We start from the raw sequence: 47,688 nt of genomic DNA, 5'->3' as shown, positions 1-47,688 counted from the left end.
GTTTAGACCGTCGTGAGACAGGTTGGTTACTATCTAATGGATGTGTTAGTAGTCTGAGGGGAAGGTGGCTCCAGTACGAGAGGAACGAGTTGTCGGCGCCTCTGGTCGACCGGTTGTCTGATAAGGCATTGCCGGGCAGCTACGCGCTAGGTGATAAAGGCTGAAAGCATCTAAGCCTGAGGTATCCCCTGAAAATAGATTGCTTAGGACGCGAGTAGAAGACTTGTTTGATGGGGTAGGGATGTAAGCTTCGAGGTTTTTTTTCCGAGTTGTTGAGTCCGCTGCTTCCAATTGTTCGCTTGCATTATTTTAATTGTTAGTAAACATATACATTTGAAAAATAATGTATAGTTTAATAATAATTTGGTTAGGTGTTAACAGTAAGGGTGAAAGTTGCACTAATATTCATTATCATTTTCATTTGGTTTGTATATTATAGGTATTGCGGTCATAGCATGGGGGTTATACCTGGTCTCGTTTCGATCCCAGTAGTGAAGTCCTTTTGTGTTTTGTTTGTGTACTATGGTTTTCTATGGGAATTTCATTTCGCTGCAAGCCTTTTATATACAAATCATTCCTCAATTATCATTCTCATAACATAATGAGTTTTGCGGTCATAGCATGGGGGTTATACCTGGTCTCGTTTCGATCCCAGTAGTGAAGTCCTTTTGTGTTTTGTTTGTGTACTATGGTTTTCTATGGGAATTTCATTTCGCTGCAAGCTCATTATATTATAATATCACACCGTACCTAGAATTTATACAACCACCCGTTAAAAAACTTATAATGTATGTATTGACTAATTAAACTTTTTTTTATCCTTTATTAATTAGTCCTAGTTTGTCGAAAACTTATATTTGGATTTAATCCACGATCCTTTAGGGGGGGGATGATAATATAACAACCAAAGCCACTGTTCCCATTAGGGAATTTAAACAAAAAAGTATTCTTGCTGAAGATGTACATCAGCGATGTCCTGTCTGTAATTCAACTGACATACGTGAAGACACACAAAGGGCTGAAGTCTTTTGCGGTAAATGTTCCACAGTTTTGGACGAATTTCAAATAGACCAAGGTCCTGAATGGAGGGCTTTTGATCATGAACAAAGGGACAGGCGTGCCAGAACCGGTGCACCTTCAACTTATGCGATTTCTGATAAAGGTTTGGCTACCATCATTGATTGGAGAAATGTTGACTCTAATGGACGTAGCCTTTCCGAAAATAGTGCTCAATTGAATCGTATAAGAATTCTGAATAAGAGGGCCAGAATTGCCAATGCTCGTGAAAGAAATCTTGCTCTTGCATTAAGTACGCTTCATCGTTATTCTTCAAAATTGGGCATTCCGAAAACCGTAAGGGAAGATTCTTCATGGATTTACAGAAATGCTGCTAAAAAGCAACTTATTCGTGGAAGGAGCATTGAAGGCATGGTTGCCACTTCAATTTATACCTCTTGCAGACGCTGCAATATTCCACGTACTCTGGATGAAATTTCAGAAGTGTCTAATGTTTCTAAAAAGCAGATTGGAAAGAATCACAGATTCCTATGTAGGGAATTGGGTATTAAGTTAAAGCCCACATCTCCGGCGGATTATATCTCAAGGTTCGGAAGCAAATTAGGATTATCCGGTGAAACTCAAGCTAAAGCAGTCGAAATTATCAATAAAGCAAATGAAAAAGGCTTAAGCTCAGGCAGAGGACCTACAGGTGTTGCTGCAGCAGCATTATATATTGCAGCAGTTCTACTTGGTGAGAGAAAAACCCAAAGCGAAATTGCAAATGTTGCAGGAGTAACAGAGGTTACTATCAGAAATAGATACAAAGAATTATCTGAAAAGGTCAATGTTGTTATCTAAAATTTCATTTTTTTTATTTTAAATTTTCATCGCCTTGTTCAAGTTACTCTTGAAAACATTCGATTTGGAGTAATGCTACATAATTAATTCACCTGGGGAACTGAAACACACATCAAGATTCAATCTTGGTGTTCTATTCTTTTTTTTTAAAAAATGTTAAATATTATTTTTGATAAAATATTATTGTCGTATCATTTTTTGACCAATGCCTACGGTCCTTTTATGAGGGAAGTTGATACTGTCGATGATTAGGAGAAACCCAGCATTGGATAGGCTGCCCGTTTCGAGGGTTACTCGAGGAGCGAAGGGTATTCTAGCAATGATTCAAGAGAGTTAGTATACGGGCAAAATAAAATTCATATTATTTTAGGTTTATTTCAGTTGCAAATTACTAATATTAAGTTTATATTCAATTAACTTAATATAACTTATTTGATAATATTATTAAGCGTAATGTGTTGCTATTTTTAAAAAATAATTATTTTTTTAAGGAATTAATTTGGTCTTTTTTTCTAAAGAGCATTATATTTTGTATGCTTTTTTTGTATATTGACTTTATATTTGGGATATCTGAATAGACCTTCTGGATGTAATATTAAAAAGTGCAAAAAGTTAAAAAAATAAGAAATAATAAATAAAAATCAATTCATAAAATGTCTTTTATATCAAGTACTGGAGTGCCATTTAACATATCAACTCCTGTGAACTTAATGACATTTCCATTTATTTCCTTTATTTTGATTGTAGAGACTCCTATAGGATTTGGCCTATTTGGTGCATGAGTTGAAAACAAACCTTTTATCGGACCATTTCCCCTAAAAGGAACTCTTTGTTCAAATCCTTTAGATTTATGAAAATAGAATAAAACCATATATTCTTCACCTGTTTTCATGCTGGACATGCTTTCCAGGTATTCCTCATTAATGATCATTTCGGCTTCTACATCTCCAGACTCCCTAGTTGATTTTGGCATGCTTTTTACATCTTCATATGGGGACTTAATATAACCAATCGGCTTAAAAATTATTTCTTCAACCATGATTAAATACCTCATAGTTAATTAATGAGTTTGAAATATTTATAATTTATTAAATATAAATAATGGATTTCATATTTTATGTTTCCAGTATATTATGTTATTGTTGAGTATTTCAATGAAAACTATTTGAACGTAGGGTATCATATAAATTATTATATGGAACTAATTGAATTGCAGGATGCAGATTTGCCTAAATTTAAAAGGTTACTGCAAGAATCATTCCAACATGGCTACGAAAATGTTTATGGTAAATGTGAAGAATTAATCTTGCCTGAAAAGGACATTGATGAATGCTTAAACAAAGAAAATACTCATGTTTATGCAATGAAAAGCAATCATGACATGTTGGGTGGTGTTATCATTGAAATAAATGAAAAAACACAACACAATGAGTTATGTTTCTTATTTGTAAGCACATCCAGTCAAAACAAAGGCATTGGACAAAAGATATGGGAAGAAATAGAATCTTTATATCCAAATACAAAAATATGGGAAACATGCACACCTTACTTTGATAAAAGAAACATTCATTTTTACGTAAATAAATTGGGGTTCCATATAGTGGAATTTTTAAATGAAAAGAATCCCGAACCGGATTGGGATAAAGACCATCCTATGAGGGATGAGGAAATGTTTAGATTTGAAAAGATAATGAAAAAATAGTTTTCATTGACATCAACTACTCCAAATGCCCTAATTGAATCCAAATCAACTGTAACAACATCAATTTTTAAGGAAGCCTACTTTTGAAAAGTAGTTGGTGTATATGCATAGTTGAAAAGCAAATCTATTTTTAATACCCTTGAAGTTAATGTTAAATGCATTTCATTAAAATAATAGTTGTGAAATTACTTTCGATTTACATTCATCACTACCAAGAATTACGTATGCAATAGATGCATCCTACATAATTTTGTGATTCATGGCAACATTTATATAATAGTTATGAATATATATTCATAATACCTGAAGACACATTTGGGGAGAAAAATATGGTAAGACCTAAAAGAATGAGAAGAGTAGTTACATGCCACAGGCACGAGTTGAAAAAAAATATAAATCCTATCGAACTGTCTGTAGATGAGTTTGAAGCAATCAGATTCAAAGATTATCATAACATAAAACAAACTGAATCTGCAGAATTCATGGGAATTTCACAATCAACATTTCACAGAATTCTTAATTCCGCAAGAAACAAACTGGCTACATCTCTAATTGAAGGCCGACCAATAGTTATTGTCAAAGGTGATACAATGATTGATCCAAACAAGTATTTATGCGAAGATTGTGGTTTTCAATGGTCAAATCCAGAAAAGGAATATGAAGAATGTCCAGACTGCAAATCAACAAACATTCGCAAACTAAACGCAAATAACAGAAGAGGCAAAATGTCAAATGACACATGCAGCTGCCCTAATTGCGGTTACAGCGAACCAAAAATTAGAGGAGTTCCATGCAGAACAAAAACATGCCCTGAATGCGGTTCACCACTTCAGGGAAGGGGATTATGCAACATTTAATATATTAGGAGATGAATTAAAATGGCTGACAATTTAGAATATGTATGTAAAGAATGTGGCTTCAACTGGATAACATTGAATGGCGAACATACAATGTGTCCAAAATGCCACAGCACAACCATCGAATATCTGGGAGAAGTAAAAGATCTGGATATCGATTCAATACTAAACCACAACAAAAGGATGGGAGGATGCTGCGGATCTGCACGTGGAAGAGGGCCACTGACATGCGGAAAACCATACCCTGACCACCATGACCCAAATATCCCACACGACCCTGAAAAATGCTGCGGACATAGAGTATGCTAAAAAACATACTCATTTTTTATTATTTGGGAGGTTAAAAAAATGGCTGACATTACAATTGACACCAGCAAATGCGATAATTGTGGTGACTGCACAGACGTCTGTCCGATGGAAGTCTTAATTCTTGAAGGCGGCAAATTGACCGTCAATGAACCGGATGAATGCAGTTACTGTGAGACATGTGTCGACATATGTCCAAATGAATGCATCACAATAGAATGAAACTTCAAATCATTCTTTTATCTCTTTTTTTACTGAAAGCATCATAACTTATTTTTCTATAATTAATACATTTCTTAATCATTCATTAGCTTTTTATAATATGTGTTTGTTTGGTATAATGCTCCTACAGGATTGTGTGCGAGCACTTTGTCTTTTGTTACGAGAGTTGTGCATAAAGCATCCGAATATTTATAAAATAGACTGTCATGTCCCACGCATAATCCAATTATCACGTTAAGGTCTGTTTTTTCCTTGTTCAGAATTTTTGCCTGCAATATCGGATTGCACATTACATTTCCGGTTACAGTTGTTTTTTCTTCATTTATTCCGGTTATTTCTGTTTTTTTCATTGCCCCTACTTTACACGCTACAGAATATACTTCAAAGTTATGTTTGGCGAGGATTTCTGCAAATGTTCTGCTTTCTTCCATCAGTCCTACACATGCAGCTATTCCGATCTTATTCATTTTTAGTCTTTTGGCAAATTCTATTATTTCCTCTACTCTGGTGTATTTGCAGTAGAACTCTTCTTCTATTTCTGCGGATATCCGTGATATTTCCTTGTTGTTGTCTTCATTGTAGAGTTTTTCAATTTCAATTATTTCATCATTCGTTAATTCTTTTGTTGGACAGAATTTGGGATATTCCTTATCTTGATGTTTGCAGTTTATAATTCGACACTTGCTGCAGGAGTATTTTTTCATGATATTTTTCCTTAATGAGTTGTTTCTTATTTTATTATTTCATTTTTTACTAAAATAATATTATACAATCTTTTGACAAATCTTATTGAAGAATATAAAAAATAGAATTTTAAAAATTGAATAAGGATAAATTTGTTAAACAAATTTCGACACATCCTCATTCAACATACATAACTGTTGGTCTGTATTGTGTTGACCAAACATCCTAAGATGTTATATGATATTATGAACCTCAATATATATAAATGTTTCATTTATCACTTATTATCAAATTAAAGCAATATTTCATTCTGAAAACAATTTTACATTCTGAAATCAATGTTTATTTTTAAAAAGAATAAATTATAAATAGTTTTAAGACGAAATATCTAATTCTAAAACACTAATATAATAATCTATAACTGTTGGTGTTTTTATGAAGTGGAAAGAGCATTCTATTAAAAACGCTCCAATCAAATTGGAGGAATTTGTATTCCGTATGTTGAAAATATGGTGCTTGCTATCTCTTATTTATTCCTAGCAAGTTACTATCTATTGTTGGCCATTAACTTGTTAATGTAAAACAATCTATGATGTCGAATTGGGGGCATAGTTGGATCTTATCCGAAATTTTCTAATTTGATAAACTGACAATTTAAATGACAATTAGCTTTAATATGTGTTTTATAGCTTCCTTTTCTACACATAGCTCAAAAAGACATTATTATTTCCACTGTAAAAACACCAAAATAATTTGATAATGTTTATATCAACTGATACTAAATATTATGTTGTAAGGGTTAAAAGTGATAAATATTTTGTATAGTATACGGGCAAAATCCATTGTACATAAATTGAGTGTTATTTTACTTATTAATAATTAATATTGAGTTTTTTCTTCATTAACTTAATATAACTTTTTTGATGATTTTATTAAGTGTAATATACTCATATTTTTAAAAAATAAGTATTTTTTTAAGGAATTAATTTTGTCTTTTTTTTAAAAGAGTATTATATTTTGTATACTTTTTTTGCACATTGACTTTATATCGTTGCTAAAACAACATTTAAAAATAATTTAGGACATATAGTTTCATTAATAAGTGATTTTAATGGAAGTCAAAACAAAACCTGTTGAACTGATTGAATTATTTTATGATTTGATTTTTGTATATGCAATATCAAAGTTAACAGCATTAATTTCAGAACCGATAAATGGTGTAATTCCACCATATAACTTTTTTGCTTATCTGATTACTTCATTTGTGATTCTGCAGGCTTGGCTTTATTTTACAAACTATGTGAACAGGTATGGGCAGTGGAAGTGGTATGATTATGCTTTTGCCTGTGTGAACATGATTTCAGTAATTTATATGGCAAATACAATTTCCCATGATTGGGCTACAATGGCGTTTCCATTCGATCTTTCGATGCTAGTGCTGTTATTGACTGTTATGGCATTGTATTCAATTCAAGCTCGAAAAGAGCATTCGATGGATGGTGCGGCGGGCAATTCAATAACAATACTGGCAGTGGTTTGTACAATTTATGTAATAGCCATTTTATGCACTCTTTTTAATTTGACAGATTATGTTATCTGGATAAATGTTGTTGCAGTCTTGACTGGTGCCTTTTTACCATTCTTTATCAGAGGCAAGTTTGACAAAAGCATTATCAGTTTTCCGCATCTGGTTGAGAGATTTGAACTGTTGACAATCATAACATTCGGCGAGGCGATTGTCGGTCTTACACATTTCTTTGACACATCAAACTTCAATCCGGTTCCAATATTGGTATTCTTTATAATTTTAACAATGTTCGGGTCATATGTCATTCAGATTCATCATTTAATGGAACATCAAAGAGTGGAAAGGTCACTAAGATTGATGTTCAGCCATTACTTTGTTGTAATCAGCATTAATTTGGTTACTGTGGCTTTGGAGCTCGTACATTCAGGTGAAGTAAACCATTTATTTGCAAGCGGATTGATGATTGTATCGCTGGTTATTTTCTACCTGTCAATAATGGCAAATAAGGAATATTATAAGCAAAATATCAAATTAACAAAAAGAGATGTGTTGCTGATGATAGGAAGCACAATTGTGGGAATAGCAGTTATTTTGATATTCCTTTCAAATTTATATGCTTTCTTAATCGGAAGCTTAATCATTACATTTGGCAATTTTGGAGTATTACTAATGAAATATAAAGGTAAGATTTAAATGAAATACATTAAATTAGGAAACTCTGATTTGAAAGTCAGCAGAATATGCATGGGCTGTATGGGTTTTGGAGATCCTGAAAACGGAATGCATACATGGACATTGCCTGAAAAAGAATCAATAGAAATAATTACAAACGGACTCGACAATGGAATTAACTTCTTTGATACTGCTATCGGCTATCAGAACGGAACTTCAGAGCAATATGTCGGAAAAGCAATCAGAGAAAACGCTTCCCGTGAGGATATTGTTGTTGCAACAAAGTTTTTGCCACGATCACAGGAAGATATTGAAAATAACGTTTCCGGCAGACAGCACATTCATAACATGGTTGAAAAAAGCCTTGCAAATCTCAGACTGGATTATATTGATCTGTATATCTATCACATGTGGGACTACAATACTCCATTATATGATATTCTTGAAGGTCTAAACGAAGTCATTGAAGAGGGTAAAGTCAGATATATTGGAATATCAAATTGTTTTGCCTGGCAGCTTGCAAAGGCCAACGCGCTTGCTGAAGCGGAAGGTTTTGCAAAATTCGTATCAATTCAGGGACATTACAATCTGATTTTCAGAGAAGAAGAACGTGAAATGATTCCATTATGCCGCACTGACAACATTGCAGTAACACCTTACAGTGCACTGGCTTCAGGAAGACTCTCAAGACTTCCGGGGGAGGAATCCAAAAGACTGAATGAAGACTTTTATGCCAAACTGAAATATCAAAATTCTGAACAGCAAGATTTAAAGATTATAGAAAGAGTCAATGAAATTGCTCAAAATTATGATGTGTCAATGACTGAAGTGTCTCTGGCATGGCTGCTTACAAAGGTAACCTCTCCTATTGTGGGAGCCACTAAAATGCATCATGTTGAAGGTGCAGTCAATTCCGTTGATTTGACATTAACTGAGAAGGACATTGGTTATTTGGAGGAACCATATGTGGCTCACGATTTGGTGGGGGTAATGGCAGACAACAAGGTTTCAGCAGGCGATAATGAGAAAGTCTGGATTAAACACACTAAAAATAGGATTTAAACCAAATTATTCTCGCATCTTTTTAATCATTTCTTTCCTGTTTATTCCCATGCCGGAATAAACTTGTGAACTTAATATCATGAAACTTATAATAAACAATATTGTCCCAATTAAATAGTCTATTGGGCCTGCAAGGTTAAATTTGCCTAATTGGATAATTGAGTATATTGCAGCTATTGCCAAAATCCATGCTGTAACCAGGCCTGGTGTGTATGGTTTATTTAATTTGTGGATTTTAATTCCGGCTGTGTGTATGAACGCTTCAAAAATGGATAATACGATTGTCATCATGAAGAAAAATACAAAGTTATCAAATATGTATCCCAACACAAGATAAACTAACCAGAATATAAATACTGCTAAATTGGCTCTTCCCACATCAACATCATTGATATTTATTTCCAGTTTCTTCAACATTAAATCAAAAAAACCGCCGGGCCAATATTTTTCCTCGATTTCATGCAGAATCGCCAATATTCCAAACAGATTTACTAATTTTCTCACAATGGAAATTTGATTCCAATTCAAAAGGTCATAAACAGTTAAAATAGCAATTAAAACAATGAAAATGTGCATATTATATTTTTTGAGAAATTCAATCATGAAGAACACCATATTCCTTGTGTAAAAATTTTGTCATGTTTTTTTCAATATTGTGGATAATTTATTTATTTATTTATTTTATATATTGTGTTGTGTTTAAATATTATTGCATCAAATATTATAATGTAAGAGCTAAAAGTAGTAAATATTTTGTATAGTATACGGGCAAAATCCATTTTAAGAAGTTTTTTAGACTTATAAAACAATATTATTATTTTATTTTAGATTTAACCAATTATAATGAAGTGAACAATTAAATGAAAAAATATTTAATAGAAACTCCAAGCATTGATTATATGGATTCACATATTCAGAAAAAGGTTCAGGAATTAAAGAATCAATCAGATGATAATTTGGATTATATCAAGAGAAGTTACATCTTTGTTAGAGATGAAATTCCTCACTCCTGGGACATTAAAGCAAATGTAGTTTCAAGAACTGCCAGTGATGTGCTTAAAAACAAAACAGGCATATGCTGGACAAAATCATGTCTTCTCTCAGCACTTTTAAGGGCAAATTATATCCCATCAGGCATCAGTTATCAGCTGCTTACAAGAGCTGATGATGCAAGTGAAGGTTATATGATTCATGCTTTAAACACTGTGCATATAAAAGATTTGGATGAATGGATTAGGCTTGATGCTCGGGGGAATAAGGAAAACATTAATGCTTATTTTAGTTTGGATGAAGAACACCTTGCTTATTCAATTCGAAGTGAATTTGGAGAAATCGATTATCACGATAATCACGCTGATTTGGATGAAAGGTTGGTTACTATACTAATGGAAAGTATGAATATAATGGATATTTCAACAGATTTTGAGTTTTAGTTAAATTAATGTAATTCCATATCCATTAGGCAAGTGTTTTTTCATAAAGTCGCAGTTTGAAAATATTTATCATAAATGAAGTAGATATTTTATATTACAATTAGTAATAAGGGGGGGTTTGTTTTGGTTGAAGGAAATGAATTAGATTCTACTTATGGAATTTCTGATGAAGAACTTACAGAACTATTTAAAGCATCCATAAAGCTTGATAAGGAAATATGTGAAATTAAAGGACTTCCTATTGCTGGTTATGATGATGAAAATAAACGTGCTTACTTAGAGTATCCTGATGGAAGGAGAGTTTATGTCACAGAAAAATAGGCTTCCGGAAGTCATGATTTTCGCAGGACCAAATGGTAGTGGCAAAACCACAATAACACGTATGGCAAAAACTGTAGGTGTTTACATAAATGCTGATGATATTAAAAAATCAATTGCATGCAGTGATTTGGAGGCTGCACAGAAAGCCGAAGAGCTTAGGGAATCAATGCTGGAAAAAGATGAAGATTTCACATTTGAAACTGTGCTTTCAACAGATCGCAATCTTAAACTGCTTAAAAAGGCTAAAGAAAAAGGATATTTCTTAAGATGCATCTATGTCCTAACAGATGATTATGAGATAAATATTGCTAGGGTAAGGATGAGGGAGTCTATGGGTGGTCATGGAGTTCCTGAAGATAAAATCAAATCAAGATATCAAAAAGCACTTAAGTTAATTCCAGAATTAGTTGAAATTTGTGATATTGTCCATATTTATGATAACACTATTTCTCCTTTTAGAATATTTAAGAAAAGAAAAGATGTGTATTACCATTGGGAGAATAAATATTGGAATTACTCTGAAATTGAAAAACTCACTGGAATAAGTGAATATGAAAATTAATGTGGTGCACTCAATTTTTTAGCAGATGTCATGCAATATCCTCTTTTTAACAGTAATTATTTTAATGTTGTTTTGGCAATATTATATTGTAAGAGCCGAAAGTAGTAAATATTTTGTATAGTATACGGGCAACAAAAATATCTATTATTTGTGGTTTATTAGACTTATTAATCATTAATATTAAGTTTTTTCTTTATTATCTTAATATAACTTATTTTATGATGTTATTTGGTGTAGTATGTGAATGTTTTTAAAAAAAGAGTCTTTTTTTAAGGGATTATTTTGGCCTTTTTTAGCTGGTGTTTATATTTTGTATAGTTTTTTCAGTAAATTGACTTTATATCTGGTGTGTTAATTGAAAAATTATTCGCAAAACATTGTTAAATATATCATATTACTATGTTTCCAACAATAAATCCATTTTCGAAGAATATTAAAAAATAGAATTTTAAAATTGAATAAGGATAAATTTGTTAAACAAATTTTGACGCATCCCTATCCAAATACTAAAAACATGGTCTGCTATAGCAGTCCAACATCATTTGATGTTATATGATATTATAACTATTAAAATATATAAACATTACTATGTCGCTTATTATATGATTAAAGCAATATTTTCTTCTAAAAACAATATTATATAGTTATTACAATATTTATTTTTAAAATTAACAAATTATATATAGTTTTTGATTAAAATAATTATTTCTAAAACACTAATATAATTTTACTAAGAACTTGGTGTTTTTATGAATGGGAAAGAGCATTATAATAAAAACACTCCTATTAATCTAGGAGAAATTGAACTATGGCAGTTGAAAATTTAGTGCTTGCTATCTCTTATTTTTTCCTAGCAAGTTACTACTTATTGTTGGCCATTAACTTGTTAATGTAAAAACAATCTATGATGTCGAATTGGAAGCCTAGTTGGATCTTATCCGAAATTTTCTAATTTGATAAACTGACAATTTAAATGACAATTAGCTTTAATATGTGTTTTATAGCTTCCTTTTCTACACATAGTTCAAAAAAACATTATTATTTCCACTTTAAAAACACCAAATATTATTGATAATCTTTATATGAATTGATACTAAATATTATAATTTAAGAGCTAAAAGTAGTAAATATTTTGTATAGTATACGGGCAACAAAAATATCTATTATTTGTGGTTTATTTGACTTATTAATCATTAATATTGAGTTTTTTCTTTATTATGTTAATATAACTTATTTATGATGTTATTGGGTGTAGTGTGTGAATATTTTTAAAAAAAGAGTCTTTTTTTAAGGGATTATTTTGGTCTTTTTTAGCTGGTGTTTATATTTTGTATAGTTTTTTCAGTAAATTGACTTTATATCCGGTGTTATTTGAATTATTCGCAAAACATTGTTAAATATATCATATTCTATGTTTCCAATAATTTATAATATTTCATAGTCATTTTATTTTTTAATAATTCCTTCCAAGTTATTTTTTTAATTATTAAAAAGTTTTATTTAAAAGTTTTAATAAAATCAAACTTATGAGTACTGTAATTGAGTTTAAAAATGTTGATAAGGTTTATAAATCTGGTGCCCAGTTATTAAAAGCTATGGATGATGTTAATTTCACTATTGATGAGGGGGAGTTTGTTGTCATACTCGGCCCTTCGGGAGCGGGAAAATCAACACTCTTAAACCTTTTAGGGGGTCTTGATTGTGTAAGTTCAGGTGAAATAATTGTCAATGGTAATCACATTGAGTCATTTAACGAAGATCAGCTTACAGAATATAGGGCCAAGAATGTCGGTTTCATTTTCCAGTTCTATAATTTAATCCCCAACTTAACGGCTATAGAAAACGTTGAGCTAATGAATGATGTTGTGGATGTAAAGATAGATGGAATGGAAGTATTAGATGCCGTCGGCCTTAAGGAATGGGCAAATCATTTTCCTGCACAAATGTCCGGTGGACAGCAACAAAGGATATCAATCGCAAGGGCAATTGCAAAAAAGCCTGCAGTTCTTTTATGTGATGAGCCAACAGGGGCTTTGGACTCAAACACAGGAGTTCTTGTATTGAGCCTTCTTCAGGATTTAAGCACAAGCCAAAAATCCACGGTTGTCATCGTAACCCACAATTCATTGTTGGCACAGGCGGCGGACAAGGTAATCCGAATCAAAAACGGCCAAGTTGAAAGTATAGAATTAAATGATTCCCCAATGAAGATTGCCGATATAGATTGGTGATTAGTGTAATGTGTATTTTTTTTAAAGATGGTGATTAGATGCTTTATAAAAAGATGCTGAGAGACCTTTCAGATTATAAAATCCAATTCATTTCAGTTTTCCTGATGGCATTTGTAGGAGTATTCATATTTGCCGGTGTCGGGGGAGAGGCAAACTGTCTAGAGGTGAACATTGACAACCTTTACGAAGACACTAATTTGGCCGATGGTTGGATTTATGCTACCGACATAAGTTCTGATTTTCAAGGCAAAGTGAATGATTTAAACTCAACCACATCCAGTGAGAGACAATTGGTGATAACTTCGACGGCTAACTTTTCAAACAGTCCTGACATTGAGCTGCATTTTGTAGAGAACAACACAATATCCAAATTCTATTTGGCTGAAGGAAAAGAGTTAAATCTCAGTGATGAGGATGGAGTATGGTTGGATAAAAAATTTGCAGATGAAAAAGGATTGAATGTAGGAGACAACATAAGCTTTAAATTCAATGGAATGACCATTGAAAAGGAAATCAGGGGATTGGGATATTCTCCGGAATATGTTTATAATTTACCATATTATGCAGTAAAAGCTAATCACACAGAATATGGTTTTGCTTATATGTCCCATAATGCATTCCCAATGGATAATGTCCAATATAATGTTTTGCATGTTAAATTCAATGGGAATGATGGAGATTTTGAGGATGTGTTGTCTGAAAAGTTGGGTGGTGATTACAGTTCATTCATGCCAAGACAAAGCCATACCAGTGTAAAAGTATATCAGGGTACAATCGACCAATTTAAGATGATTGGCAACATTCTCCCTACAATTTTCATTCTGGTTTCAATGTTGATGCTTTTAACATCAATGAAAAGAGTTATCACTCATCAAAGAACTCAAATTGGCGTTCTTAAAGCTAATGGATTCAAAAACAGGACTATAATGCTTCACTATCTGTCATATGGATTTGTATTGGTATCGCTTGGATCAATATTGGGATTAATTTCAGGTCCTATCTTTATATATAAGCTTGCATATGCCTCCTTGTGTAAAATTTTTAGTTTGCCTTACCTTAGGCCTGTTGATGGTGTTGGATTTGCATATGCAGTTGTCATAATGGTTTTACTGTCAATCATAGTTTCATATTACTCAATCAAAAGCATAGTCAATGAGCCCCCTTCAACAATTATAAGGCCAAAGGCACCTAAGGCAACAACATCTTCATTTGTTGAAAAATTAGGGTTCTGGAAACATTTGTCATTTAATTTCCGTTGGAATTATAGGGATGCCAAAAGAAATAATTTCAGAGCTATAATGACTGTTGTTGGAGTATTGGGTTGTACTGTAATTTTAATTTCTGCATTTGGATTGTATGATGGAATGAATGATGCGGAACATTGGCAATATGATGTAATTGATCATTTTGAGTCAAAACTTGTGATTGATATGGATGCAACCCCATCTCAAATCGATGACGTGGCTAAGGATGTGGACGGGGATAAGATAATGGAATCTTCTATTGAGATAGAATCTGATTCCATGAAAAAGACAGGAACGCTCCTGGTACTAAATGGTACAGATTTAATCACCCCAACTGACATAGATAAAAATAGGATAAACATCAAGGATGATGAGGTGGCAATTTCACAAAAAATGGCTAATCTTTTGGGAGTTGGTGTAGGAGACACCGTTAGGATGCATATCAAGGATTCAGACAAATGGGTTGATGTAAAAATCGACAAGATACATGGTCATCCAAGTTCTCAAGGATTAGTCATGTCCGCTAAGAAACTGGATGATTTGGGCTTAAATTACACTACAACAAGCATCCTTACAGCTAAACATATTGATAATGATTATAATGGCATCAAATCAGTAATTTATATTGATGACCTTATTGACAGTTCCAGGGAGCTTAATACGCCTCTTTGGATAATAATCTATGCGCTGATGTTCTTTGCAGTCGTTTTGGCATTGATTGTTCTTTACAATTTGGGTCTGCTAAGCTTTTTGGAGATGGAACGTGACATCGGAACCCTTAAGGTTTTAGGTTTCAAGACCCGTTCGCTGACAAAATTATTGCTGACACAAAGTTTGGTCTTCATAATAATCGGGTTTCTGCTGGGCATACCGGCAGGGTATAGAATTTTAGTGATGATTTGGCAGCAATCCAGTGAGAAATACTATATTGTGTCAGTATTGACTTTTACAAATATAATTTGCACGTTCCTAATAGTTTTGGCAGTGTCAATTATCATAAACCTGTACTTCTCACGCAAGATTAAAAATCTAGACATGGTGGAGGCGCTTAAAATCTTGGAATAATTATTGTTCCAATTTTTTAAGCTATTTTTTTAATCACTAATTGTTATTCAGATTAATAAAAATTAAAACTCTTATCATCTAAAAAATAATTATCAGACACTCCAATATCATGGTATAAATTAGTATTTCCTTGAATCAAAGAATTTCTCAAAGCATAAACTAAAACACATGATGAATTGATTTTAAAAAAAGTTCAAGACAGATGATTCAACATTAGATATCGAAAGTTTGGTAATTATCTATAAAATTTTATCATCACTGATGTTTGGAGAATTGATATTGAGGTAGTTGAAAATATGGTGCTTGCTGTCTCTTGTTTATTCCTAGCAAGTCACTACTTATTGTTGGCCATTAACTTGTTAATGTAAAACAATCTATGATGTTGAATTGGAAGCCTAGTTGGATTTCATCCGAAATTTTCTAATTTGATAAACTGAGAATTTAAATGACAATTAGCTTTAATATGTGTTTTATAGCTTCCTTTTTTACACATAGTTAAAAAGTTGTTTTTTCCACTTTAAAAACACCAAATATTATTTTTCAAAACAGTAGTTATATTTTTATATGTTTGTTAAGAGAATCTTAATTATATGTGAAGTATTAAACACTATACAGTATTTTTGTACACTTTATTCGGAGTACATTGATTCCATCATGTTTAGATGTTTTATATATTGTCATTCAAAGTTTTAGGAGGGATTTTATTTCAGATAACCATGCACATCGTCGAGATAAGAGATACAGATTTAAACAGCACAGATTTAGAAGACGTGCTGATAGGGCAATTAAAAGAAGCCCTCCATGGAAAGAGTATAATTTACATTTAATTATATTAGTTTTAGTTGTTATCTCAATGTTCATTGGAATTATAGAGATTAAAATAACCGACACAATCAGTTTTTTATTATTGCCTCTGATATATTCTTTAGTTATGGGTTTAGTTCTTTATTTGTCAAAATCATTTAAATGGATAGGTCCTGAACAGGCTAAAGTAGCTGAGGGGGTTATGGTTTTACTTATTGGGGTTTTACTTTCCAAATTGGCTATTTCAAGTGGTCAATCCATTGATGTTATTTTTCATGTGGGTCCCGCTTTAGTTTTACAGCTTCTTGGTGATTTAGGCACTCTTATAGCATTGCCTGTTGCTTTGCTTTTAGGTTTTAGAAGAGAAGTTATAGGTATGGCAAGTTCTATTTGTCGTGAACCTAATTTGGGAATTATTATTGATAAATACGGTTTTAACTCTCCGGAAGCACGAGGTGTTTTGGCAATTTTCGTTATAGGATCCATTATAGGTACTCCTTATATCAGCTTTTTGTCAAGCATAAGCGTTTCACTCATACCATTTCATCCATATGCCTTTGCGATGGCTTCAGGTATAGGCAGTGCAAGTATGAATGCTGCGGCGTTAGTTCCACTAGTGCACATGTATCCTGCCATGGCCACACAGTTGGAGGCTTTTGCTGGAGCAAGTAATATTCTTTCATTCTGTTTAGGCATGTATATGTGCATATTTGTTTCATTGCCTATTGCAGAAAGATTGTATAAATGGTTATCTCCAATTTTGGGTAAAGGTGATGCGCATATTGATGATGATGAATATGTCCCTGATGAAGTAACAGACGAAGAGGATTCAGATGGATTAAGTTTCGGTAAGCTTAAAAGATGGGCTGCATTGCTTTTCGCATTTTCAGTCATTGTTGCCATTGGAAATGTTGTAGGTTATCATACAGCATTTGTTGGCACTTTTATTGGGATGATTATTATTGCATTCGTTGCTCTTATTGGCATGTCCCTTGAAAGGGTTTTCCCAGTCCATATTCCATCAATTGTTTTTATTAGTTTAATCGGTTTGCTTATTTCTATTCCAGGGGTTCCAACTGCTGATTTTGTGTCTCACTATGTTTCTCAAGTTGAGTTAACTACAATCTGTACCGCATTTCTGGCATATGTCGGTGTTTCAATAGGTAAAGATTGGGAAGAGTTTAAAAGAATTGGTTGGAGAGGAATTATTGTTGCTATAGTTGTAATTACTGGAACATACCTTGGTTCTGCAACAATTGCTAATATAACCTTATTTTTAACAGGTATGATTTAAACCTGTCTTCTTTTCTTTTTTTTTTAAGTGTTGGCAGAACTTATTGAATTACCATTATAATGCTTATTTTCCAACAATGATAATGTTAAATACTTGATATCTACTTTTTTAGATTTGAATTAATGAAACCTCATAACATTAACACCCATGTTTTCATAAATCAATTTGAATGGCTGTTCTTAGAGGTTATGTCTGATTAAGTAATTTTTACCTGCGGTATATTCTAAGAAATGGTGTCGTGATTATGTAATAAAAATATATATGCTTCTTCGTTGCATATTCATAATTCGAGAGCTAAAAGTAGTAAATATTTTGTATAGTATGCAAAATAAAATTCTTATTATTTTGGGATTATTATCATTAATATTAAGTTTATAATCAATTAACTTAATATACATATTTTATGATGTTATTCGGTATCTTATATTGACATTTTTAAAAAAAATCTTTTTTTAAGGAATAAATTTTGTCTTTTTTTAAAAGAGCATTATATTTTGTATACTTTTTGTATATTGACTTTTAAACTCATTAACTATTTTATATTAGATTGATAATAATATTAAACTGCAGTGAAAAATTTACAATTAAGGATTAACATGAGTGAAATATCATTTATTGCAAAAATGGCTGAGATTATTTTAAGGTTTACAAAACCTAAGTATATGGACTCACAAATTGAAATAGAAACTTTTTTAGCCAACAAATCCAAAGCACAAGACAAGGCAGCGAAAAGCATTTTCAAAAGTGTTGAACTTAATGGAATGCAGACTTTCACATTTGGAAACCGTAAAAACTGCAAAAATATAATGCTCTACATACATGGCGGAGCCTACGTGAATGAAATCAACTACCAGCACCATTTATATTGCATGAAGCTGTCACGAAAATTGGATTCATATGTGCTCGCACCAGTTTACGGACTCGCTCCTAATCATAACTTGCAGGAAACTTTTGAAGCCGTTGAAAGTTTATACCGTGACCTGCTCAAGTTTGATAAAAATATCATTTTAATGGGCGACTCAGCTGGAGGGGGATTTGTGCTGTCATTTGCACAGTACCTGAAAACAGTAAATTTATCCCAGCCAAAAAGTATCATCGTTTTCTCGCCATGGACCGATGTTTCAATGGGTAATCCTCCATACGACAGTGAAAATGATCCGATTTTAGGCGAAATCGGTTTAAAGGAAATAGGAAAATCCTGGGCGGGAAATCTGAATGCAAAAGACTATCGAGTAAGTCCTCTTTATGGGGACAAATCCGATTTGGCGAAAACCCTCATTTTTGCAGGAGAAAAAGAAATATTCTACAAAGACATCAAAAAATACGTTGAAGACTGTAAGAATGCCCGATTAGTCACAGGCAAAGGTTTGTTCCATATATACCCTCTATTTCCAATACCTGAGGCTAAAAAAGCGTTTAAAGAAATAGAAAAAGAGATAATGTTATAAATTATCTCATGTACAAAATATATTTTCCGAATCTTGGGATTCTATAGATTATGGTCGCAGCCGTGAAACTGAATACGATTAATAAAATCCAAAGAACAATAGCTTTAACCGGTTCTGAGAATGGCAACTGCACAACAAGAGGGAGCAAAGGCAATCTGAACAGGTTATGAATCAGGAACACCGCAAATGAATATTTGGATATTACTGTAACCCAACTGTAGAATCTGACGGTCTTGACTCTTGAGCACAACTCAAACAGTGCAAATGATCCAAGCAAAATGAATGGGAACTCATACCACAGGAAGAAATCATAGTTAATTACAAACGCATAGTACTGGAACAGTACGCAAATCAAAAATGAAACTGTCGCAAGCACCCACAATTTTGAACTGGAAACGTTCTTGAATTTCTCTTTTTTAACCAGATAACCTAAAATGATATAGATTCCGTAGATTCCTCCGCTGAAACCTTGACAGTATTGGATATTCAATCCCCCAATTCCATGCATTTCACATACAAGCGTTACGAATGGAAGCAGGAATGCAAGTAAAGTAAAGACGATTGTTGCCTGATAGATAGTCTCGACATCAAAGTGATTTAGGGCACTTGCAACAAACGGCATTGAAAGATACATTCCAATAATCATCGGCATATACCACATGTGGGAAAAGAACAGTGTTCCGGCTTCCGCATAGTTAACCTGTGTGCTTCCAACAGTTAAAAACTGCAGACTGATGACATAAATCACTGCCCAAATTACGGTAACGATGATTAAACCTTTACAGCTTGTATTCCAGAATTTACGAATCCTTTCATCATCATAAGCCCGGTCAAGCAGGAGATAACCGGTTATCATCAAAAAGAATGGAACGCCAATACGGCCAATAAAAAGCGATGCAAAATTAAATATCCTTGAGTAAATTGTATAATTCACAATCGCATCTGATGAGATGATATAAATCCCATCTGTTGCATGAATATACAATACAGTTAAAATAGCTACTGCCCGAACAAGGTCTATCCATTCTATTCTAGTTTTACCCATTGATTATTCACCATAAATATATTGATGTATAATAATTTGTCTTAATTTAATAAAATAATTTTTGAGTTCATCAGTTCATATCTGCACATGGCCGGATTCCAAATCTTTTATTTTGCAGTAAACTGCACCGATACCCAGATATTGGGTTACAAATATCAAAAATGACAGAAACATGTCGATTATTGAATCAATGAATGTGAATGGAACATTATAAGAAATCAAATTAGATAAAATAACTATAGCCAGAATAATCAGAGTGCAGTCTTTTGCATAATTTTTCCATCCGAAAACATCAATGCTTCTTTTAATTGACATCAAGTTAAAAGAAGCCCACAGGCTTCCGGTGTCCGCCAATTTGGCCAGGGCAATTTCCATGAAAAATGTGGTTACGTAAAAAAGAACTAAACCCGCAACAACAAACAATATTGCACTTACAGGTTCATGATAGAAAAGAATGCTTATCGTATCTGACCAGTTCAAAAGCAATTCCTCTAAATCAAATAATAAATGAAAGCCCAATGCAAAACCCACATGCGCTAGAATAATTATTTGAATGAAAAAATAAACTGATGAAGTTATGCCTGCTTTAATTCCTAGAAAAACAATGTCTTTAATGACAATTTTAGGCAATCTCTTGCCATGGTTAATTCTGCTTCGGGTAATTGACATTCCATAACCCGATACGATAATGAAAACTAAAATTCGAAGCAGCGTCAGGTCATTCTCATTCCCATTAGCATAAACATAATTCTGAATCAGGGATGAAATGAAAAGCAATGCAAAAACAAAAAGAAGAAATTTCTTATCATAACTGCAGTAATCCCATACTCTCTTTATTATACTGTGCGGCATAACTATCTCTCAATTAAGTATTGTACTTGAAAAAATTTAAATATTTTGTATTTGACTATGAACTTTTTTTAACCAAAAGAAAACATTAAATAAGATTTACTATCCAAATAATATTATCAAACTTTGGGGGAATCATATGCATACAAGAAAACTAATGGTATTGGCGATTATTTTAGTGCTATTTGTTGCCGGCACCACAGTATTTGCAGAATCAAGTAATGTCCAAACACATGAATATAATTTCGCAAACAAGGTGCTTTTCAACATCAGCGATGATTTGACTAACGAAACAGAATTCCAACTTTCTCCTGAAGACAGTTTGGATGTGGGGGTCTATTATGATTACCCTGACGAAAAAGTGATTTGCTCATTGTGGTGTGTCGGCGAAGATGGCGTCACTGACTTTGAAGGCCATCAGGAAGATTCGTCCTATGAAAAAATCGACAGCAACAGAACTTCCCAAGGATACAAAACATATATCTTCAAAGATTCAAATGAATATGACGTATTCATTGAATTGGATAATCTGACTGTTGAGTATGAGGATGGTGCTGAAATGCAGTACCTCTATTTCAGTGGAAATTTTGAAACATTATGCGAAGCTCAAACATTCATCGATACATTCAAGGTCAATGAAACGGTTAATTAAAATAGTAAAATAATATCTGGGCGAGAATATGAGTATTTTAGCTAAACTTAAAGATTTGCTAGTGGAAACTTTAAAAGAGAATAAGAAACTGATAATTGGATTATATCTGTTATTTATCATCTGTTTTATTGCTGCATGGATTATGTCCGGCACTGCAGTGGAATCTGCTATAGGCAATTTTCCTGCTTCAAATGCAACTGATTCTGATATGGGACCTGTCGGTGCAGCTGACCTTTTCATTCAAAACGAATGGGGAGGAATCGTTACATACATAGCTTCAGTATTCTTTGCAATACCTGCCCTCCTAGTGTTAATATATAATGGTGTTAATTTGGGGGCTTCAGGACAATTATTTAACCAGATAATACCAAATGGGGGTTTTAGATATATTGTTTATCTAATTCCTCATGGAATATTTGAAATTACAGCAACCGTTCTTCAGTCAGTGGCGGGAGTATTGTTGTTCCTGTTTATCTGGAGATTTGTTAAAGCTTGGAGAAGCAGTCAGACACAGGGTGCTTCAGATGCATTTGACAAAACCAAAAAAGTATTGATTCAAAGCATAGTTCTTATGATATTTGCAACAATTCTGCTGCTTATTGCAGCTCCGATTGAAGCATACATTTCCGTTCCATTTTCAGATTTTATTGTAGGAACCTAAAAAATGGGTCTGTAAAATTTATAGGTTTCTTTCATTTTTCACGTGAAATTTCGCTTAGACAAAAAATTGTTCTATTTTTTATCCGACTAAAACATGTTAGGGTAGTTCCATTTAAATAAATAAAAAACATAAATTTATATAATAATAAGTATATAAAGAGGAGGAAAAATTTTGAATAAGAAATTATTTCTAATAACTGCATTAATGCTTTTAATGATAAGCATTTGCGCAGTTAGTGCAGAAGATGTTAATCAGACTGATGATAATTTGAAGATTGATGAATCTGATGCAATCTCTGCTGGCGAATCTACTGTTGGATCTTTTTCAAATTTGTCAGACGATGTTGACGACAGCACTGATGAATTAAATATTAAATCAGACTACAAATTTAATAGTTCAACGGATGACGCTTTTAAAGAAGGAATAGGCATAGCTGTCAGTGAAGAGGGCATATACACAATTAATGGTAATAACCATGTAATTGATGCCGATAATCAGGCGGGTGTTTTCAGATTCACAAATGGTACAGTAATCATCAATAACTTAAAAATAACTAATGCAAGTAGGTCTTCAATTATATTATATAACTGTGAATTGAGAACAAATAACGTGACCTTTGAAAACAATCATGACCTTCAGGAAGGAGGAGCCATATACGCTGAAAATAGTAATTATTACAGTTATAACGATAAATTCATAAATAATTATGCTATTAATGGAGCTTCAGTATATAGTCTAAACAGTATAATTGAAATAGATAATTCAACATTTATTAATAATAATCTAATTCATTGGAGTTTAATTTATGGTTATAATTCCATCATGACAGTTAATAACACTCTTTTTGCCAATATGACTTCAAGGTATGCTACAGCAATTTACTCTGAAAAAAATAAACTCACTGTTTTAAATTCCCAATTCATCAATCTGTTTGCAAATGCCACCGCAGGAGCTATCGGATCTAAAGAAAGTGATTCAATAACCATTGAGGGATGTAGTTTTATCAATGTTGCCTCAGCTAAAAATGCAGGTGCTATTTATGCAGATTTAAATGGAAATGAAATTCATGCAAGCAATACCGCAACCATAAAAAATTCTTTATTTGAAAATTGTTCTTCAAACTTCGGAGGAGCATACCTCCAATTAGGAGGAACATTGAATTTAATGTCAAGCAATTTTATCAGCAATATTGCCGAATATGCAGGAGGGGCAGTATATTTATCAAACACAACAGTTTTGATAGGCAATAATAAATTTAATAAAAACATCGCTAATCAGTTATATGGTGGAGCCTTATACATTGATGACAGTAACAGCATTATCACTCAATGTAAATTCATAGACAATTATGCAGGAACTTTTGGCGATGCAGTTTATTTGCATGACAGCAAATATGGAATAAAAAATTCAGAATTTTCAAAAGGTTATAATGAAGCAATTGTGAGCTTTTTTGACAGAAGCGGTTCAAGTTTAAATAACAATGAACTACACGGCGGAAAAACATTATTAAATCAAATTGCATACAACACTATTGTCGAATATGAAGGTAAAAAAATAGTTTTAAATATAACTTCAACTGCAAATGCAACTTTAAATGACGCAAGGTTTGATTTACGTGACTATAAAGTAGATGGAACCAATATAACATTGGCCGGAGTTGTTAAAGATCAAGGGGCCAATGGTGCATGTTGGGCATTTGGTGCTACTGGCGCACTTGAATCCGCATTTTTGAAAGCAACAGGAATATTGCTCGATATATCTGAAAATAATATTCAAGGCGTAGCAACACACTATAACGAATATGGTTCAAGTGACATATTTGAAGGGGGATATGCTACTTCTGCAATGGGTCTTTTCTTATCTTGGTTAGGGGTCATTTCACAGGAATTCGACAGTTACGACGAACTTGGTAAGATAAGTATCGCTTCATTTGTCCCTGGAGAATCATACCATATCCAAGATACTGTAATCATACCTAAACGTGAAAATGCCTTAGATAATGATAAACTAAAAGAAGCTTTAATAAAATATGGAGGATTAACAGTTCACATTTATGGGGCTTCATCAAACAATGAGTATTACAACCCAGATACCTATGCACAATATTATAATGGTGAAGAATCTGGAAATCACTTTGTAACATTAGTTGGATGGGATGATAATTATTCAAAAGATAATTTCAAAATAAAACCACAAGGAAACGGTGCTTGGATTTGTAAAAACAGTTGGGGAAGTGACTGGGGTGAAAACGGATACTTCTATGTATCATATTACGACACCACATTCGCAATGTACACATCATCAGTAGGATATATAATAAACAATACTGAAAACTACACTGGAGTATACCAGTATGATGTTGGAGATTATGACAGGTACTTCTATGATAGTGGGGAAATTATTAATTTCGTCAATACATATCATGCTCTTGATGATGAGTTGATAAAAGCTGTTGGAACTTACTTTAGCAATGTTGATGAAGCATATACCATCAATGTGTATTTTGAAGGAGAGCTTGTCTACACACAAACTGGAAAATCAACCCATATCGGATTCGAAACAATTAAGTTAGCCAAACCAATTGCAATTTATGCAGGCAATCAATTTTCAGTAGGAATAAAAACAAGATACATGCCTTTACTCGAGGACACCAGGATTCATTTTGAAAGTGAAAACTCAATGGCATATTATACTGACGGATACATGGATGATTTGGGAAAATTAGGCAAGACTGCGTGTATCAAAGTATACACTGTCTGGAATCTTGATAGTGAAGGAAGTAGCTCAAAATACTATACAAAAAATACTAATTTCACAGTCCAATCAAATGCGAATGGAAAAACAGTCAGTATTTATAAAGATAATAAACTGTTAGGCAGCGCAATTGTCAGTGATGGCAAAGCATCTTTTAATCTGATATTAGAACCCGGAATCTATGTCCTCATAACTTCTAATGATGATGGAGACATTGTTGAAGGATTTGAAATATTGAACACAATTGAAGTTGCAGATAGTGTTAAAATCGGATATAATACTGTATTAAGTATTGATGCTCAATTCTATGATGAAAATGGTGTGGAATTATTTTACAAGGACGTAACCTTAAGATTGGATGGTAAACCTTATACAGGAACTATTGACAATAATGAAGGAATGCTGTACTTGACATTATCTGATTTATCAATTGGTAAACACACTTTGATTTTACAAAATCCTGTAACATTAGAGGAGAGTGTCACAACAATTCAGGTGGTTTCAAGATTCACTGGAAATTCAAATGTCGACATGTTCTATGCGGATGGATCAAGCTTTAAGGTGTGTGTATATGGCAATTATGGAAAACCGGTGGGTGCAAACCAGGTTGTAACCATAACATTAAACAAAGTAACATATAAAGTTAAAACAAATGCCAACGGTTATGCGATTTTAAAAATACCGGATACAGTTAAACCGGGCACCTACACATTAACTGCAACTTATGCTGGCCAAACAATTAAAAACGCAGTCAAAGTAAAACAGGTTTTAAAGCTTGTGAAAGGCACTGTTAAAAAATCCTCTAAGAAATTGGTTATAAAAGCTACTTTGAAAGGAAAAACTCCTATTAAAGGTAAAAAATTAACCTTTAAATTCAATGGAAAAACATATACGGCAAAAACTGATAAAAATGGTATTGCAAAAATAACCATTAAAAAATCAGTACTTAAAAAACTCAAAGTGGGCAAAAAGGTTTCATACCAAGTAACCTATCTTAAAAATACAGTTAAACAAACAGTGAAAGTTAAAAAATAATTTAACTTTCATCATTTATTTTTTTTAGAAATCCTATTCAAATGGTACTCAAAAAAGCATTATTCTTTCCACTTTAAAAACAACAAAAATTAATGATAAGGTTTTATATGAACAAAATTATTGAGAAAATTTTCATTAACTATTTTATATTTTATGTTTCCATTTTAACAATAGGCTAACTCATTGTTTAATCGCTAATGTCGAAGTCATCTATGATAATGTATTCGAATTCAGGGTGTTTTACTTTAAGTTTTGAGGTTATTTCATTTTTTATCCTATCACGTTCGGCATCAAAATCAACAATAATGTCAAAAGTTATAAGATTTTGTGATTCATATACAAAGAATCCATGAACCTCTAGAACTTCTTCATATTCGGATGCAATATTTTCCAGATCCTCACGAATATGTTTATATTTGTCATTTCTTGCATAAATTCCGACAGTTAGGATAATTGAGAATTCTTCATAGATTTTTGTTGTAATTTCCCTTGTTAACCTATGTATTTGGGGTGCACTAAGTGAGTCATCAACTTCAACATGAACAGATCCTTGCATACTTTCAGGCCCGTAGTTATGTAAGCTTAAGTCATATGCTCCATAAACATTGTCAAACTCACAAATCCTTTCTTTTATTTTTAAGGACAAGTCTCGGTCAATTCTTGCTCCGAGCATGCTGTCTACAGTTTCTCTTAAAATATCAATACCTGCTTTTATAATTACTATTGATATTATTACCCCCAATATTCCTTCAAGGGAAATATTGAAAAATATTGATATTAGCGCTCCTATTAATGTTGAAAGTGAGAGGATTGCATCAAAAAATGCATCGCTTCCGGATGCAACCAATGCTTGTGAGTTAATATCTTCGCCAACACCTTTTACATATCTTCCCAAAACAAATTTAACAACTACTGCAACAGCAATAATTATAAGTGAAACGGTAGTGTATGATGTTACATCAGGATTTAATATTTTTGGCCAGGATTCCATAAATGATGTGACTCCCGCCCATAAGACAATTGCTGATATGATTACTGCTGTGAAATATTCAACACGACCATATCCATAAGGATGATTTTTATCAGGTGCTTTTCCAGCAAGTTTTGTCCCGATTATTGTAATGATTGATGAAAGCGCATCCGTTAGGTTATTTACTGCATCTAATGTAATTGCTATTGAGTTAACCAGTATGCCTACAGTGGCTTTAAATGCAACAAGAATTAGGTTAACTATAATTCCTATTATGCTTGTTTTGATGATTTTGTCTTGGCGTGTCATAATGTTAAGTTTATTTCGATGATTTATAAATTCCACACATATATGTTTTCAACGAAAACATCATCTTCAAAGTTAATCACGCAGTTTTAAAATCCCTTTCTTACTAACAATTTCATCAATTCCAGAGTTCTTTATCATTCTGAAGCATATCGGGCAAGGTTCCGCATCTTCTATTTCTACCCAATCTCCATCATCATACTTTTCTCCGGCCAGATAAATGGTTGATCCAAGCATTTCATTTCTGCTTGCACTAATCATAGCGTTCTGTTCAGCATGGACTGAAAAACAATCGTTATAGTTGCCTGAATTAGATGGAAGGTTCATTCTTTGACAGTTTCCTCTATCACAACAGTTTTCATCTCCTCTTGGATTTCCATTATAACCGGTACTGATTATTTCATCGTTATTGACTATTACTGCTCCATAACGTCTTTTTAAACATGTGCTTCTTTTTGACACGGCAAGAGCAATTGCAAGATAATATTCAGTTTTACTCATACGGTTTGCATTATTCTCATTTATCATATCTTCCATCTCCTTTAACTAACTATTAAGAATCAAATTAAATCTTGAATAATATGTGTTTAATAAATACTGTATTCTTATTATAATTTTTTATATGTTGATTGTGTTAAACATTATGGTGTAAAAGCTAAAGGCAATAGGCGGCCATCCAAAGTTAAATGAAGTTAATATTTCTTCTTAAAACTATTATCGGACATCATAGGGCAGGCAATTAGTGATATAATTCCCTTTCATTGAAATAGCATTGATTTATGCAAAATTGAAAATAGTAAAAAGTAGTATATGTTTTAGAATTTTTCTAAAATCCTAGCATATACAGCTTTTAAATCATTATCTGATTTTTCATAAATTCTTTTTAGAATTAATTCAGGTGTACTTTTTGCAAGGAAATTCATTTTAGGGGTTCTATCCACAATTAAATTATAATTTTCATCTAATCCTTTTGCTTCGATACCATCTACACGAATATTTGTGTAGTTCATCAATTCCCTCGCCATATGAGTGACAATAACACCATAAGAGTTGGACTCTTTAATCATATCAATAAATGTTGATATAATTTTAACGGCTGCATCAAGTTCTGTGATTCCTTCAAGTTCATCTAGCAATACTAACTTTTCACTATTTGTGGTGACGATTGGTATGAAAACATTTAAAAATGATTCAAATGCGCCTGCATCAAGTGATCTTTTCTTAGAGAAATGATAAATTTCATCAAATAATTTTATTTCTGCATAATCTGCACTTACTGGAAGTCCCATTTGCGCCATAAGGGATATCTGTGTTAATGTTTCTAAAAGAGTAGTTTTACCTCCGCTATTTGCTCCGGTTAATAAAGCAATATTTTCATCTTTTGTAAGTTGATAATCTACTTTTTGGATATCCTCTTCATCTTTTTTAAGTGCTAATTCTAGGTGTAATGCGCCATTTAATTTAATTTCATCGCTAAATTGCGGTCTACATAAATCATATTCGTATGCAAAACTGCCTAAACTAAATTCATAATCAAATTTAATCGCATCTTCAACTTCTTTTATTGCTTTATTTTTAATTGAGTTTAACTCGATTGCTGCGCTTTTCTTAATGTCAAAAATATCATTTTCCTTTTTTGAGGATTGTTCTAGGGTTACTCTTTGGATTTCTGTTTCGTCAATTTGGATGGGATATGTTCGAAGATATGGGTCAAAACTCAATCCGGTTTTTTCACGAATAATTTCTTTTCTTTTATTGATAATGTCATCAAATATTTTACTAATCTTTGGAGGGAAGTTGTTGTTTAATAAGTTGAGAATTTCATCTCCTTCAAGGTCAACTTGTTTAATAGAGTTTTCTAACTCGCTATCCATCTCATCTTTAAGAGAAAAGACAAGTTTTTCAATATCAACTTCTCTTTTATCAATGATATTCAACTCATTGATAATGGGAATAATTTCTCCTAAAACACTTTCCTTATTTCTGATCTTTTGTATTTCATGAACTTTAGAGAATAGCTCTTTATTGTGAATAAAAAAGTTTATGATTTTTTCTGGAACAATTTCATAATCATTTTCTTCAATATTAATCATAATCAGGTTTGGCATTCCTTCAAAATCAAGTATTCCTTGTGAATAAACATAAAACACTAAATCATAATTCATCATTTCTTCTTTCAGTAACGGAGAATCGCTTGCAGTAATGATTGGGTAATATTGGTTTAATCCTAAATCGGTAAGGTAGGAATTATCTTCTTCGCTTTCAACAATAATTGCTTTACTCGGATCATAGTCAGGCTTTGCTTCTTCAACTTCTTTCAAATTTTTCATCAATCCTCTTAATTTAATTATTGGAAGTTGTGAGACGTGTTCTTTTGCTTGCATTACAAAATCCAGTCTTGAATTTATTTTGTCAATATCTTTTGATGGAGAAAGCAATAATATTCTATTTTTGGAATATGATGTGTTAGAATAGGCTAAAATTTTATTTATGATATCATCATAAAGCTCCATTGCCCTGTCGCTTTTTATAAATTTATATTCAGGATTATTCAACAGTTGATTCATTATTTCAATGGCTTTTCTTTGACTAATTCCTTCAATATTTGCTATTTTTTCAACATCAACATTATCAACAATTTTTTGGAGTTCTTCCTCTCCTCCAACGCTGTTGATAATTTTTTCAGAGATTTTATCCCCTACTCCTTTAATGTTTTGCAATGTCATTTTTTCTCCGCACATATTTACCAAACCCCTTTTCGTAAATATAATCTATATATTAATATATATTCGATTTTTGCGAGAGCATTTGAAAAGTATTTTAAAAATTAGCAAGGGTATTTTTTGGACAATATTTTTCTAATTCCTTTTTGTTACCATATAATTTTATTAATATTAGTAATGTGGATTATTCAATGGGTTAAATTGAGTAAAATCATATTTCCTTTTGGTTTAAAATGCTTTAAATTGAATGGTAACTATACAATTTTTTCATAACATACTTGGTAAGTTATATTTGTTTTGAATATTTAGTTGATGTAACATTCGATTTAAACAAATTCATTTTGCAAATTCTCCTAGGTAATTTACTGGTGCGCCACGTTTCATTCTGTCATGATATTCTGCAGTCGCAGAGAATAAAGCATCTCCCGCTGAGTTAAGTGCGGTTTCACATGAATCCTGAATAACACCTATGATAAATCCAACAGCAACGGCTTGCATGGATACGTCTGCACCTATTCCAAACAGTGAACATGCCATTGGAATAAGCAAAAGAGATCCTCCAGCCACACCTGATGCACCGCAAGCACCTAAAGTTGAAATAAGACATAACGCTAATGTAACTGGCAGTGGAACTGAAATTCCCATTGTATGGCATACTGCAAGAGTCATGACGGTTATTGTAACGGCTGCTCCTTCCATATTAATTGTTGAACCTAAAGGTATACTAATTGAGAAAAAATCCCTATCGATACCCAATCTTTCACACAATTGCATATTGACAGGAATGTTTGCAGCGGAACTTCTTGAAAAGAATGCAGTAATACCACTTTCCCTTAGGCATGTGAATACCAAGGGATATGGATTTCTGTGAGTAGCTACTGCTGAAATGATTGGATCAGTTACAAAGGCAACAAATGCTATGCAACCCACTAAAAGTGCAATTAGTTGGCCGTATTGTGCAAATATTCCAAGTCCGCTTTCAGAAACGGAAGTGAATACTAATCCCATAATACCTATTGGTGCAAACTGAATAATTCCACGGACTATTTTTGTTACTGCATTCGCACAGTCAGTCAGAACCTCTTTAGTATTGTCACTTGCAACTGATTTAAGAGCAATTCCAAAAACTATTGACCAGAACAATATTCCTAAATATTGGCCTTTTGACAATAAATCTATTGGATTGGAAAAAATCCCTAAAATCATGTTAGACATGACTTCACCAAGTCCTCCAGGAGCTGTTGCAGTACTTGCCGCAGAAAGATGGATTGAAACAGGGAATATGTAACTGCCCAGCACGGCAACTACGGCGGATAAAAAAGTACTGAAGATATAAAGAATTATAACTGTTTTAAATCTACCTCCAATACCGCTTCTGGCTTTTGATATTGCAGAAGCAACTAAAACAAATACCAATAATGGAGCAATAGATTTAAGGGCACTTACGAATAGTTCTCCTGGAAATCCAATAATTGTCCATTTAGGGACTGTAATCCCTAGAATTGCACCTATTATTAAACCAATGACAATCTTTAATATAAGACTTGATTCAGTCCATTTTTTAATTATATTAACCATATAACACACCTAATCAATATTTAAATATTGTAAAAAATCATCAGTAGTTTCCTTTACAATATGTATGGCATCATTAAATTCATTGAGTCCAAATGTTTGAATATTATTCTATGCAACATTTGATTTAAATGTATTTAAAAATTTTCACTGGAAAACATAAAAAATCTATTTTAATTTCTTTAACGGTTATTTAAAATACATGATTATTCTTGTAATTACAAGTTGTAAATAAAATTTTAAAATATACTTACTTCAAAAGTGAAATTTTTAATTACTAAAATCCCGATAAATGGTAAATGTACAATTTTTCGCTGCCTACTTTTTGTTGATATTCCCATTTAAAGCTTCTTTATAGATATTGACTATTTTATAATATTCATCATCTCGATATCTGCCGTCAATTGAGAAATTAAAAAATCCAAGATTTTTCAGGTGATTAATTTCTGTGAGTAATGATAGTTCACTATCATCGAATATAATTAATTCTTCTCCTGAGATGCTCTTGTGAATTGGGTGTTTATTGTTTTTCTTATCAATTAAATAATTTTTATAATCTTTTTTACTTTCGTTTCCATATAAAATGGGATGTCTGGTCTTCATTAACTCAACCACGCCCTGAACTAAAATTTCTATTTTATCTGGATTTTGAGCATAGGTTATAATGTCTTCGTAGTCCTTTTTATGTAATTCTGGAGATAGGGTTAATATTTTATAGTTCTTAAGACTATTTATGCTGCTGTTGTTTGTAATATTCATGGAATATGGGCCGTATTCGCCATTAAAACTGGCACTCATAATTGGGAGTGAACAGTGCATTTTATTTAATATGCCACGAACTTTGTTCAATGATTTAATCAACTTATCATGGGTAATGTCTGGCCATTTCCAAATTAATTCATAGTCTTTGTCAACTGATAGTTCAACAGCTTTTTTAATAAAACTAATCATATAATTGAGATTATAATTTTCATCTTTAAGGATTAAAGAATCTTCTTGTGGAGGAATTTCCAAATAAACTCTTTTAACTCCTTCAAGGTTTTCTAAATGTTTTAGGTTATTTGTATAAAATGAAAAGTTAACATCCTCTTTTAATGTATTTTCAGTTTTGTCCAATGTAACCGGTTTGTATTCATGCCGGTAGGTGTCTTTAACTTCATTTTCCAATTTTTCAAACAGGTTCCTTCTAAGTTCATTTATTTTACTAATAGGAAGGAATAATGTTCCGTCGTAGTTTACATTAATCTGAGTAATTTGGTAAGGGTATTTGTCAATCTTGGATAGTTGTTTTTCGATTGTTTCAACGCTGACACTTTTTTTAAGCGGTTTTTCAAAAGGTGTGTCTCCCATCACTTCAGCTTTAATTTCTTTGTGATTTGCAAGCGTTAATCTGGCCTTTAGGACAGGTAATCTGTTTTTCAATGAAAAAGTCAATATCAGTTTTGATTTGACATAACTTGAACCTTTGTTTTCAATTTCCTTAACCTGTTTAGCCAACTTATTTCTTTTTGTTAAATACACGTCTGATTCGTTTAAATTAAAATCGGATTTTTTATTCTGCCATACTTTTTTAACAATTAAAACTTTGTTCTTACGGGTTAAATCTTTCACAGGCTTATTTTTACCTTTATTGAAATGATTTAAAGTAGTTATGAGTGGATCTTGGGATATTTCAAAACCGTAATCATTATCCTTTTTAACAATTAATAGGCCGTCTCCTTTTTCAGGGATGGTTCTTATTGAATCGTTAAGGTGTATTGCGATTTGATTTTTTTCGCTGTTAATCACTTGACCTATCTTCAATCCTATATGTCCTGGCCTTATACTTCTTTTGGAGTTATTTAAAAATTGGCCTTCACAAAAACCTCTATTAAAAACCAGATTTATCTCTTCTGAGGTAGTTTCTTTCCCGCTTTTCAGTTTATTCAATGCTTTTCTGTAGTTGCTTACAACAATAGCCAAATATTCTTTTGAACGCATTCTGCCTTCAATTTTGATGCAATGAATATTTAGTTCAGCTATTTCTTTTAAATGGTCAAATAAGTTTAAATCACATGGGGATAAGTAGTAATCCTGTTTTTTTATTCCATCAATTATATATTTCTGACGACAAGGCTGGGCACATGTGCCTCTATTTCCACTTCTTCCTCCTTTAAAGCTACTCATTAAGCATTGGCCAGAATAAGAGTAACATAGGGCGCCATGAACAAATATCTCAAGTTCCATATTACTTTTTAAATTTTTGATTTCTTCTTTTCTCATTTCACGAGGAAGAACAACTCTTTTAATCCCTTTGCTCTCAAGGTAATTTAATTTTAGTTGATTCTCACATGTCATTTGTGTTGAAGCATGAATTTTTAAATTAGGCAAATATTCATTAATCAGTTCGACAAGGCCGATGTCTTGGATAAGAACGGCATCAACACCAATTGCATATAATTTGGATAAATAGTTTAAAACATTTTCAAGTTCAGATTCTTTAATTAGGGTGTTTACAGTAACATAAACTTTAACATTATGCATATGGGCGATATTTATTGCCTGTTCTATTTCATCTAATGTGAAATTTTCGGCGAATTTCCTTGCACCATAATTTTTTCCGGATAAATAAACGGAACTTGCGCCTGCATTGATTGCTACTTTTAAATGGTCCATTGATCCAACGGGTGCAAGTAATTCAGGAATCCTCATTTTTTATCCTCGTGTAATCTGCCTTCTATAAAATTGCCTTTGTTAATATAAGATTGTGAGAAATCCATTATTTGGTATTTATATTTGGTCAATTCCTCTTGGTCTTTATTCTTAAGACCTTCATTGTAGATAGATAAAATCTGCGAGGTATATTTCTCGTTTGAGTATCTGCAGTCTAGAATTAATGAATCAAGACCAAACTCTTTTATTTCATTTATCTCTTCAATTAGACATAAACAATCCTTGTTGATAATGTGGCTTTGTCTGTTGTAGTCGAAAAATATTTTATATTTGAATTTTTTCCTTTTTTTATCTTCTAGTGTTGCATAATCAGCATCATTTGAAATAATGAAGTCTTTTCCATCGTTTAAATTAGTGAAATCATCTTTACTTACAATCACTTCCAAGTTTCCGTTAACAATCATTTCCAGGTCGATGTTTCTGTCATGATTTCTAAGGACCACTTCTTTAATTTCTTTTCCTGAAAGCTCTGATGATAAGATCAATGATTTAAATCCTGCAGCGTTTAGATTATGCACACAAAAACTGTTCCACACATTTAAATTATGGTTTCCATGAATTGAACAGTCAAATATCTCATTCATTGCAGGGTAATCTCCCATTACGGAAATAATAATTCCTTCCTCTTGAAGTTCTTTAACTATTCTATTGCATTTGATGGCATCCTCTTCGGATATAAAGGATGATAAAACCCAAACAAATTCTGTTGGAGCGGCCATTAAGCTACCTCTCTTCAATGTTTCTTTAATATTTTCGAAGTAATCTTCTGGATTGTTATAATGGCAATTTCCATCAAAGTATATCCGTTTCAAATCGAAACCTGAGGCGGCTTTGATTTGTGCGATATCATCAATAAATATTGATAATTTAGGAGTTTTCCTTTTGATTTTGCCGGGACTGTTTTCATAGTCCTCAAAAAATTTAGTCAAATCTTTTCGGACCGATTTGACAGATTTTTTAGTTGGGGTATAATGCTTTAATAATAAGTCTGTTGCGGTATCTAAAATTTCGCGCCTAATCTGGTTGATTTCACTAATAGGTATGAAAATGTCTTTTGGCATATTATTAAAACGAATGTTGCCAATATAAAACGGTGTGCCGCCAGTTTTTCTCAACTGTTGTTCGATAACTTCTTCAGTTACCGGTTTATTTTTAGCCTTTTCGAATTTATCCAATGTCTTATGCCTAAAATTAATTAATTCGTCTTCTAAATAATATTCGACTTTAGTGAATAAATTTAAGTTTTCATCCCAAGTTAAGGATAAATTTATTGGAACATTATTTCTAATTGTTTCTTTTTCAAACTGTTTCAAGTAATCGTGAGTAGATTTAGAATAGCTGATAAATACTTCTGTTCCGACTTTAACAAGGCGGGTTGTGTCTATAATGATTTCATTTTCGTCTTGTTTAATAATGTTTTCTAGATAAATCCCTTTTATTTTGCCATTGTATTTAAAAGCAATTCCGTCTCCAGGTTCTAAAATAACTGGAATTTCTTTGTTTTTAATCTCAATTGTCACTTTGGTATCTTCAATATTTACAATATCTCCAATGTATAATCCTTCATGGCCAGAATGGCCTCTGCCCATAACGTCACCAGGTTTATCTCCCATCATGTATCCATTGGTAAACTGCCTGTTGAATACAAGGTGCAAATCTTTTTTATAGTCCTCTACAGGCTTTCCATCTATGATGTTTCTGTAGCTATTTACAATGGTTCCAATGTAATCTCCGGATTTCATTCTGCCTTCCAATTTTAAGGATTTGACTCCTGCTTCTTCTATTTCTTTTAAATTATTATAGGTTGCAAGATCGTGTGTTGATAGAAGATACCCGTTTCCAATATTATATCCCCTATATTTTAAACGGTATTCCCGTCTGCACGGTTGAGCACAGGCTCCCCTATTTCCGCTTCTACCGCTATTGTATGAGGACATGTAGCATTTGCCACTAACACAATAACACAGCGCGCCATGACCAAATACTTCAATATCCATGTCGATATTGTCTTTTTTAAGTTGTTCTGTTGTCTGTCTGATTTGTTCGATAGTCACTTCCCTTGGAAGAACAACTCTTTTAATGTTATTTTTAGCAGCCCATTTGATTGAAGAATAGTTATTCAAACCCATCTGCGTTGATGCATGAACTTCCAAATCAGGAATGAATGTTTTTAAAAGCCAAATTAATCCGAAATCCTGTACGATAACTGCATCCACTCCAATTTGATATAATTTGAATAAGTAGTTTAAGACATCTACAATTTCAAAATTGTTAACTAAAGTATTGACTGTCACATGGACTTTAGCACCATTTAAGTGAGCATAATTCACCGCTTTTTCAATCTCTTCAAAGCTAAAGTTTTTAGCGTATGCTCGTGCACCGTATTTATGTCCTGCAATGTAAACAGCATCGGCACCTGCATTAACTGCAATTGTTAATACTTCAGGCGAACCGGCTGGTGCTAATAATTCTTCTAAAACCATTTTATAATTACACCCTATTTGATTTATACATTTAATTTTTTGTAATTAATTATATATTAAATTAAAACATATTCTATGTTATGTACATAGTTTTTGAAGGAATTGATGGTGCTGGAAAATCCACTCAGATTCAGATGTTAAAAGAATGGCTGGAGGCTAACGGATTCAGAGTCGAAACATTAGTCGAACCAACTGATTCTGAAGTCGGAAAACTGATTCGCAGGATTCTGCAAAGGCCCGATGCAACAACTGACAACGTCCAAAAAACTTTAGGTCTTCTTTTTGCAGCAGACAGAATGTTGATTATGGACAAATTGGAAGACGAATCTAAAATAATTATTTCAGACAGATCATTTATTTCTTCATTGGCTTATCAAGAACCTGCAGATTGGATTGAGGTTTTAAATAAGTACGCTAAAAAGCCAGATTTATTAATTTTACTTGATTTGGATGTTAAAAAATCCGTTGCAAGGACTTCCGGTGAAGATACTTTTGAAAATGAGGAATTCTTAACTGGAGTTAAAGCCAATTATTTAAAATTGGCTGAAAATTTTACTCATGAAATTATTGATGCAAATAATGGAGTGAATAAAGTTTCATCAGATATCAAAAAAGCGGTGGCCCCCTATTTAGGAATTTGTCCGGATTGTATTAGGTGAAACATGAAAACAAAAGTTTATAACATTTCAAAGGTATTGCTATGCATCATAATAGCAATGAACATAATCGCACTGTTGACAACAAGCGTTTTCAGCATAACAACTGAATATCTTTCGATAGTGATTTTTGACATATTCATATGTTTAATTATTCTTTTAGATTTTCTTAAGGGATTTTTTGGTTCGTCAGATCGATTGGCTTATTTGGAATATAATTGGCTAGAGCTATTGGCATGCATTCCTTTCGATTTGCTGCTGTCCCCATTTTTAGATTTTGACTATCTAGTAGTCTTTAAAATGATAAGGGTTTTGTTACTGTTACTGGTCATGTTCCACATTATCGGAGGATTTTTAAAGGATACCCGTTTGGATGAAATCTTAGGGGTTTTGACTGCAATAGTCATCGGTTCAACAGTGGCGCTCTACTTATTGGATCCTTCAATGAATAATCTCTTTGATAATTTATGGTTTGTTGTTGTCAGCATAACTACTGTAGGTTATGGGGATATTACTCCAACTACCATTTATGGTAAGGTATTCAGTTTAGTACTGTTAATATTGGGTGTTTTCATATTCAGTGCAATCACAGGTGCAATATCATCCTATTTCATGGATAATCTATTGCAGGAAGGAACATATCATATTCATGATTTAAAAGAAAAAGTAGAGAAATCAGAATCTGAAATGGAAAAACTGAATAATCAGTTAAAAGAAAGTGATAAAAAGATTGATGAATTGAAAAAAGAGATTAAAGAGTTAAAAGAGATTATGGAAAAAAATAATTAAAGATTATTTGTCTCCTTCTAATTCTTTTAATCTTTCACGGATTGCATTTTCTAAAAATTCTCTTGCTTTTACAAGTTCATCATATTCTCCAATTATTTTAGGGCCAAATTCAGTTTGTTCTAATTTAATGTCGAATTTTTCAAAAGCATGTGCAAGCATTTGTTCGCCAACACCATTAGGCAAACCCATTTCGAATTCTTCTTTTTCTTCCGGCATTTAATTTTCCTCCATGTATTCTCTTACAGGCGCAAAGAATTCAATTAAGAAATCTTTAATTCCATTTTTTAAATCCATTGGATGTAAGTTACCTTCACTAAAGTCTTTAATTAACTCATCATGAGTAAGTTCAATATCGCCACCGAACTTTTCAGGTCTTTTAATAAGCAAAGTATCTTGATTTGGGAAAACAAAGGTTTCAGCTATTTCAATCATAGGATTTCCTTCAACTTCTCCTTGAGGGCAGAAACTTTTTTTGATTTTTTTAGCGATTACTTCAGCACTGTCATCTACTGCAATATAGTTTCCTTTACTTGAAGACATTTTTGCATCACCATCCAATCCATGCAATAATGGGGTGTGAATACAAACAGGAACATTCTCACCAATTCTTTCTAAGTTTTCACGTGCTAACATTTGGATTTTTCTCTGTTCCATTCCTCCAAGTGCAATGTCAACTTCAAGTGCAGCCATATCCACAGTTTGCATAATAGGATAGATTACACTAGCCACTTTAGGATTATCGTCCGCACGGCTTACCTGATCCATACTTCTTCTAGCTCTTTTTAAAGTAGTCATGGTAGCCAATTGGTAAACTTTATCGGTATAATCAGGGTCTAATTGGAATGATGAACCGAGAACATATTCGGTTGTTTCATCAAGACCTAATGCTTGGAAACATTTCTTATTGTATTCGGCAGTTTCAGCTATTTCTTCAACGGTTCCTTTTCCATTTAAAAATGCATGATAATCTGCTAAAAGGATTTTGATTTTAAAACCTAACTTTTGCAATTGTTTTAATTTTTGCACAGTTACTGCATGTCCTAAATGGATTTTTCCTGAAGGCTCATAACCGGTATAAGCTATAGGTTGGTCTTTTTTAAGAACCTCTTTTAATTCTTCAGTATCTATAACTTCCAATGTTCCTTCTTCAATTAATTGAATCTTTTCTTCAATATTCATTTTATCACTTAAATCAATAAATAAACGTTATTGTCAATTCGAATAAGTTCTATTTCTTCCCCAACATTTAAACTATTATATTCTTCACGCATATTTAAATCCACAGCAGAATAATCAATAGGATCTAAAATCTGTATGAATTGAGGAGACTTTGAAATAATTGTTGTAGTTTCTACTTCTGATGATTTTTTAACAAGCTCAATATCCTCCATATTCTTCATAGGGATATTATGCTTTTTGTTTGCGGAGAGTTCCACTCCTACAACGCTGTTTTTACCAATACTTGTTACTTTAATTATTTTGTCTTCATACTTTACGAAATCATCAACTTCAAATTCAGGAATTCTTACTGAAATCCAAATCCTATATAATCCTTTTCCAGTGGATTTGTCTTCGCTTATGAGTCTTGGAGATTCTTTGATAACTCCTCCAAACTCTTCTTTCAAGTTTTCAGCAACCTTTTTTCCGGATTTGAAAGAACCGATGTAGTAATCATATCCTTCTTTAAGTTTGGCAATTTGCGGACAATATGCCAATTTATCGCTTTTTGATTGTTTTATCAATGTTCTTTCAACAATCTCATCAGCTTTAGCATATTCTTCGCTTCTTATTTCTCTTGAATCAGCTCTAAATTGAATCACGGTTTCATAATAGCCTGATTGTATTTTACTGCATGTTGGGCAAACTGTTTTAAGAAGTTTAACTTCGCATTCATGAGTTTCTTCAATTTGAGTTCCCTGTACTTCACCAATGGCTTCAACATTGCAGTTAGCTATTGTTCCTCTGATCTGTTCGATTTCAAGGGTAATGTTTTCATTTTCGACTTCATCAGCAACTTTAATGTTTCTCTCAAGTGCCCTGTAAATAATTTCTTCTTCAGGGATAAATTCTTCACTCCATTTCCCTTCTTCAAGTTTACTATTACAATGACTGCATATTTGAACTTCAATGCGTTTCGGCAGTTCAATCAGTTGGAATTCTTTTAAAAAACAGTCTATACAGATGTTTCCAACCATTTTTTTATCTGTACTTCCGCACTCTGGACAAAACATTGTATCGGTAAAAAATAAGTAAAAAAGTAGAATTATAATGATTTTAAAGGTGCTGTTGCACCGCATGCAGCACATTTAAGTAAGAATATTCTACCTTCTCTGATAATTCTTGTATCTGGTCTGTTACATTCATGACAGATTACATATTTGTCTACGTAATCTTCAATTCTTTCATTAATTAAGTAATGTGTGAATTTACCTTGTAAGATTGCTCTTTGACCTTCGATATTTCCTGCAGTACCTAATTCCCTCATTAAGAATTTTAATAAATGTTGAGGGTCTCTGTTCAAACCTTCTGCAACATCTTTAAAGTTTTTAATGAATGTTCTATTACCTTGGATATCTGAATAAGCTTTAGGAATTTTGAATCTTTTGTGTTCAAATACTTCAGGAGGTAATTGGTCTATTGCTCTTTCTAATAAATCTTCATATTTATCCATAATTATCTCTCCTTATTAAAATTAGTATAAGTATAATATATTAAGTATGGCGTTAATCATTTATTAATGTATGCTTATATTACAAATTTTCATACATTAATTTGAAAAAAGAAAAAATAATGAGGATATTTATAGTAGGCTTCTATAATATCCAGTACTTGGTTCGTAAATTGCTCCTTTTTGAACTAATTTTCTAACAATTTCTTTGGTTTTATCTTCGCTTACTGAGTATTTTTCAGCCATATTTGAAATTAATACATTTAATGGAGCATCTCCCGCAAATTCCTCTTCAAGGAGTTTAATTTCTTCAGTTACTCTTTGTATTTTATCCCGGTCAGATTTTGGTGTTCCTTCTCCAATACGGTCAATATCAATTTCACCGGTATCCGGATCAATACCAATATCTTTAAGACAGAACATGGTTAGTTTCACGGCTTTATCAGCATCTTCTTTTTCCACTTTATCTTTAAGTTTAATTTTAGCACTAGCTTCTGCTAAACGGATAGTAGCTTCCAGCTGTCTGGCGGTAATCGGAACTGCGCCTTGTTCATCAGGATTACTATTTCTTGTGTTTACATAAAATTCTCTTAAAATCTCATTTGCTTCATCAGTTAAGCGCGGATTGACATTTTTACGAGCATATGCAATATATTTTCTAAGCAATTCCGGTTCGATTTCATAATTGACGGTATTTTCTTTATGTATTTCTAAAATATGCTTTGCCAAGTCTGAATCTTTTTCTCTGCTTGGTTTATCTTCGATAACAAAGATCAAATCAAAACGAGAGATAATTGGTGCAGGCAAATCAATTTGTTCTGCAAGTACTTTGTATCTGTCAAATCTTCCAAATTTAGGGTTTGCAGCAGCGAGAACGGAACATCTTGAGTTTAATGTTGCCATAATTCCTGCTTTTGCAATACTCACAGTTTGTTGTTCTAATGCTTCGTGAAGCGCTGAACGATCTTCTGATCTCATTTTGTCCAGTTCGTCAACACATACATTACCTTGGTCTCCAAGTACTAATGCACCAGCTTCAAGGGACCATCCGCCGAGTTCATCTCTTACTGCAGCAGCAGTTAAACCGGCACCACTGGTACCTTTACCACTAGTATAAATACTTCTTGGAGCTAATCTTGAAACATATTTTAATATTTGGGATTTACCAATACCAGGGTCTCCAACAATTAGAATATGAATATCTCCTCTTAATTTAGTTTCATCTTCGAGTTGTTTAGCCGCTCCTCCAAATAACTGAAGGGCGATAGCTTCTTTAACTTCACGATATCCTCTAATTGATGGGGCGGTTGATTTAATAATTTTATCGTAAATATGAGGGTCTTGTGATAATTCAAGAATTTTTTCTTCATCTTCTTCGGAAAGATGCAATTCTTCAAATTCTTGTTCTAGAGGTTCTATGTGGTTTACATATATGTAATTCTTAAATTTACCACTTCTTTCCTCTCTAAATGTTTTTAATGTACCTGTGATTCTTACTTTGTCTCCAGGATTTAAATCATCAACTAAATCATCTTCTAAAATCATCAACATCTGTTTAGGTTCAGTTCCTCCAGATAGATTTTCTAAAGGTTCCTGCATCCTTGCAGTTTGTGTATCAATGTATTTTGATTCTTCTTGGAGCAATCTAAAAGATCTTCCGCCACATTCACTGCATAATGACGGTTCTATTATATGGTTTCCAGATGTTTGTTCGACCTCATGCAATCTCATACAACCTCTACATTCAAAAACACCGGTTTCAATACGTGGCCTAATTTCATCGGTTTTTCTCACAATTCCATCTGCAGAAACAAATGTTCCAATATATTTACTCAAAAGGTCTTTTAATGGAATTATATTGCTCAAATTGTCAAACCGAATATTGATGTCTGCATCTTTCACTAATGGATCAATATTTTTAATTGCGATTTGAGCTGCTTCAATAACTTCTTCAGGCTTTTCAATTAATAAATCTGCTAAGTCTGGATCAAACATTTCTAATGATTGATAATTTACAGTTAATGATCGCTCATCAGGATATTTTTCGAGTATTTTGAATACATCATCCTTATATGATGTCGCAAAAAACTCTTCGAATTTTGCAGTTGATGTTTGTGTTTTATTAGTAGAGTTCATTATCATAATATTATATTTTCATACTTTAAAAAATCTTGCATATCTTCACTAAAAAGTAACATTAATATAGTAATATCGATAAAGTAGTAACTGATAAATTTAATTATTTGAGGTTAATATGAGAAAATCAAGATTAAGCTTATTCAAATCCACTTCTATGTTAATTTCTGTTGTGGGAATTATCATGATTATTTCAACAATCGTTGTGGTGGCATATGTAGGTTATAGCATCGTTTCAACTGGAATTACAAATGAAATATCTTCCGGTACACAATATGACGAGCTTGCAGTATTGAAAGCGGAGTATAATAATCTGTCTGTTAAATTTGATAATATTAAACCGACATATTATGCTGGAGGTTCTGATGATATTAAGATTTATAATGATGCTAAATTAGAGCTGACACGGGCGAATTCAGCTATTGAAAATGTTCAAAGTGCTCTAGATGCAAGCAAACCATCAAATGAAGTTGATAGTAGGATTGATTATGCTAAAGAAAAACTCAAAATTGCTAATCAAGCATATAACAATCTTTAATTAATTTCTTTTTCTCTTTTTTTTATTAGGCAGGTATTCTAATCCTACAACATACATTTCAGAACTTTTTTTACGTGATGATGCGGGTTTTGTTGTTCTCACATGTCTAAATTTATCTTTAAGTGAATCTAACATTTCTTTATATTCGGGACCTTGGAATACTTTCATAACAAGATTTCCCTTTTCTTCAAGAATGTTTTCGGCGATTCCAATAACACAATATACTAAATCGATTGATCTAAGTTGGTCTATGTTTTTAATGCCGCAAAGGGAAGGAGACGCGTCTGACATTACCACTTTCGCTTTTCCACCAATAAGGTCCATGATTTTCTCTTGAACTTCAGGGGTTGTGAAATCTCCTCTAATCCCATAATAATTCTCTTCATGAAATTTTTTAAATCTGTTTAAATCGACTCCAACAACGATTCCTTCTTCGCCCACTTTTTCTAGAGCTACTTGTGACCAACCTCCTGGGGCGGCACCTAAATCAACTACAGTATCCCCTTCTTTAATGAGTTTATATTTTTTATCAAGTTGTTTGAGTTTATAAGATGCTCTTGAACGATATTCTTCTTTTTTAGCTTTTTTATAATAAGGGTCATTATGTTTTTCCATTTGCCATTTGCTTCCCATTTCAATCCCTCTTGTATTGGTCAAAATCAAGTGCACTACATACAGGTGAGCCTATTTTTACAATTTCGACATCTACTTCTTTGTCATTGATTTCAAGCAGCATCACGGTTCTGTCCGCAAGCCTAGGCACGATTGGACTGCCCGGATTTAAGAGTAAAATTCCATCTTTTTGTTCTATTTTTGGTTGATGTGAGTGTCCTGAAACCAAAATGTCAACGCCCAGTTCCTTTGCCAGATATAACAATTGGTCGGCATCTGCTCTTGGATAAACTTCTCCGTGTATAACTCCGATTTTCAAACTTTCAATTTCAATGACTTTAGCTCTGGGCAGGTCTATTCCATTGGCTCTGTCCATATTTCCCTGGACAGCCATGACGGGAGCAATTGTTTCCAGCTCCTCAATGACTTTTGGAGAAGTTAAATCACCGGCATGAATTATCAATTCAACATTATTGAACGCTTCAATAACTTTTTGAGGCAATATTCTTGCTCTATCTGGTATGTGGGTGTCTGAAATTAAACCAATTAACATTTTTTTCAATCCTTAATTACTCAGGTTATATTTTGTTAATTATTACTTTTAAAATTATTTATAAAACTATATAAATTGCTAAAAACATATTTATATATATCATTCTTTTAGGAGAAGATAAAATGGGCGAAGTTAAAAAAGAAGATATTTTAGATATTTTGGCCGGTTATGACAAAAGTGAAATCACAATAGCTACTCTCGGAAGCCACACTTCTTTACATATCTTGCAAGGTGCAAAGGAAGAAGGATTTAGAACCGCTATCGTTTGTCAAAAAGGAAGAGAAATTCCATATCAAAGATTCGATGTTGCAGACGAATACATCATCGTCGATGAATTTAAGGACATTGTCAATGAAGACGTTCAACAACAACTTAGGGACATGAACGCAATCGTTGTACCTCACGGATCTTTTGTTGCATATGCAGGTCTTGATAATGTAGAAGACAAATTCAATGTCCCAATGTTCGGAAACAGAGACGTGCTCAGATGGGAAGCTGAAAGAGACAAAGAAAGAGCATTGCTCGTTGAAGGTGATGTGAGAATACCATTCAAATATAATGACCCTTCAGAAATCGACCGTCCTGTAATGGTTAAATTCCCAGGTGCAAGAGGAGGAAGAGGTTACTTTGTAGCATCCTCTACTGAGGAATTTGATGCAAAAATCGATGCCATGAAAGCTCGTGGATGGTTAGATGACAGTGATGTCGAAGCAGCTCACATTGAAGAGTATGTTTCAGGTTGTAATTATTGTATCCACTATTTCTACTCCGCACTTGATGATAAAGTTGAATTAATGGGTATGGATACAAGATATGAATCAAGTATCGATGGTTTCGTAAGAATGCCTGCAAAAGACCAATTAGATATTGATTTAAGCCCTTCTTATGTTGTAACTGGTAACCACCCAGCTGTTATTCGTGAATCATTACTTCCACAAGTATTTGACATTGCTGATAAATTAACTGAAAGTGCTAAAAAATTAGTTGCTCCAGGATTAAACGGTCCATTCTGTATGCAAACTTTAGTAAATGATAATTTAGAAGTAATCTGTTTCGAAATCAGTGCAAGAACTGATGGTGGTACAAACACATTTATGGATGGTTCTCCTTACTCTTACTTAACTTATGCTAAACCAATGAGTATGGGAAGAAGAATCGCTCTTGAAATTAAGAGAGGTATAGAAAGAGATGAATTAGAAAAAATAATAACATAGAGTTATTATTTTTCATTTTTCTTTTTATTTTTATTTTTACCAATATTCTGTTTTTTTTCATAGTCTTCTAATGCTTTAACACGGCTTCTTTTTGTCCATGCGCCAACGAAACCAACAAAAGCACCAACGGCGAGAATTAATATTGTTAAAGCCATCATTCCATCTTCAGTCAGGAAAAATCCATCAAACTGTCCCATGTACCCTTGGAATGTTAAAACAATAATTGGTGTTGATGCAAATGCACCAGCAAATGTTCCTTTTTTTAAGTCGTTTTGACCATATCCCGCATATAAAAGACCTATTGCTGAAAATGGATAAAACCAATCCCAAATTTGCCATCCAAATAATATAAATGCACCAGCTATTGCTGCTCCAAATATTATGGCTTTAAAATTTATATCTGTAAATTTGTTCATTTTATTTCTCCCTAGATTTATTTTTAGAAGCTATTGCTCCTCCAAATGCTCCTGTAATTCCCATTACAATCGCATAATAAATTAATGATTGAATTATCTCAAATAAGCTTCCAACTCCTGAGATTGTAAATCCTGTCAGTCCTCCAAAAATGCCAAAGAAACTTCCTCCAAGAGTTGCAACCAAAATAAATAATATTGCACAAACAATTGTACCAAAGGATCCTGCAAGCGCGGCATTCCACAGTCCGCCTAATGCTCCTGATTTAGCAATGTATCCAGTAATGAATCCTATTATCAACAATCCAACAAATTCATATGGTGCAAAAAATGATTTAACTATAATTGTTAGTATGAAACCTATTATTACAGCACTCCATTTTGCCATCATATCACCTTTTAATATTATTATTTAATCTTATTAATTAATGTTTTTATCTTTTTTTAATATTCAAGTCAATAAATGTCTTTTAATTTGTCTTTGATTTGGTCAACTATTGCTTGGTGCATTCTTTTTGTAAATTCTCCTCTGTCATTTTGATTTAAAACATCTAAATAACCTTGTGAAACTAAGTTAAATGCAAAAGGACTTGGAATAACTGTATTTATTGTTTTTATTTCCATTTCACCAGTGTCAATCATATTAATGATTTTTAAAGCATTTTTTATATCCATATAATCTTCCATAGCTTCTCTTCTTGATTCTTTTAATATTGGGAAATCATCGTCCATGTCCTGGACAAATTTAAGCAATATTTTCCCCCGCACCTGTTGGCGGCCAACTGATTTTGATTCTCCTTTATATCTTCTAAGAGTCATCAGTGATCTTCCAGCGCAATGTCTGAAACGTGAAGCCAATGTTTCAGTTTTGTTCAGTGAATTTGTTAGGATGATTTCAAAATTTTCGGGGGTTAATTGTTTAAAGGATTCTAAACCTCCAATTGTGCCATCTGAACTTAAATAAAAACCATTATCAGAAATGGATATTGTAACATTGGTATTGTATCTTTGTGCAACCACATAAGCGACCGCACGTGACAATGCATCATTAA

The 47,688-nt window shown here is 32.7% G+C and carries 42 protein-coding genes and 3 rRNA genes (1 of these 45 running past the window's edge); 24 read left to right on the top strand and 21 right to left on the bottom strand.

What is annotated here, in order from left to right; all coding sequences use genetic code 11:
• The 4 genes from IKS50_RS04095 to IKS50_RS04080 all read left to right on the top strand — a co-directional run.
• Positions 1 to 311, top strand: a 23S ribosomal RNA gene (locus IKS50_RS04095); the annotation flags it as partial.
• A gap of 129 nt (positions 312 to 440) precedes the next feature.
• Positions 441 to 558: ribosomal RNA gene (gene rrf, locus IKS50_RS04090) — 5S ribosomal RNA — on the top strand.
• A 48-nt stretch (positions 559 to 606) separates the two neighbouring features.
• Positions 607 to 724, top strand: a 5S ribosomal RNA gene (gene rrf / locus IKS50_RS04085).
• Between the two features lie 221 nt (positions 725 to 945).
• The gene (locus IKS50_RS04080; protein WP_394357518.1) at positions 946 to 1,857 is read left to right on the top strand and encodes a transcription initiation factor IIB; all 912 of its coding nucleotides are present in this window, start codon (positions 946 to 948) and stop codon (positions 1,855 to 1,857) included.
• 646 nt (positions 1,858 to 2,503) lie between these two features.
• Here IKS50_RS04080 and tsaA read toward each other — a convergent pair.
• Positions 2,504 to 2,896 carry a tRNA (N6-threonylcarbamoyladenosine(37)-N6)-methyltransferase TrmO gene (tsaA, locus tag IKS50_RS04075; RefSeq protein ID WP_292845775.1) on the bottom strand — a complete coding sequence of 131 codons (393 nt, stop codon included), beginning with the start codon at positions 2,894 to 2,896 and terminating at the stop codon, positions 2,504 to 2,506.
• Between the two features lie 156 nt (positions 2,897 to 3,052).
• On the opposite strand from tsaA, the gene IKS50_RS04070 reads away from it, so the two are divergent.
• From IKS50_RS04070 to IKS50_RS04055, 4 genes are all read left to right on the top strand, one after another.
• Positions 3,053 to 3,559, top strand: coding sequence for a GNAT family N-acetyltransferase (locus IKS50_RS04070; RefSeq protein WP_366664919.1), 507 nt, complete (start codon positions 3,053 to 3,055; stop codon positions 3,557 to 3,559).
• Positions 3,560 to 3,888: 329 nt separating this feature from the next.
• Positions 3,889 to 4,416 carry a DUF134 domain-containing protein gene (locus IKS50_RS04065; protein ID WP_292845769.1) on the top strand — a complete coding sequence of 176 codons (528 nt, stop codon included), beginning with the start codon at positions 3,889 to 3,891 and terminating at the stop codon, positions 4,414 to 4,416.
• Positions 4,417 to 4,437: 21 nt separating this feature from the next.
• Positions 4,438 to 4,725, top strand: a complete 288-nt coding sequence (locus IKS50_RS04060; RefSeq protein WP_292845766.1) for a DNA-binding protein — start codon at positions 4,438 to 4,440, stop codon at positions 4,723 to 4,725.
• A 39-nt stretch (positions 4,726 to 4,764) separates the two neighbouring features.
• Positions 4,765 to 4,944 (top strand): 4Fe-4S binding protein, encoded by a 180-nt coding sequence (locus IKS50_RS04055; RefSeq protein ID WP_292845763.1) that lies wholly within the window; start codon positions 4,765 to 4,767, stop codon positions 4,942 to 4,944.
• 74 nt (positions 4,945 to 5,018) lie between these two features.
• On the opposite strand, the gene IKS50_RS04050 is transcribed toward IKS50_RS04055, so the two are convergent.
• A complete protein-coding gene (locus tag IKS50_RS04050) occupies positions 5,019 to 5,648 on the bottom strand; it encodes a DUF1847 domain-containing protein (protein WP_292845760.1) in 630 nt (209 codons plus the stop codon).
• A gap of 1,091 nt (positions 5,649 to 6,739) precedes the next feature.
• Between IKS50_RS04050 and IKS50_RS04045 the strand changes: the two genes are divergently transcribed.
• Together IKS50_RS04045 and IKS50_RS04040 are read left to right on the top strand one after the other, a co-directional pair.
• Complete coding sequence (locus IKS50_RS04045; RefSeq protein ID WP_292845757.1) at positions 6,740 to 7,849, top strand: low temperature requirement protein A; 1,110 nt, start codon at positions 6,740 to 6,742, stop codon at positions 7,847 to 7,849.
• Positions 7,850 to 8,890 (top strand): aldo/keto reductase, encoded by a 1,041-nt coding sequence (locus IKS50_RS04040; RefSeq protein WP_292845754.1) that lies wholly within the window; start codon positions 7,850 to 7,852, stop codon positions 8,888 to 8,890.
• A 6-nt stretch (positions 8,891 to 8,896) separates the two neighbouring features.
• Here the strand turns inward: IKS50_RS04040 and IKS50_RS04035 are convergent, their stop codons facing one another.
• The gene (locus IKS50_RS04035; protein WP_292845750.1) at positions 8,897 to 9,493 is read right to left on the bottom strand and encodes an HXXEE domain-containing protein; all 597 of its coding nucleotides are present in this window, start codon (positions 9,491 to 9,493) and stop codon (positions 8,897 to 8,899) included.
• Positions 9,494 to 9,750: 257 nt separating this feature from the next.
• Between IKS50_RS04035 and IKS50_RS04030 the strand changes: the two genes are divergently transcribed.
• The 7 genes from IKS50_RS04030 to IKS50_RS04000 all read left to right on the top strand — a co-directional run bounded on the left by IKS50_RS04030 (position 9,751) and on the right by IKS50_RS04000 (position 19,292).
• Positions 9,751 to 10,323 (top strand): transglutaminase family protein, encoded by a 573-nt coding sequence (locus tag IKS50_RS04030; RefSeq protein WP_292845747.1) that lies wholly within the window; start codon positions 9,751 to 9,753, stop codon positions 10,321 to 10,323.
• A 123-nt stretch (positions 10,324 to 10,446) separates the two neighbouring features.
• Positions 10,447 to 10,644, top strand: a complete 198-nt coding sequence (locus IKS50_RS04025; RefSeq protein ID WP_292845744.1) for a hypothetical protein — start codon at positions 10,447 to 10,449, stop codon at positions 10,642 to 10,644.
• Entirely contained in the window at positions 10,628 to 11,206 is a 579-nt protein-coding gene (locus IKS50_RS04020) for a zeta toxin family protein (RefSeq protein ID WP_292845740.1), read from the top strand. Before IKS50_RS04025 ends, IKS50_RS04020 begins: the two co-directional genes overlap by 17 nt.
• A gap of 1,526 nt (positions 11,207 to 12,732) precedes the next feature.
• A complete protein-coding gene (locus tag IKS50_RS04015) occupies positions 12,733 to 13,437 on the top strand; it encodes an ABC transporter ATP-binding protein (protein WP_292845737.1) in 705 nt (234 codons plus the stop codon).
• Positions 13,438 to 13,475: 38 nt separating this feature from the next.
• The gene (locus IKS50_RS04010) at positions 13,476 to 15,746 is read left to right on the top strand and encodes an ABC transporter permease (protein WP_292845734.1); all 2,271 of its coding nucleotides are present in this window, start codon (positions 13,476 to 13,478) and stop codon (positions 15,744 to 15,746) included.
• A 643-nt stretch (positions 15,747 to 16,389) separates the two neighbouring features.
• The gene (locus IKS50_RS04005) at positions 16,390 to 17,844 is read left to right on the top strand and encodes a DUF3100 domain-containing protein (protein WP_292845731.1); all 1,455 of its coding nucleotides are present in this window, start codon (positions 16,390 to 16,392) and stop codon (positions 17,842 to 17,844) included.
• A 596-nt stretch (positions 17,845 to 18,440) separates the two neighbouring features.
• Positions 18,441 to 19,292 carry an alpha/beta hydrolase fold domain-containing protein gene (locus IKS50_RS04000; RefSeq protein ID WP_292845728.1) on the top strand — a complete coding sequence of 284 codons (852 nt, stop codon included), beginning with the start codon at positions 18,441 to 18,443 and terminating at the stop codon, positions 19,290 to 19,292.
• A 1-nt stretch (position 19,293) separates the two neighbouring features.
• Here the strand turns inward: IKS50_RS04000 and IKS50_RS03995 are convergent, their stop codons facing one another.
• Both IKS50_RS03995 and IKS50_RS03990 read right to left on the bottom strand, forming a co-directional pair.
• Positions 19,294 to 20,337 (bottom strand): acyltransferase, encoded by a 1,044-nt coding sequence (locus IKS50_RS03995; protein ID WP_292845726.1) that lies wholly within the window; start codon positions 20,335 to 20,337, stop codon positions 19,294 to 19,296.
• 75 nt (positions 20,338 to 20,412) lie between these two features.
• Positions 20,413 to 21,189, bottom strand: coding sequence for a DUF4013 domain-containing protein (locus tag IKS50_RS03990; RefSeq protein WP_292845723.1), 777 nt, complete (start codon positions 21,187 to 21,189; stop codon positions 20,413 to 20,415).
• Positions 21,190 to 21,325: 136 nt separating this feature from the next.
• Here IKS50_RS03990 and IKS50_RS03985 point away from each other — a divergent pair, with 136 nt between their 5' ends.
• The 3 genes from IKS50_RS03985 (at position 21,326) to IKS50_RS03975 (ending at position 26,288) form a co-directional block, all read left to right on the top strand.
• Positions 21,326 to 21,838 (top strand): hypothetical protein, encoded by a 513-nt coding sequence (locus tag IKS50_RS03985; protein WP_292845720.1) that lies wholly within the window; start codon positions 21,326 to 21,328, stop codon positions 21,836 to 21,838.
• Between the two features lie 28 nt (positions 21,839 to 21,866).
• Positions 21,867 to 22,499 (top strand): stage II sporulation protein M, encoded by a 633-nt coding sequence (locus IKS50_RS03980; protein WP_292845717.1) that lies wholly within the window; start codon positions 21,867 to 21,869, stop codon positions 22,497 to 22,499.
• 171 nt (positions 22,500 to 22,670) lie between these two features.
• A complete protein-coding gene (locus IKS50_RS03975; RefSeq protein WP_292845714.1) occupies positions 22,671 to 26,288 on the top strand; it encodes a C1 family peptidase in 3,618 nt (1,205 codons plus the stop codon).
• A gap of 187 nt (positions 26,289 to 26,475) precedes the next feature.
• Here IKS50_RS03975 and IKS50_RS03970 read toward each other — a convergent pair whose 3' ends face one another.
• The 6 genes from IKS50_RS03970 to IKS50_RS03945 all read right to left on the bottom strand — a co-directional run bounded on the left by IKS50_RS03970 (position 26,476) and on the right by IKS50_RS03945 (position 37,057).
• Positions 26,476 to 27,567 (bottom strand): cation diffusion facilitator family transporter, encoded by a 1,092-nt coding sequence (locus IKS50_RS03970; RefSeq protein WP_292845711.1) that lies wholly within the window; start codon positions 27,565 to 27,567, stop codon positions 26,476 to 26,478.
• 72 nt (positions 27,568 to 27,639) lie between these two features.
• Complete coding sequence (locus IKS50_RS03965) at positions 27,640 to 28,092, bottom strand: dCMP deaminase family protein (RefSeq protein WP_292845708.1); 453 nt, start codon at positions 28,090 to 28,092, stop codon at positions 27,640 to 27,642.
• Positions 28,093 to 28,379: 287 nt separating this feature from the next.
• Positions 28,380 to 30,332, bottom strand: a complete 1,953-nt coding sequence (locus tag IKS50_RS03960) for an endonuclease MutS2 (protein ID WP_292845778.1) — start codon at positions 30,330 to 30,332, stop codon at positions 28,380 to 28,382.
• 291 nt (positions 30,333 to 30,623) lie between these two features.
• Complete coding sequence (gene sstT / locus IKS50_RS03955; protein ID WP_292845705.1) at positions 30,624 to 31,865, bottom strand: serine/threonine transporter SstT; 1,242 nt, start codon at positions 31,863 to 31,865, stop codon at positions 30,624 to 30,626.
• Between the two features lie 315 nt (positions 31,866 to 32,180).
• A complete protein-coding gene (locus IKS50_RS03950) occupies positions 32,181 to 34,553 on the bottom strand; it encodes a U32 family peptidase (RefSeq protein ID WP_292845703.1) in 2,373 nt (790 codons plus the stop codon).
• Positions 34,550 to 37,057, bottom strand: a complete 2,508-nt coding sequence (locus tag IKS50_RS03945) for a U32 family peptidase (protein WP_292845701.1) — start codon at positions 37,055 to 37,057, stop codon at positions 34,550 to 34,552. Before IKS50_RS03945 ends, IKS50_RS03950 begins: the two co-directional genes overlap by 4 nt.
• A gap of 80 nt (positions 37,058 to 37,137) precedes the next feature.
• On the opposite strand from IKS50_RS03945, the gene tmk reads away from it, so the two are divergent.
• Together tmk and IKS50_RS03935 are read left to right on the top strand one after the other, a co-directional pair.
• Positions 37,138 to 37,716 carry a dTMP kinase gene (gene tmk / locus IKS50_RS03940; RefSeq protein ID WP_292845699.1) on the top strand — a complete coding sequence of 193 codons (579 nt, stop codon included), beginning with the start codon at positions 37,138 to 37,140 and terminating at the stop codon, positions 37,714 to 37,716.
• Positions 37,717 to 37,719: 3 nt separating this feature from the next.
• A complete protein-coding gene (locus tag IKS50_RS03935; RefSeq protein ID WP_292845696.1) occupies positions 37,720 to 38,502 on the top strand; it encodes an ion channel in 783 nt (260 codons plus the stop codon).
• A gap of 3 nt (positions 38,503 to 38,505) precedes the next feature.
• On the opposite strand, the gene IKS50_RS03930 is transcribed toward IKS50_RS03935, so the two are convergent.
• The 5 genes from IKS50_RS03930 to mcm form a co-directional block, all read right to left on the bottom strand.
• Positions 38,506 to 38,718: a hypothetical protein gene (locus IKS50_RS03930; RefSeq protein WP_292845693.1), complete on the bottom strand. Its 213-nt coding sequence runs from the start codon at positions 38,716 to 38,718 to the stop codon at positions 38,506 to 38,508.
• Positions 38,719 to 39,681 carry a tyrosine--tRNA ligase gene (locus IKS50_RS03925; RefSeq protein ID WP_292845690.1) on the bottom strand — a complete coding sequence of 321 codons (963 nt, stop codon included), beginning with the start codon at positions 39,679 to 39,681 and terminating at the stop codon, positions 38,719 to 38,721.
• Between the two features lie 8 nt (positions 39,682 to 39,689).
• Entirely contained in the window at positions 39,690 to 40,733 is a 1,044-nt protein-coding gene (locus IKS50_RS03920; protein WP_292845687.1) for a 60S ribosomal export protein NMD3, read from the bottom strand.
• Positions 40,734 to 40,765: 32 nt separating this feature from the next.
• Positions 40,766 to 41,173 (bottom strand): translation initiation factor IF-2 subunit beta, encoded by a 408-nt coding sequence (locus tag IKS50_RS03915; protein ID WP_067040760.1) that lies wholly within the window; start codon positions 41,171 to 41,173, stop codon positions 40,766 to 40,768.
• Positions 41,174 to 41,302: 129 nt separating this feature from the next.
• Positions 41,303 to 43,306, bottom strand: coding sequence for a minichromosome maintenance protein MCM (mcm, locus tag IKS50_RS03910; RefSeq protein ID WP_292845684.1), 2,004 nt, complete (start codon positions 43,304 to 43,306; stop codon positions 41,303 to 41,305).
• 118 nt (positions 43,307 to 43,424) lie between these two features.
• Between mcm and IKS50_RS03905 the strand changes: the two genes are divergently transcribed.
• Positions 43,425 to 43,844, top strand: a complete 420-nt coding sequence (locus tag IKS50_RS03905; RefSeq protein WP_292845681.1) for a hypothetical protein — start codon at positions 43,425 to 43,427, stop codon at positions 43,842 to 43,844.
• On the opposite strand, the gene IKS50_RS03900 is transcribed toward IKS50_RS03905, so the two are convergent.
• Both IKS50_RS03900 and IKS50_RS03895 read right to left on the bottom strand, forming a co-directional pair.
• Complete coding sequence (locus IKS50_RS03900; protein WP_292845678.1) at positions 43,845 to 44,477, bottom strand: RlmE family RNA methyltransferase; 633 nt, start codon at positions 44,475 to 44,477, stop codon at positions 43,845 to 43,847.
• A 1-nt stretch (position 44,478) separates the two neighbouring features.
• A complete protein-coding gene (locus tag IKS50_RS03895) occupies positions 44,479 to 45,018 on the bottom strand; it encodes a metallophosphoesterase (RefSeq protein WP_292845675.1) in 540 nt (179 codons plus the stop codon).
• Positions 45,019 to 45,131: 113 nt separating this feature from the next.
• Between IKS50_RS03895 and IKS50_RS03890 the strand changes: the two genes are divergently transcribed.
• Positions 45,132 to 46,223, top strand: coding sequence for a formate--phosphoribosylaminoimidazolecarboxamide ligase (locus IKS50_RS03890; protein ID WP_292845672.1), 1,092 nt, complete (start codon positions 45,132 to 45,134; stop codon positions 46,221 to 46,223).
• Positions 46,224 to 46,228: 5 nt separating this feature from the next.
• Here the strand turns inward: IKS50_RS03890 and IKS50_RS03885 are convergent, their stop codons facing one another.
• The 3 genes from IKS50_RS03885 to IKS50_RS03875 all read right to left on the bottom strand — a co-directional run.
• The gene (locus tag IKS50_RS03885) at positions 46,229 to 46,639 is read right to left on the bottom strand and encodes a hypothetical protein (RefSeq protein ID WP_292845669.1); all 411 of its coding nucleotides are present in this window, start codon (positions 46,637 to 46,639) and stop codon (positions 46,229 to 46,231) included.
• 1 nt (position 46,640) lies between these two features.
• Complete coding sequence (locus tag IKS50_RS03880) at positions 46,641 to 47,024, bottom strand: DUF5518 domain-containing protein (protein ID WP_292845666.1); 384 nt, start codon at positions 47,022 to 47,024, stop codon at positions 46,641 to 46,643.
• Between the two features lie 68 nt (positions 47,025 to 47,092).
• Positions 47,093 to 47,688, bottom strand: the 3' portion of a protein-coding gene (locus tag IKS50_RS03875; RefSeq protein ID WP_292845663.1) for an ATP-dependent helicase. Its footprint extends 2,002 nt past the window's final position; 596 of the gene's 2,598 nt are visible here — the last part of the coding sequence; its start codon lies beyond the right edge, outside the window; the stop codon is at positions 47,093 to 47,095.

Origin of the sequence: Methanobrevibacter sp., from assembly GCF_017539065.1 — an archaeon.
Taxonomy (GTDB): Archaea; Methanobacteriota; Methanobacteria; order Methanobacteriales; family Methanobacteriaceae; genus Methanocatella.
This window is presented reverse-complemented; position numbering and strand designations above follow the sequence as displayed.

Coding starts and splice junctions, on each gene's coding strand:
- IKS50_RS04070 (WP_366664919.1), top strand. CDS start 3,053: ATGGAACTAATTGAATTGCAGGATGCAGATTTGCCTAAATTTAAAAGG.
- IKS50_RS04020 (WP_292845740.1), top strand. CDS start 10,628: ATGTCACAGAAAAATAGGCTTCCGGAAGTCATGATTTTCGCAGGACCA.
- IKS50_RS04045 (WP_292845757.1), top strand. CDS start 6,740: ATGGAAGTCAAAACAAAACCTGTTGAACTGATTGAATTATTTTATGAT.
- IKS50_RS03985 (WP_292845720.1), top strand. CDS start 21,326: ATGCATACAAGAAAACTAATGGTATTGGCGATTATTTTAGTGCTATTT.
- sstT (WP_292845705.1), bottom strand. CDS start 31,865: ATGGTTAATATAATTAAAAAATGGACTGAATCAAGTCTTATATTAAAG.
- IKS50_RS04030 (WP_292845747.1), top strand. CDS start 9,751: ATGAAAAAATATTTAATAGAAACTCCAAGCATTGATTATATGGATTCA.
- IKS50_RS03905 (WP_292845681.1), top strand. CDS start 43,425: ATGAGAAAATCAAGATTAAGCTTATTCAAATCCACTTCTATGTTAATT.
- IKS50_RS03990 (WP_292845723.1), bottom strand. CDS start 21,189: ATGCCGCACAGTATAATAAAGAGAGTATGGGATTACTGCAGTTATGAT.
- IKS50_RS04055 (WP_292845763.1), top strand. CDS start 4,765: ATGGCTGACATTACAATTGACACCAGCAAATGCGATAATTGTGGTGAC.
- IKS50_RS04040 (WP_292845754.1), top strand. CDS start 7,850: ATGAAATACATTAAATTAGGAAACTCTGATTTGAAAGTCAGCAGAATA.
- IKS50_RS04010 (WP_292845734.1), top strand. CDS start 13,476: ATGCTTTATAAAAAGATGCTGAGAGACCTTTCAGATTATAAAATCCAA.
- IKS50_RS04015 (WP_292845737.1), top strand. CDS start 12,733: ATGAGTACTGTAATTGAGTTTAAAAATGTTGATAAGGTTTATAAATCT.
- IKS50_RS04050 (WP_292845760.1), bottom strand. CDS start 5,648: ATGAAAAAATACTCCTGCAGCAAGTGTCGAATTATAAACTGCAAACAT.
- IKS50_RS03930 (WP_292845693.1), bottom strand. CDS start 38,718: ATGCCGGAAGAAAAAGAAGAATTCGAAATGGGTTTGCCTAATGGTGTT.
- IKS50_RS03970 (WP_292845711.1), bottom strand. CDS start 27,567: ATGACACGCCAAGACAAAATCATCAAAACAAGCATAATAGGAATTATA.
- IKS50_RS03980 (WP_292845717.1), top strand. CDS start 21,867: ATGAGTATTTTAGCTAAACTTAAAGATTTGCTAGTGGAAACTTTAAAA.
- IKS50_RS04060 (WP_292845766.1), top strand. CDS start 4,438: ATGGCTGACAATTTAGAATATGTATGTAAAGAATGTGGCTTCAACTGG.
- tmk (WP_292845699.1), top strand. CDS start 37,138: ATGTACATAGTTTTTGAAGGAATTGATGGTGCTGGAAAATCCACTCAG.
- IKS50_RS04035 (WP_292845750.1), bottom strand. CDS start 9,493: ATGATTGAATTTCTCAAAAAATATAATATGCACATTTTCATTGTTTTA.
- IKS50_RS03945 (WP_292845701.1), bottom strand. CDS start 37,057: ATGGTTTTAGAAGAATTATTAGCACCAGCCGGTTCGCCTGAAGTATTA.
- IKS50_RS04000 (WP_292845728.1), top strand. CDS start 18,441: ATGAGTGAAATATCATTTATTGCAAAAATGGCTGAGATTATTTTAAGG.
- tsaA (WP_292845775.1), bottom strand. CDS start 2,896: ATGGTTGAAGAAATAATTTTTAAGCCGATTGGTTATATTAAGTCCCCA.
- IKS50_RS03935 (WP_292845696.1), top strand. CDS start 37,720: ATGAAAACAAAAGTTTATAACATTTCAAAGGTATTGCTATGCATCATA.
- IKS50_RS03890 (WP_292845672.1), top strand. CDS start 45,132: ATGGGCGAAGTTAAAAAAGAAGATATTTTAGATATTTTGGCCGGTTAT.
- IKS50_RS03880 (WP_292845666.1), bottom strand. CDS start 47,024: ATGGCAAAATGGAGTGCTGTAATAATAGGTTTCATACTAACAATTATA.
- IKS50_RS03915 (WP_067040760.1), bottom strand. CDS start 41,173: ATGGATAAATATGAAGATTTATTAGAAAGAGCAATAGACCAATTACCT.
- IKS50_RS04065 (WP_292845769.1), top strand. CDS start 3,889: ATGGTAAGACCTAAAAGAATGAGAAGAGTAGTTACATGCCACAGGCAC.
- IKS50_RS03900 (WP_292845678.1), bottom strand. CDS start 44,477: ATGGGAAGCAAATGGCAAATGGAAAAACATAATGACCCTTATTATAAA.
- IKS50_RS03995 (WP_292845726.1), bottom strand. CDS start 20,337: ATGGGTAAAACTAGAATAGAATGGATAGACCTTGTTCGGGCAGTAGCT.
- IKS50_RS03920 (WP_292845687.1), bottom strand. CDS start 40,733: ATGTTTTGTCCAGAGTGCGGAAGTACAGATAAAAAAATGGTTGGAAAC.
- IKS50_RS03950 (WP_292845703.1), bottom strand. CDS start 34,553: ATGAGGATTCCTGAATTACTTGCACCCGTTGGATCAATGGACCATTTA.
- IKS50_RS03965 (WP_292845708.1), bottom strand. CDS start 28,092: ATGATAAATGAGAATAATGCAAACCGTATGAGTAAAACTGAATATTAT.
- IKS50_RS03885 (WP_292845669.1), bottom strand. CDS start 46,639: ATGAACAAATTTACAGATATAAATTTTAAAGCCATAATATTTGGAGCA.
- mcm (WP_292845684.1), bottom strand. CDS start 43,306: ATGAACTCTACTAATAAAACACAAACATCAACTGCAAAATTCGAAGAG.
- IKS50_RS03925 (WP_292845690.1), bottom strand. CDS start 39,681: ATGAATATTGAAGAAAAGATTCAATTAATTGAAGAAGGAACATTGGAA.